Origin of the sequence: Nocardiopsis sp. B62 (genome assembly GCF_018070675.1) — a bacterium.
GTDB lineage: Bacteria > Actinomycetota > Actinomycetes > Streptosporangiales > Streptosporangiaceae > Nocardiopsis > Nocardiopsis prasina.
Genome location: NZ_JAGPXK010000004.1, coordinates 1 through 56824, shown reverse-complemented (window position 1 = coordinate 56824; position 56824 = coordinate 1). Strand labels below are relative to the sequence as shown.

Sequence of the window (56824 nt, the reverse complement as noted above, 5' to 3'; positions counted from 1 at the left end):
CCCACAGGCGCTCACCTCTTCGAGATCGCGCACGCTGCCGTCCCTCGCTCGTCAGTGGGAGGCCGATCAGGAACCGGGGCGCCGGTCACGGTGGGTCACCCAGGCGGGCCTGTGCCGGGCTGGTTGGCGGGGGCGCCACTCGCGTCTGCTCCCGCTCCCCGCGCTGGTGAACGGTCGCAACAGCAGGATGTCGGGTCAGTGGGTCGGCATCCCAGGACACGGGGTCGAGGAGGATTGCTACAGGATTTGGCGGTAGACCCTCACGGGCTCACCGGTCGATGGTGAGCGCCTTCAGCGCGCGGGTCTCGTCGGCGTCGGTGGGCAGGGTGTAGCGGCGGGTGGTGTGGAGGTCGGCGTGCCCCATCAGCTCGGCGACCAGGACCACGTCGACCGGCGCGGTGGTTCCCACCTCGTAGATCTTCCTGTCAGGGCCTCTTTCGCCTCTCGACCGCCTCGTCGTGATCGGTGTCCGCGTAGTCGTCCGCGGTGTCGGGCTCCGCTTCCTGCCTGTCGGGGTTCGGTGCGGTCCAGCTTCCCAGGAGCCGTAGTGCCTCGGCTGTCGCGGACTGGGGCTCGACGTTGTAGACGAGCATGGTCAGCCCGGGGTAGGCGGGCATGGTGAAGGTCTCGTAAGTGAAGTCGACCTCGCCCACGAGTGGGTGCAGGTAGCGCTTGGGGCCCACGCGGTACCGCAGCACGTCCTGGTCGGCCCACGCCTGGCGGAACTCGGCGCTCTTGGTGGACAGCTCGCCGATCAGCTCGATGAGGCTCTCGTCGTTGGGGTTCTTCACCGCGGCGGCGTGCAGGAGCGCGACGTTGTTGCGCACGACCAGCCCGCGATCGCGGAAGAAGTCGTGCGATCGGGGGTCCAGGAAGAGGAACCGGGAGGAGTTGAACAGGTTTGACTTGTTCCCGCCTTCCACCGGGTAGAGGGCGCGTCCCAGCGCGTTCGCGGCGAGGATGTCCAAACGCTCGTTCTGCACGAACGCGGGGACGGTGAGGGCGTCCAGGACACTCTGTACTCCTGCGGGCACGCGGCGGGCGGACGGGGCGTGCGACTGTCGGGTCCGTCGCCGGGTGCCCTGGGCGAGGTTGCGCAGGTGCTCGTGTTCGATCTCGTTGAGCTGCAGGGCCCGGGCGATGGCGTCGACGACCTCCTCCGAGGCGCCTTTGACCTTGCCGCGTTCGAACTTGGTGTAGTACTCCACGCTCACTCCGGCCAAGAAGGCGGTCTCCTCGCGGCGCAGCCCGGGGACGCGGCGCTTCCCGGCGAACGGCTGGATTCCGGCGGCTTCCGGTGTCAGCCTCGCGCGTCGCGAGACGAGGAAGTCGCGCAGTTCGGTGGGTAGGTCCATGGGCGTGACGATACGCCCCTGAAAACGCCTCTGACCAGGGTCTTGGTGAGAGGGGGGTCTGGCAGACCCCCGTTTGGACCCGCCCTGCCGGAGGGACGCAAAGTGCAGTGTGCTGGATGAGCGTGCAACGCACGAAAGCATCCGTCGATCGGAAAGCACACGACTGCTGTGTCCACCACATCCTCTTCATCACCGTCTCCCGCTGGCGAAAGCGGGGTCCGTTCCACGTTCACCGCCTGGCTGGCGCTGTTCGTGCTGGCGAGTGCGGGCTTCCTTGCCCTGGCCGTCGAGCTGAGCCCCGCCGGGCTGCTCACGCGGATGGCCCCCGACCTGGACGCGAGCGTGGCCTCGGCCGGGTCGCTGATGGCCCTGTACGCACTGGGCAACGCCGTGCTCGTCCTGCCCTTGACGACCTGGGCCCTGCGATTCACCCGCAGAACCGCGCTGACGGCCACCCTGCTGGTGTTCGTCGCCGCCAACGTCCTCGTCGCGCTGTCCACCGACCTCGCGCCCGCACTCCTTGCGCGCTTCGTCGCCGGCGGCGCACACGGCCTGCTGATGGCCCTGAGCCCCGCGGTCGCAGTGCGCCTGGTCCGTCCCGACCAGCGCGGGCGTGCGCTGGCCGTGGTCGTGGGCGCCAACACCGTCGGTATCGCCGTGGGCGCCCCACTCACCTCCCTGGTGGGGACGACCCTGGGATGGCAGGCCACCTTCTACGCGGCCGCTGCCATGGCACTGCTGTGCGCCGTGCTGCTGTGGGCCACGCTCCCGCCCATGCGTTCCCAGGACGGGCCCCGAGTCCCGGTCCTGCGCGCACTGCGGCTGCCGGGCGTTGCGCGCATCGGCGGCGCCTGGGCGCTGGTCATGCTCGGCTACCTCGGTGTCATCACCTACATCGACCCCTACCTGCTCGCGCTCGGCGCACCACCCCTGGTGGTCAGCGGCGCCCTGTTCGTCTTCGGCACCGCGGGCCTGCTCGGGGTGTGGCTCACGACCCGCATCGCCGCGAGGTCGCGCATCGCCGCGCTGGTGGCGATGCCGCTCGTCATGGCCGCCGCGCTGGTAGCGATGGCCTTCGGTATCGGAAACCTCGTGGTGGTCCTGGTCCTGCTCGCGTGCTGGGGCGTCGGGTTCTCAGGGGCCGTCCTGATCTACCAACAGGTGCTGCTGCACGTGGGACACCGCGCCCCGGAGACCGTCATGGGCATCGGTGTGGTCCTGTGCCAGGCCGGGATGGCCGTCGGCGCCGCGCTCGGAGGCGTGGTGGTCGACTCCGCGGGGGTGGGAGCCGTGCCCGTGCTCGGAGCGGCCTCGGCCGTGGCGGCCCTGCTGCTGCTCGCTGGTGTGGGCGGTGTGCTGCGACGCGCCACGCGAGAACAACAGCCCGCCGCCCAGGAGGGGCGCCAGACCACGCGCGCCTGAACACGACGACCGCTCAACGACACGGAGAAGGATTTCCCGATGAACACCCACATCACCTTGAACAACGGTGTCCGGATGCCCGTGCTCGGCATGGGCACCTACGCCGCCGGGGAGGCCACCGCCGGTGCGGTGCGCACGGCACTGCAGGGCGGCTACCGACTGGTCGACACCGCGGCCGCCTACTTCAACGAGCGCGGCGTCGGCGAGGGGATCCGCGCTTCCGGGGTCTCGCGCGAGGACGTCTTCCTCACCACCAAGCTGTGGATGACCGACCACGGCTACGACAGCGCCCTGCGCGCCTTCGACACGAGCCTGGCCAAACTCGGAACCGACTACCTCGACCTGTGGCTGATCCACTGGCCCTACCCGGCGCGTGCCGAGCGCACCCTGGACGCCTACCGGGCCGCCGAGCGGCTGCTCGCCGAGGGGCGGGTGCGGGCGATCGGTGTCAGCAACCACACGGCCCAGACGCTCGACGGCTTCGTCGAGCGCACCGGGATCGTACCGGCCGTCAACCAGGTCGAGCTGCACCCCTTCTTCCAGCAGCGCGACCTGCAGGCCCTGAACACGCGACACGGCATCATCACGCAGTCCTGGTCGCCGCTGTGCGGGTTCAACGCCAACAGCCCCGAACCCGACCCGGAGCTGGACCCGCTGGCCAACGACATCATCGGCGCCATCGCCGCACGTCACGGTAGGTCCGCCGCCCAGGTGGTTCTGCGCTGGCATCTGCAGCAGGGGCGCGTGGTCATCCCCAAGTCGATCGACCCCGCCCACATCGCCCAGAACATCGACGTCTTCGGCTTCGAGCTCGGTGCCGACGACCTCGCCGCGATCGCCGAGCTGGACACCGGCCGCCGGGGCGGCCCCGAGCCCGTCGACGTCACGCCCCTGGTGATCGACCTGACCATCGACGAGGCCTGAGCGTCTTCACCGCGGGCCGACCTGCTCCAGGCCGGTCGGCCCGGGTCCCGAGGAAAGGGGACACCCATGTCCGAACCCCGCCACCACGACCGGCCGCGGGCCGTCGTCGTGGGCGGTTCCCTGGCCGGGCTGACCACGGCCCTGGCCCTGGCCCTGGTCGGCTGCCGCGCCCAGGTGCTCGAACGCAGCGGCCCGGCCCTCCGCACCGGCGGCGCCCTGTCGGCCGCCTTCGCCGAACTCGCACCCGTCATCGGAGACCGCCACGCCCGCACGGCCCTGGGAACGGCGAACCCCCGCGGGCGGGGCCGCCGGGCGGCGGACCCCATGCCGTGGACGGTCCTGCGCGAAGGGCTGCGCCGGGCGGTCGAGGACGAGCCGCTCGTCTCCTTGCACCACAGCACGCGTGTGACCGCCATTAACCAGAATGAGCACTCTGCCTGGGCCGACACAGACGGCGGCCGCACCTTCGCCGCCGACCTCGTGGTGGGAGCCGACGGCCACCGCAGTCTCGTGCGCCGCACACTCGTGCCCGAGCACCCCGACGCCTCCTACGCCGGCTACGCGCTGTGGATCGGCCAGACCGAGGAGGCGTCCCTGCGCGGGGTGCCGCGCACGGCGCCGGGTTTGTTCATCGAGGCGAGCGGACCGCACTACCTGCTCGGGTACCCGATGCCGCACGAGGGCGGACGCACTCTGGGCTGGGCCTGGTACGACGCCACCCGCAACGACCTGATGCGCTCCACGGGGAGCGTCGCGGGCCGTGTGGTGCGGCACTCCCTGCGAGCCTCCGCCATCCTCGATCCCGTCTACCGCGAACTGGTCCTGCAGGCGCGACGGCACTGGCCCTCTCCCTGGGCGGAAGCGATCATCGACAGCATCGACCGCCGGGAGGTGACCGGCGTCCCGATCGCCGAGTACGTCCCGCGACGCCTGGCCGCCGGGCGCCTGGCGATCGTGGGCAACGCCGCACACGTGCCCACCCCGATGACGGGCAGCGGTTTCGCCGCCTCGCTCCAAGACGCGGCCTGGCTCTCCCGCGAACTCGCCGCCGCGGATTCGGCGACGGTCCCAGGTGCACTCGCACGCTATGAGAACACCCGGTTGGACGGCGCACGCGACCTCGTTCGCTCAGGGCAGGGGTTCAGCCGCAGCTTCGCCACCCAACCGTGAAGGGGTTTTTGCCAGACGGGGTACTGACACGCCCTGCCTGACCATCCGTCAACTTCCTAAGGTCGAGGACATGCACACCATCACGCTCAACAACGGTATCGAGATGCCCGCCCTCGGGCTCGGCGTCTTCCAGTCCCCTCCCGAGGAGACCGTCAGCGCGGTCACCACGGCGCTCGAGACCGGGTACCGGCTCATCGACACCGCGGCCAGCTACGGCAACGAACGCGAGGTCGGCCAGGCCCTGCGCCAGTCGGGTCTGGCGCGCGAGGAGTACTTCGTCGAGACCAAGGTCTGGCTCGACGACTTCGGCTACGACGCGACCCTGCACGCCTTCGACAAGGGCGCCGGCAAGCTCGGCCTCGACGTGATCGACCTGTTCATCCTGCACCAGCCCTTCCCGTCCCGGTTCGACCTGACCGTCGACGCCTACCAGGCCCTGGAGAAGCTCCTGGACCAGGGCAGGGTCCGCGCGATCGGCGTCAGCAACTTCGCCCCCGAGCACCTGGAGCGCCTGATCGCCCGGACCGACGTCGTACCCGCCCTCAACCAGAGCGAGCTGCACCCCTACTTCACCCAGCCCGACGTCCAGCGGGCCGACGCCGCCCACGGAGTGCTCACCCAGGCGTGGTCCCCGATTGGCGGCATCACGTTCTACCCGGGCTGGGGCGAGGACCGCATCAACGTCATGGACGACCCCACCATCGCGCAGATCGCCTCCGCGCACGCCAAGACCCCGGCCCAGGTGATGCTGCGCTGGCACCTGCAGCAGGGCCGCTCCGCAATCCCCAAGTCCGTCAAGCCGCACCGGATCCAGGAGAACTTCGACGTCTTCGACTTCGAGCTCACCGCCGAGGAGCTCGCCTCGATCAACGCACTCGACCGGGGAGTGCGGGGCGGCCCCGAACCGGCCGATCTCACGCTCGAAACGGCAAGCATCGAGATCCCCGAAGCCTGAACCGACCGGGCGCCGCGCGTATTACCCGTCGACCGGCCGGTTTGGGGCCACCGTCCCGGGCATGCAGGGCGTCCAGGATGAACAGCGAGTCGCGCACGGTGCCGGGCCCCACTCTTGATCCGGGTGGCGAGACGAACTCCCGTCGGTCTTGGCGTCCGGGTCGCCTGACCAGCCGTGGCCCCGGGAGCGTCGGCGCACCACCACGCGGTCGGCGGGGGCGCGTGGTTCGCGCCGGAGGAATCAGACCAGGACGCGGGTGACCGGAGCAGTCCACAGGCCGGTGAGCGCGTCAGTCAGGCCAACCGCGGTCCGGGACCAGGAGCTCCACGAGGTGGTGTTGCCCGCTGCCACGGCCTGCTCCCGCTCAGCGATGGTGTGCACGATGAGCTGGCGGGTCATCGCCTGGCGTTCCAGTCGAACCTCCGTCGGCAGGTCGGGAAGGCACCTGCGCAGCTCTTCCCCCGCCCGAGCGAGCGAGGGTGAGTCCAGGGCCTCGCTCGCCGCGATCTCCCGGTAGACCGGATCCGCCAGGACCTGGGCGCTGAAGCGCCCGTACCAGGAGGGTGAGCCCAGGTCCTCCAGGTGTAGGGCCAGGGGCTCGACCGTGCATCCCACCCAGTCCCTGACCTCGTTCGAGCCGTCGATCCGCGCCACCATCCTGCCCCGCGCGCCCTCGATCTGCTCGGTGTGCTGGCGCACGATCGCGCGCACCAGCCCCTCCTTGGAGCCGAAGTGGTAGGAGACCGCCGTGTTGTTGCCCTGGCCCGCCTCCTGGCTGATCTGACGGTTGGACACGCCGGCCACACCGTGCTCGGCGAACAACCGCTCGGCGGTCAGCAGGATCGTCTCCCGTGTAGCCGCGACCCGCTCCGACCTCGCCACCCTGTCACTCATGCCGACCACGGTACCGACATCCGCCCCGCGCGACCCCTCAGCTGCACCGACCTCGGGGATCCGCCTGCGTTCAGGGGCCGCGCCGGGTTGTGGACCGCGTACACCCCCTGGGGCGTGGGTGGCCGACGCCTGATCGGGCCGTCGCCGGATCGGTCCGCGTTCCGCATGGTGGTGTCGGGTCCTCACTCGTCGTCCGGCGTGGAACCGCCGTGTGCGTACTGTTATCGTAAGTCAAGCGCCTGACTTAAATGTCGGCGCTTTCGCGTGTCCGAACACGGGGGTTCCTGCTCGATGACTCATGTGCATGCCAGTCCACCGGTCGAGCGGTCTCGTGCCAGGCCGAACGTGATCGTCTGTGTCCTGGCCTTCTGTGGCATCGTCGTCTCGCTCATGCAGACCCTGGTCATTCCCCTCGTTCCGGTCCTGCCCGGCCTGCTGGGAGCCACCCCCGGGGACACGGCGTGGGCGATCACCGCCACCCTGCTCGCCGCCGCGGTCGCCACCCCCACCGTGGGACGCCTGGGCGACATGTACGGCAAACGCCGCATGCTCCTGTTCAGCCTGGCGGTCCTCGTGGTGGGATCGCTGACCTGCGCGCTCGCCAGCAGCCTGGTACCGATGGTCGTGGGGCGCGCCCTCCAGGGGCTGGCGGCCGGGGTCATCCCGCTGGGCATCAGCATCATGCGCGACGAACTGCCACCCGAGCGCCTCGGCGGGGCGACCGCCCTGATGAGCGCGTCCCTCGGTGTGGGCGGCGCGCTCGGCCTGCCCGCCGCCGCGCTCGTCGCGCAGGTGGCCGACTGGCACCTGCTCTTCTGGGCGGCCGCCGTGCTGGCAGCAGCGGGAGCCGTCCTGGTCCGCACCCTGGTTCCCGATTCCGGGGTTCGTAGTGGGGGGACCTTCGATCTGATCGGTTCGCTGGGGCTGTCCGTCGCCCTTCTCCTTCTGCTGCTGGCGATCTCCAAGGGCTCGGACTGGGGCTGGGGCAGCGGTGTACCGGGTGCCATGCTCGCCGCCGCGGCGGTGGTGCTCCTGGTGTGGGGCTGGTGGGAGCTGCGCGTTCCCCACCCGCTGGTCGACCTGCGCACCAGCGTGCGCCGTCAGGTCCTGCTCACGAACATCGCCTCCCTCGTGTTCGGGTTCTCCATGTTCGCCATGTCCCTGGTCATTCCGCAGCTCCTCCAGCTACCGGAGGTCACCGGTTACGGGTTCGGTCAGACGATCCTGGTCGCGGGGCTGGTGATGGCCCCGAACGGTCTGGTCATGATGGCGATGTCCCCGCTCTCGGCACGCATCTCCCGGACAAGGGGACCAAAGACCACGCTGATGTGCGGCGCCCTGCTGGTCGGTCTCGGCTACGGCCTGAGCCTGTTGCTCATGTCCGGCGTCTGGCAGCTCATGATCGCCTCCACCGTCATCGGCGCGGGTGTCGGCCTGGCCTACGGCGCCATGCCCGCACTGGTCATGGGAGCCGTGCCCCGGTCCGAGACGGCCGCGGCCAACAGCCTCAACACCCTCATGCGCTCCATCGGTACCTCCGTGGCCAGCGCCGTGGCCGGGGTCGTCATCGCCAACGTGACCATGACCGCGGGCGGTGAGGTGTTCCCCGCTCAGAACGCCTTCGTGTTGATCCTGGGCATGGGTGCTCTGGCAGCGCTCTCGGCCCTCGTCGTCGCGGCCTTCCTGCCCAAGCGTGTGGCCGCCCCCGTGCCTGGTGAGGCCGAGCCCGAAGCGACCCCGCCCGCACGCACGGTCACCAGCGGAGCCTGAACACCACGTACCGCGTGGACGTTCGATCGGCCCGCCGTCCCTTCGACCGTGCGCTGCCTCCAGAGCCACGTCCGCCAAACGACAGCCCGGCCCCGCAAGCGCCGAGACACAGGAGAAGACATGACCGCGAACGACGGACCCGTCACCGCCGCGAACACCGTGGAGGAGTGGCTCGCCCACCCCGCCGGAGGGCCGGTCCTGCGTGAACTACTGGAAGGGTCGGGACAGGACGCCGACGCGCTGCGCCCCGTCGGCAAGCTCTCCCTGGCAAAGCTCGTCGAGATCGCCGGGGACCGCTTCCCGCAGGAGCTCGTCGACGAACTCGTGCTCCGCGCCAACGGCGGGGTCGTCCCCGACGTGGCGGACGAGCCCGAGGCGCCCACTACCGGTGCGCGCTTCGCCGGGCGCACGGTCGTGGTCACCGGGGCGGGCTCCGGGATCGGCCGCGCCACCGCCGCGCGGATCGTGCGCGAGGGTGGGCGCGTCGTCGCCGTGGACATCGCGCAGGACCGCCTCCAGAGCCTGGTCGACGCGTCGCCCGACGGCACGGTCGTGCCCGTCGCGGCCGACATCACCGGCGACCAGGACGTGGCGAGGATCGTCGAGGCGGCGGGGGAGCGCGTCGACGGCCTGGCCAACGTCGCCGGGATCATGGACGACATGTCGCCCCTGCACGAGGTGAGCGACCAGACCTGGGAGCGGGTCTTCGCTGTCAACGTCGACGGCACCTTCAAGCTCTCGCGCGCCGTGGTCCCGGCCATGCTCGCCGCCGGTCGGGGCTCGATCGTCAACGTCGCTTCCGAGGCGGCGCTGCGCGGCAACGCGGCCGGGGTGGCCTACACGGCCTCCAAGCACGCCGTCGTCGGTATCACGCGCAGCTCGGCGTTCATGTACGGACCGCACGGTGTCAGAGTCAACGCGGTTGCCCCGGGACCGGTGGCGACGGGGATCGACGGCACCTTCGGGTCGGAGTTCGGCAAGGCCCGCATCGGCGCGTTCATGAGCCTCATCCCGCAGGTCGCCGACGCGGACAAGCTCGCCGCGTCGATCACGTGGCTGCTCAGCGACGACAGTGACAACGTCAACGGCGTCGTGCTGGCCTCCGACGGCGGCTGGTCCGTGCAGTGACCACGCCACCGGCGGGCGACCGGGCGCTGCGCCCCGGACGCGCTCCCGCCGGACCATCAACGGTCTCGGCTCCGCGCGGGGGCGGCGCCCACGATCTGCGGCTTCGGCCGGAGCCCCTGGTGGGGGAGAGGCCAGTACCACCAGGGGCTCCGCGCCTGGCCACCGCTGGCGCCGTACACGCCGTCGACCGGAAGCCGACCTGGTCGGAGCCCGGCCGAAGAGCCCGGCGACTCATCCTCGGGCAGACCTGTCCGGCCGATGGGACCGGACCCGTGATCAGCTCGAGTGGGCCTCAGGGGTGTTCGTCGCGTTCGTCCGTGCCCCTATCACGGCGAGGTGAAGACAGTGTCTGCCCGGACTCCACCGGTGCCACGGGCGTCACGACCGCGTGGATCGAGGGGCGCGGCCGGGTGGACGGTCACTGGAACGCGGGGGGAGTGGACATCAGGTCGATGCCCCACATCCACGGCAGCATGTAGAGGACCCCCATGACGATGAGTGCGAGGGCGACCCAGTTCAGCCAGAAGCCGACCTTGACCATCTCGATGATGGTCAGTTTCCCGGTGCCGAACATGATGGCGTTCGGCGGGGTACCCACCGGGAGCATGAACGCGCAGTTCGCGGCCATCGCGCAGGGGACCATCAGCGCGTACGGGTGAATGTTCAGCGAGATCGCGAAGGCGGCCATGACCGGGAGGATCATCGTCGCCGTCGCGGCGTTCGAGGTGATCTCGGTCAGGAGCAGCACGAGGGTGGTGGCGATGACGATGATCAGCACCACGCTGACCCCGTCGAGCATGCGCAGTTGCTCGCCGATCCACGAGGAGAGGCCGGTGTCGACGAATCCGGCCGCGATGGCCAGTCCGCCGCCGAACAGCAGGAGGATTCCCCACGGGATCCTCTTCGAGTCCTCCCACTGGAGGATCCTCTTGTCCCTCCCACCGCGAGTCGGCAGCATGAACAGGGTCACCGTCGCGATGATCGCGATCACTCCGTCGCTGATCCCCGGAAGAAGGCCCTCCCAGAGGAAGGACCGGGACACCCACATGAACGCCGCCCCGAGGAAGACGCCGAGCACGACCTTCTCCTCCGCGGACATTGCGCCGAGAGCCCTCTTCTCCTCCCGGATGATCTCCCGGCCGCCGGGAAGGTGCTTGAACCGGACCCTGAACTTGATGCTCGTCAGGTAGAACCACGTGAAGGCCAGGAGGGCGACGACGATGGGAACGCCGAACACCATCCAACCGCCGAACGAGATGGTCTGGCCGAAGAGCTCCCCGGAGGTCGCGGCGAGAATGGCCAGTGGCGGTGTGCCGATCAGGGTGCCGAGGCCGCCGATGGTGGCCGCGTAACCGATGCCGAAGACCATGGACTTCTCGAACTTCGACAGGTCGTCGGCGAACTCTCCGCCCCGCAGCGAACGGGCGGCCTGATAGGCGACGGCCAGGCCGACCGGGATCATCATCATGGTGGCGGCCGTGTTGGAGACCCACATCGACAGGAATCCGGTCGCGACCATGAATCCGAGGATGATACGGCGCGGGCTCGTGCCGATCGCCGCGACGATCGTGAGGGCGATGCGCTGATGGAGGTTCCATTTCTCCATGGCGATCGCGATCGAGAATCCCCCGAGGAACAGGAAGATGATGTCGTTGCCATAGGCCGAGACCACGGCGTCCCCGTCCAGCGCGCCGGACAGCGGCAGGAGCACGATGGGAAGCAGGGACGTGACCGGGATGGGGATCGCCTCGGTGATCCACCACGTCGCCACCCAGAGGGTGGTGGCCAGGACCGCCCTGCCCTCCGGGGAGAGTCCCTCGGGGTGGAAGAAGAGCAGCGTCGTCACGAACAGCAGCGGTCCGAGGATCAGACCGATGATCCGGGCGGGCGTGTACCCGGGGTCGGACCCTTGGGTCCCGTGGGGCCCGTCAGGCCCGTCGGACCCTTCGGCTGATTCCGGACCCCGGCGTTCGCCCCGGGCTTCGGCGGAGCCGCCGCCCTCGCCCGTGGCCGCTGCCACCCGCTCCGTCCGCCGCGGCGTCCTTCGCGTCGAGAACGTCAGCAGCTCTTTGATCTGCCGGTGTGAGTCCCACAGGTTGCCCCATAGGGACTGCGGATAGGAGTTTGCCATTGCTGTACCTTCTCTGGTCTTCGGCTCGGCTCGACTTGCCGCAGATCGGTTCGGGTGGAGTCGGACGAACAGGTCATGGGGGGACCGTGACCTCGGGTACTCCGCGAGGGAGGACGGAGAACCCGTTTCAGTCGCGGGACCGGAGCCCCTTCTCGGCATGGCTGCTTCGATGGTCGCGCACGCGTGGCGGGGCGGCCCTGTGCGATGGCGGGAGCGGGCACTCCCGTACCCACGGTCGGTTGGGAGCCGCCGGGGTCTGGGAGGTCAGACGTGCAGGCCCCGGAGGACCTCGTGGAACCTCGCCTTGCCCTCGAGACCGATGCCCGGGAGGTCACCCGGCGCCACACGCCCGCGGGCGATCACCGCGTCGTCGGTGAAGCCACCCGTGGGCTGGAACTCACCGGGGTAGGACTCGTTGCCGCCGAGCTTGAGGGCCGCGGCGATGTGCAGCGAGAACTGGTGCCCGCCGTGCGGGACGCACCGGCGGGAGGACCAGCCGTGCTGGGCGAGCATGGCCAGGACCCGGCGGTACTCCGTCAGTCCGTAGCTCAGCGCGGGGTCGACCTGGATGAAGTCGCGGTCCGGGCGCATCCCGCCATAGCGGATCAGGTTCCGGGCGTCCTGCAACGAGAAGAGGTTCTCGCCGGTCGCGATGGGATGGCGGTAGTTCTCCGACAGCGTCGCGTTCAGACCGTAGTCCAGGGGGTCGCCGACCTCCTCGTACCAGAAGAGGCCGTACTGCTCGATGGCCTGGCCGTAGTCCAGCGCCGTCCGTAGGTCGAACTTGCCGTTGACGTCCACCATCAGGCGGGATCCGTCACCGCCCAGGACGTCGATGACCGCCTCGATGCGCTTGAGGTCCTCAGTCAGGTCGGCGCCGCCGATCTTCATCTTGACGATCTCGTACCCGGCGTCGAGGAAGCCCCGCATCTCGTCCTGCAGGTCACTCAGGGTCTTGCCGGGTGCGTAGTAGCCGCCAGCGGCGTAGACGAAGACGTCCTGATCGGGTTCGCCGTCACCGTAGTGATCGGAGATCCACCGGTACAGCGGCACGCCCGCTGCCTTGGCGGCGAGGTCGTGCAGCGCCATGTCCACCACACCGACGGCGACGGAGCGTTCTCCGTGTCCACCGGGCTTCTCGTTGCGCATCATGACCTCCCAAGCCCGGGCGGGTGAGAGTTCACCGTTCTCGTCCAGCAGCTCCTCGGGCGTGGCGTCGCGCAACCGCGGCAGCATCCGCTCGTTCAGGATGGCCGTGGCGTTGTAACGGCCGTTGGAGTTGAAGCCGTAGCCCACCAGCGGTTTGCCGTCGACCACCACGTCACTGACCAGCGCCAGGATCGTGCAGTCCATCTTGCTGAAGTCGATGTAGGCGTTGCGCATCGACGAGCTGATCGGGATGGTGCCGGCGTGGGCGGAAACGATTCTCATAGACTTCCTCCTGTCGAACGATGTCTTATAAGACCCTTATAAGTACGGCGGAGTCTATGCTGAGTGAGACGGGGGTCACAAGCCCGTGACTGAGGATTCTGTGAGAGAGGTCATGATGGCCAGCGCGAGGACCTTCTCCAGCAAGGGCGGGCTGGCCTACACCGAACTGCGCCGCCGCATCACCTCCGGCGAGCTCGCCCCGGGATCACGCCTGTCGCAGTACGAACTGGCCGAGGAACTGGGGATGAGCATCACCCCTCTGCGGGAGGCGATCCGGCGACTGGTCAGCGAGGAGTGGGTCGTGATGGACGCCCACCGCGACGTGCGCGTGGCGCCCATGAGCGCCTCCGAGGCTCGCGAACTGCTGGAGGTCCGCTTCTCGCTGGAACCCTCGGCCACCGAGCTCGCCGCCCTGCGCAGGACGGAGGAGGAGATCGCCACGATGAGGGCGGCGGCCGACCAGTTGCTGCCGGTCACCCGCACCTGGGGTGAGGAGGCCATCGCGACGCATCGGGCCTTCCACCGGTCGATCTACGCCGCTTCCCACAACAAGGTGATGATCAGACTGCTGGACGACCTGTGGGACAAGGCCGACCGGTACCGGCGGATCGGGCTCGAGCTGCCCGCTGGTGCCGAGCCGCGCACCATCGACCTGAACCAGCACCACAGGATCCTGGAGCTCGTGATCGTCGGCGACGGTGCGGCCGCGGCCGACCTGGTGCGCTCCCACATCCGGAACAGCCTCGGTGCCATGGTCACGGACGCCCTTGAGGGGCTGGAGCGTGCCTACCATCCCATCGCCGCGCGTTCGACCGGGATCACCTGAGCCGCGAGCCCGTAGGCCACAGGGCCACGAGCCGGTCGCTCGAGGCGAAGCTGACGCCGCGCACTCCCAGGTGCGGGGGTTCAGCCATGGTGACCGGGTGGGCGAACGGTTCGATGGAGAAGGGGTCAAATCGGAAATCTACGACATAAAGGTGGGTTCCGTTCCGCGTCGCATCGTCGCGGAGAACTTGCCGGATTCACCCACCCGGGACATGCCGGAGTCCGTACTCTGGACCCGCGCGCAACGCGTGAGCGCCGGTGCGGAACGCGGTGGACGGGTGATCCGCACCGGCCGCCCCTTCGTACCCGTTTCCTTCTGGGGCAGGGTGCGTCGCCCCCCCCGGGCCGCACTGCTGCCACCCGGGGTCAGCCCCAGCCGGGGGCGGTGTGACCGGTCGGCCGACGACCCGCCTGCCTATGACGACCGGGCGGGGGCCGAACCGACCGCTTCAGTGGAGGTGCTGGCCGCCACCACCCAGCAGGGACGAATTCCACCCCGGCTGCCTTCGAGCGCACCTTGCGCGCTCTGCTGTCGGGCCACGTGCTGTGGGCGCCGAGCCTCCGAGCGGGGCTTCGATCGGAGAGGGCAGCGGGCAGGGGCAGCGGAGCTTTGACGCCCACCACTGCCCCCTCCACCCACTGCCCCTCCGCGAACGGCTCAGCCGGGGTTGTGGGCGATGACGAGGTCGGTCAGTTCCTGGCTGGGGAAGTCCATGACCACCACACCCGTGCGGGGCGCCTCCACGGGGCGCAGGTGGTCGACGGCGCGGGGGTTCACACCCCGGATGCCCAACCCGCCCAGGGCGACCTCGCGCGGGTTCGCGAAGGGGGCTCCGCTGCCGCTGAGGTGGTTGACGTAAAGGACGTCGTCTGCGCCCGAGGCGGTCCGCTCGAAGTGGGCGCGGGCCTTCTCCCACTTGGCGGGGATGTCGAAGAGCGTGGGCACCCGGTAGTCGTCCTGGATGTCCAGGGAGGACCCGTTCCAGTGGACGCCGTAGTCCCGGGAAGCGGAGAAGTCCTGCACGATGACGATGCGGCCGCGGACCTCGCCGAGGTCCGGCACGCGGTCCACGCCCTGTTCCGGCGCCCACAGGCGTTCGGTCAGGATGTCCCGGGTGTCCGGGTTCTCCTCGACGTAGTGGTCCAGGGTCTGTTCGTAGGACCGGGTGTTCTCCTCCTCGGTGTGCTCCTTCTTCATCCGCATGAGCACGGTCTCTGAGGGGTTCTCGTCTAGGAAGTCGCCGATGTCGGTCACCACGTCGGTGAAGTTCAGGTTCAGGTACTCGACACCATGGTGGATGGGGAAGGCGTCCCGGTAGTGGCGGGTGCGCACGTCGAGGAAACGCACCCCGGAGTCGAGCTGTTCGGTGAGGGTGAGGTCCTGCGTGCGCGACCACACGGAGCCGGTCCAGGCGCCGGTGTCGTGGGTGCCGGGGATGGACAGCGCCGACAGGCTCGTGTCGTCGGGGATCTGCCCCATCCAGGCGGTGCGCGCGACCGACGGGCCCTGTTCGGCGGCGGCCGGAGCGGCGGGGGCGAGCACGGACAGGAGTGAACCGGTGAGGAGGAGGGCAGCCAGGACCGGTCCGGTGCGTCGGGGGACAGCCGTGGCGGCGGAGGGGAGGGTGAGCATGGGGGTCCTTCGGGAGCGGGGGGTGCGGCCCTGGGATCGGGCCGCTTTCACCCTGCCACGCGGCGGCCACGTTGGCATCCCCCCTTCCTCTCGCGCTGGGCGGAGGAGACGGGTGACGGGCGCACACGTGCGCCCGTCGACCCGGTGCTGGGGCGTCCGCTCCTAGCGGGTCTTGACGACGGCCGCGATGAGACCGGAGATGATCATCATGGACAGGCTGACGATCATGAGCACGAACGCGACGGTTCCGACCATGGTGTTTCCTTCACTGTGTCGTCCCCCGGGCACCGCGTGCCGTTCCCCCGGCGCCCGGCACACCGGGACACCCGTGGTTTCGGGCGCGGCATGTTACCTCTTCGGTCCACAACCCTATCTCGCCGTCGCGAGGTCGCCGCGTCGGGTGCCCGCTCTGACCAGCGTGGTTCAGCTCTCGTTCCAGAACCGCTGGTAGGTCCCGACCAGCCAGCGGTCGGCCCAGTCGGAGTCGGGGCCTTCGGGCAGGTGGGAGGTCCGGCACAGCTCCTCCAGACGGTTCTCCAGTTCCCCCGCGCGCTCCAGGGCCTCGTCACGGGAGCGCTCTCCCCGGCGCAGGGCCAGCAGCCAACCCCGGTCGGGTTCGGGCATGGGCAGGGTGATGTCGCCGGTCTCCATCAGCTCGACGCCCTGGAGGCCCAGCCGGACCATGTGGTAGGCGTACTTGGTGTCGAAACCGTGCCGCTCCACCAGTTCGGGGCGGTTGGTGTGTCTTCCGCCCCGGGTGCCGGCCATGCGGTCCCGCTGGGCACGCAGGTAGCCCAGGAAGCGCTCTCCCGCGCGGCGGGACAGGAAGCGGTGGCCGTTGGCCCGCAGGTCGACGCCGATGGGTGTGAGGGTGGTGATCTCGTCCTCTGGGACGAAGAGCGGCAGCAGGACGGTGGGGTTTCCCTCCAGGGCCAGGCGGGTCCACTTGCGCAGTGAGTAGACGGTCAGGTCAAGGTCGCCGGGGCCCGAGCGGACGTGTTCACCCTGGTCGCGGAGGATGTACTGCTCGAAGGCGCGCAGACCGACGACGTACTCGGGCGGCTCGACGCAGATGCCCATCTCGTCGCGGTCGTTCTGGCCGTCGAGGTTGAGGCCGTGGACGACGGAGCCGACCTGACAGCGCAGGACGGTGCCCTGTGCGGCGATACGGGCGAACTCCTCACTGGAGTGCTTCACCTGAGCCTCCCGGTTCGGTGGATCGTGGTCGCAACCTATCGGGGCCGGGGTGGGCACCACGAACGGATTTCGGGGGCCGTCGCTCGTACGAGACCGTCTCAGAGGGCGCGTGGGGCGACCCGGGGCAACAAAACACTGATTTCCCTACAAACCAGGGCCTATGGTTCTTGCCGGGCACGCCCCGCGTCCGTTTAGCTGGTCCCGTACCCCGCCCGGCACCGGCCGGGCCCGGCAGTGGAGAGCAGGACCCGTGCCCCCCGAGAACACCGAACCCAGGATCGACACCACCGTCCCGCACAACGCCAGGATCTGGAACTACTGGCTGGGCGGCAAGGACAACTACCCCGTCGACCGGGAGATGGGCGAACAGATCCGTTCGTTCTTCCCTGAGATCGTCGACAACGCGATCGCGGACCGTGCCTTCCTCGTCCGTACTGTCACCTACCTGGCACAGGAGGAAGGGATCCGGCAGTTCCTGGACGTCGGTACCGGACTGCCCACCCACAACAACACCCACGAGGTCGCGCAGTCGATCGCACCCGACGCCCGTGTGGTCTACGTGGACAACGACCCGCTGGTGCTCACCCACGCCCGTGCCCTGCTCACCGGCACCGACCAGGGCGTGACCGACTACGTCGACGCCGACCTGCGCGACCCGGACTCCATCCTGGCCACGGCCGCCAAGACCCTGGACCTCGACCAGCCGGTGGCCCTGATGCTGCTGGGCGTGGTGAACTTCGTGGCCGACGACGCCGAGGTGCGCTCGATCATGGACCGGCTGCTGGACGCGCTCGCCCCCGGCAGCTACCTGGTGGTCTCCCATCCCACCGACGACATCGACCACGAGCGCGCCCACCAGGTGGCCGCCGCGTGGAACGAGAAGGGCACCCCCAAGATCACCATCCGCACGGCGGCGGAGATCAAGGGGCTCTTCGACGGCCTGGAGCTGCTGGAGCCGGGTCTGGTGTCCTGCTCGCTCTGGCGGCCGGGGCCGACCGAGGTGGGTACGCTCCGCCCGGTCGCCGAGTACGGCGGCGTGGCCCGCAAGGCCTGACCGCCCCGGCCGAACCGGCATCCGCCCCAGCCTCACCCCCCGGGGGGGGGGGGGGGGGGGGGACCAGCCAGCCGCGCGCACCGATCGACACCGACCACTGGCGCGTGCGGCTGGCCGCCCTCTGCGAACTCCACGGGGTCCCGGGCCCAGCTCGGCCTCCTGCGGGTCGGGTCCGGTGTGGAGGGCGACACCCTTCGCCCCTTGGGAATGACCCGTGACCGCACCCTGCCGGAGGAGGCCATGCTGTACGGTGCGGCGGTCGGCCACGTGCGGGGACTGCCCGCCCGGAGATCGCTCCTGTGTGGGGGATACCCCGATCCATGGGCCCGGCTGGCACCGTCCTGGCCAGCGCCGGGGACGTGCTGCGCTTCGCCACCGCCCACCTGCGCGGCGGTCTCGGCGCGGCCGCGCGCCACGTCCCGGGAGCGCCTTCCTGTACTCGGGCGGGGGAGCGCCCCCGCTTTCCAGGGGTGGCGCACGTATGTACTCGCGATCACGGTGCATGGGCGCTGTCGTAGCAAGTGTGGGTGGGGACCGCCCTTCCACTCTTGAGTGGGAGAGCGCTCCCCGAATCCCGGCAGAGCCGACGCTCCCGCCCCAACGGGCAGCGTCCACGCGGTGTGGGGCCAGCCGGTCCGCGACGGGCATGGTGTTCGGGGGTGATCCTGTCGCGCCTGCCCACGGCGCTGACTCCTGCCACAGGTGTCGCGAACGCGGTGCTCCCTCACAGCACCAGGAACACCACCAGCACCACGGCGAGCAGGAGCACGTACGACACGGCGTGCGCGCGGTCGGGGATCCGGCCGACGTGGCGGCGGACCAGGGCGATGGTGGGCAGCGACCCGGCCAGCAACAGGGCCCCGGCCACCAGGTCCACCGAACCCAGGTGCCCCTGGTCGGCTCCGGCGCCGCCGGTTCCCCACAGCGCGTAGACCAGCGTCCCGGCGAGCGCGACCGGCACCGTGAGCGGGTTGGCCATCGCGGTGGCCTCACTCATGGGCAGCCCGCGTCGGCGCAGCAGCGGCACGGTCATGACGCTGCCGCCCACCCCCAGGAAGCCGGTGACGGCGCCGATGCCCAGCCCCACTGTCCGGGTGACTCCCAGGCGCGGGACCCGTGGCGAGGTGCCCGGTGAGGCCGTCAGGAACCCCCGACGCAGGAGGCTGTCGGCGATGGTCACCGCCAGGTAGACCACGAACAGGGCGTGTTGGACCGCGCCGCCCGCCATCGTGGCGGCCAGCGCCCCGATGGCCGAGCCGATTCCGATGGGGGCGGCCAGGGGCCACAGGTGTTCGCGGCGCAGGCGCCCGGCACGGTACTGGGCCCAGGTGGCGCTCAGGGAGTTGACCACCATGACCGCCGTGGAGGTGGCCACGGCCACGGCCATGGCATCGACGCCCGGTTCGGCGCGGGCCAGGGTGACCGCGTAGACGACCGGAACGGTCACGAAGCCGCCGCCGAAGCCGAACACGACCGTGGTGACGCCGGTCAGACAGCCCAGGGCCAGGAGAACGAGGATCGAGGAGAGCACCCGCACCACGGTAGGGAGGTGTGGGGTTGGCGTGCATTCGATGAAAGGACACGAATGATCGTGTAACAGACAAGATAGCGTCGGTCCGTGCGCAACGTCCCCGTGTCCGAAGTCGACCACATCGACCGACCGGTGCTGGCCATCGGCACTGACTACCCGCCCGGGTTCCTGCTGGCCCGACACCGGCACCGGCGTGCACAGTTCCTCTACGGCGCCACCGGGGTGATGCGGGTGGTGACCGACGACGGCGCGTGGACCGTGCCGCCGCAACGGGCGGTGCTCGTGCCCGCCGGGACCGACCACGAGGTCACGATGGAGGGGGTCAGCACCCGCAGCCTGTACGTGGAACCGTCGGCGGTGCCGTGGTTCCCCGCCCGATGCCAGGTGGTGGAGGTGTCCGCGCTGCTGCGCGCGCTGCTGTTGGCGGCGGTGGACATCGAGCCCCGACACGAACGCCACGGTCGGGACGCCGCCCTGGTTGATCTCCTCCTCCACGAGCTCCGGGGGCTGGCGCCGCTGCCGTTGGACCTGCCCCTGCCGCGCCACGAGGGGCTGCGCGCCCTGTGCGAGGAGTTCCTGGAGGCTCCGCGCGTCCACGATCCGCTGGCCCGGTGGGCGGGACGACTGCACGTGAGTGAGCGCACGGTGAACCGGCTGTTCCGGGCGGAGACCGGGATGGGGTTCGCGCGATGGCGGCAGCGGGCCTGTGTGCTGCGTTCCCTTCCCGAACTGGCTCGGGGTGAGGCGGTCGCGCGGGTCGCCTCGGATCTCGGCTACGACAGCCCGGCGGCGTTCTCTGCGGTGTTCGCGCGCCTGCTGGGGACCAGTCCCCGGGACTACCGCTCCGCCGCCACCCCGTAGGCCGCCGGGCACGGGACCCCTCATCGAGTGGCGCGGCATCCTCGTCGGGTGCTGGGGGTGCTGGGGGTGCTGGGGGTGCTGGGGGTGCTGGGGGTGCCCGCAGCACCGCTGTTCCGGGTGCCCGACGGAGCTTCCCGGCCGGTGTCCTGTACCCCGCGCGGGAACGGTGGGGAGGGGCCTGCGAGCCGGGCCGCCGTTCGTCGTGTCCGGCACCCGCGCGGGGACGTTGGACTGGCAGCGTTCCGAGGCATCCACTTCGGAGTGTCCGGCACCCGTGCGGGGACGGTGGGGATGGGTCCGGCACCCGCGCGGCCGTGGCGTCGTGACCTGGCACCCGAAGAACGGGGGCCATTGCCGAGGGGCCCGGCTCGCTGTTGCTCCGGAGCTCCTGGGTCTCCGAGGTCCTGCGGCCCCGCGCCGGGAGCCCGGCGCGGGGCGAGGCCGCTACTCCCTGGGGCGCTGGTCGATGATGCGGCGGAACTTGCCCACCGAACGCTCGATCTGCTCGGGGTCGACCACGTCCACGGTGACGCTCACACCGACGCGGTCCTTGATCGTCGCGGTGATCTCCCGGCTCAGGGTGGTGCGCCGGTCGGTGGTGCAGTCCGGCGCGGCCTCGACGCGCACGGACATGCGGTCCAGGCGACCCTCCTTGGTGAGCACCAACTGGAAGTGCGGGGCGAGTCCGTCCAGACCCAGCACGATCTCCTCGATCTGGGTCGGGAAGACGTTGACCCCGCGCAGGATGATCATGTCGTCGCTGCGGCCGGTGATCTTGTCCATGCGTCGCATCGGGCGGGCGGTGCCCGGGCGCAGTGTGGTCAGGTCGCGGGTGCGGTAGCGGATGATCGGCATGGCCTGCTTGGTGAGCGAGGTGAAGACCAGCTCGCCGTTCTCCCCATCCGGTAGCACGTCCTGGGTGACGGGGTCGAGCACCTCGGGGAAGAAGTGGTCCTCCCACACGTGCAGGCCGTCCTTGGTCTCCACACACTCGTTGGCCACGCCCGGGCCCATCACCTCGGAGAGGCCGTAGATGTCCACGGCGTTGATGTCGAAGCGCTCCTCGATCTCCAGGCGCATCCGCTCGGTCCACGGCTCGGCGCCGAAGATCCCCACCTTGAGCGAGGTCGTGCGCGGGTCGATGCCCTGGCGCTCGAACTCGTCGAGCAGGGTCAGCATGTAGCTCGGGGTGATCATGATGATCTCGGGCCGGAAGTCCTGGATGAGCTGGACCTGCTTGGCGGTCTGGCCGCCGGACGCGGGGATGACGGTGCAGCCCAGCTTCTCCGCGCCGTAGTGGGCGCCGAGCCCGCCGGTGAACAGGCCGTAGCCGTAGGAGACGTGGACCTTGTGGCCGGGGCGTCCGCCGGCGGCGCGGATCGAGCGCGCCACGACGGTGGCCCAGGTGTCGATGTCCTCGCGCGTGTAGCCGACCACGGTGGGCTTGCCGGTGGTGCCGCTGGAGGCGTGGATGCGGCTGACCTGCTCCTGTGGCACCGCGAACATCCCGAACGGGTAGTTGTCGCGCAGGTCGGCCTTGGTGGTGTGCGGGAAGAGGGCGATGTCCTCCAGCGACCTGAGGTCCTCGGGGCGTACCCCGGCCTCGTCGAACTTGCGCCGGTACAGGGGCACGTTCGTGTAGGCGTGCTCCAGGGTCCAGCGCAGACGCTCGAACTGGAGGGAGCGCAGCTCGTCGACACTCATGCGCTCGGCGGCGTCCAGCGACTCGGGCTCCGGGGCCCGCCCGAGGCGCCTCTGGAGAGCGGTGCCGGCCGACTGCGTGGTGGTGTCCTGGCTTGCCATGGGCCTCTCCGGGTACTGTGCACGGTGTTTCCGCCGGGCCGGGCTCGGTCGGCCGTCCCTGAGGAGGAGGCGGGGCCCGCCGTGCGAAGCCGCGGCACACTTTCTGGCGGTCCAACCGCTCTGAGGTGGGTCTTCGTCGGTCCGCGGTGGGGACCGACTTGCTTACTGACCGAACGTTCGGTTACTAATGCATTTATTCAGTCTCCGCGTGGCTGTGTCAAGGAGACGTGTTGAAGAGTTCACACAGGACGGTGGCACACGCCACCGCAGTCAACAAGGGAGGCCGTTCGTGAGCGACGTCTACGTGGTCGACGGGGTGCGCACCCCTCAGGGCCGTTACGGGGGCGCCCTCGCGGCCGTTCGCCCCGACGACCTCGCCGCCCGGGTGGTGGCCGAGGCGGTCCGCCGTGCCGGGGTCCCGGGCGAGGACGTGGACGAGGTGATCCTCGGTGCCGCCAACCAGGCCGGTGAGGACAACCGCAACGTCGCCCGGATGGCGGTCCTGCTGGCCGGGCTGCCCTCCACGGTCCCCGGCTACACGGTCAACCGCCTGTGCGCCAGCGGGCTGACCGCCGTCGCCTCGGCCGCTCAGGCGATCCGTGCGGGCGAGGCCGACCTCGTGGTCGCCGGTGGCGTGGAGTCGATGACCCGCGCCCCCTGGGTGATGGCCAAGCCCGGCACCCCCTGGGCCAAGCCGGGCGAGGTCGCCGACACCTCCCTGGGCTGGCGCTTCACCAACCCCCGCTTCGCGGCCGCCGACGCCGAGGTCGCATCGGAGGCCACCCCCGAGGAGCTGCGCTACACGCTGTCGATGGGGGAGACCGCCGAGGAGGTCGCCACACTGGAGGGCCTCACCCGCGAGGAGTGCGACGCCTTCGCCCTGCGCAGCCACGAGCGGGCCGTGTCAGCCGCCCAGGCGGGCCGGTTCGCGAACGAGATCGTCCCCGTCACCGTGCACGGCCGCAAGGGTCAGACCCACGAGGTCACCGAGGACGAGGGGCCCCGCCCCGGCTCCACCATGGAGAGCCTGGCCAAGCTCCGCCCGGTCTTCCGACAGGGCGGCATCGTCACCGCGGGCAACTCCTCCTCGCTCTCCGACGGCGCCTCCGCGCTGGTCCTGGCCAGCGCCGAGGCCGTGCGCCGGTACGGCCTGACCCCGCGTGCCCGCGTCGTCGCCTCCGCCTCGGCCGGGGTGGACCCGCAGGTCATGGGGCTCGGTCCGGTTCCGGCCACCCGCAAGGTCCTGGGCCGGGCCGGATGGGCGCTCGACGAGGTCGGCGCGGTCGAGCTCAACGAGGCCTTCGCCGCCCAGTCCCTCGGGGTGATGCGCCAGCTGGACCTCGACGAGTCCCGGGTGAACGCCGACGGCGGCGCGATCGCGCTCGGTCATCCGCTCGGCTCCTCCGGCGCCCGACTGGTGGTCACACTCATGAACCGCATGGAGCGTGAGGACGCCCGGCGCGGCCTGGCCACCCTGTGCGTGGGAGTGGGGCAGGGGACCGCGCTGCTGGTGGAGCGCCCGTGACCCCGAACCCCGACCGGCCTGGCCCGGGGCCGACCGGCAGCCCCCAGTCCCCGAACGAGAACGGCCAGCCCATGGACTTCGAGACCCTGCGCGTCGACTGGCGCGAGGACCGCGTGGTGGTCGAGCTGCACCGCCCCGAGGCCCGTAACGCCATCAACGGACGGATGATCGCCGAGCTGCACGAGGTGTGCGCCCGGATCGAGGCCGACCTCCGACCCCTGCTCCTGACCGGCCACGGCACCGTGTTCGCGGGCGGGGCCGACATCTCCGAGCTGCGTGAACGTGGCCGTGAGGAGGCACTGGCCGGGATCAACAGCCGCCTGTTCGAACGCCTGCACCGGCTCCAGGCCCCCACCGTGGCCGCCGTCGACGGTTTCGCCCTGGGCGGCGGCGCCGAGCTGTCCTACGCCTGCGACATCCGGATCGCCACCCCCACCGCCGTGTTCGCCCAGCCCGAACCGGGTCTGGGCATCATCGCCGGAGCGGGTGCCTGCTGGCGCCTGAAGGAGCTCGTCGGTGCCTCGGTGGCCAAGCAGGTGCTGCTGGGCGGGTTCCGTCTGGACGCCGAGGCCGCGCTGCGCCACGGCCTGGTCGCCGAGATCGTCCCCTCCGAGGAGCTGCGCGAGCGAGCGCACGCCCTGGTCGACCGGATGGTGGCCTCCTCGGCCATGGCGCTGCGGATGACCAAGCTGGTGCTGGATGCCGAGGGCGTGCACCCCCTGGCCGACGACCTCACGCAGGCGGTGCTGTTCGAGAGCGCCGACAAGCACGACCGCATGACCCGTTTCCTGGAGAGGAAGAAGCGTTGAGCGAGATCACCCCGCAGGGCGTGCCCGACACCGTCGCCGTCATCGGCGGCGGCACCATGGGCGCCGGAATCGTCCAGCAGTTCCTCATGGCTGGGGCGAGCGCGGTGCTGGTCGAGGCCACTGCCGAGGCCGCCGAGGCGGGGCTGGGGCGGGTCCGCGCCGGGCTGGACAAGGCCCGTGAACGCGGCAAGATCGACGCCGAGCCCGCCGCCTACCTGGCCCGCATGAGCACCGTCACCGACGCCTCGGACCTCCCGGGCGACACCGGGCTGGTCGTTGAGGCCGTCACGGAGAAGCCCGCGCTCAAGATCGCCGTGCTCACCGCGGCGGAGGCCGCCGTCGGCGAGGACACCGTGCTGGCCTCCAACACCAGCTCGCTGTCGGTCACCGAGCTGGCCGCCGCGCTCAAGCGCCCCGGTCGGTTCCTGGGCACGCACTTCTTCAACCCGGTCCCCGCCTCCAAGCTCGTGGAGATCGTGACCGCGCCGGAGACCGACCCCGCTGTGCTGGAGACGGTGCGCGGCTGGGTCGGGGCCCTTGGCAAGACGGAGATCGTGGTCCGGGACGCCCCCGGGTTCGCCACCAGCCGCCTCGGCGTGATGCTGGGCCTGGAGGCCATCCGCATGGTCGAGGAGGGTGTGGCCTCGCCCGCCGACATCGACACCGCCATGGAGCTCGGCTACCGCCACCCCATGGGCCCGCTCAAGCTCACCGACCTGGTCGGACTCGACGTGCGCCTGGCCATCGCTGAGCACCTGGCGAGCGAACTGGGGGACCGGTTCTCGCCCCCCGAGCTCCTGCGCCGTAAGGTCGCCGAGGGCAGGCTCGGCCGCAAGAGCGGCGAGGGATTCCACCTCTGGGACAAGGGAGACAAGGCGTGAGTGAGGACAGGGCCGCGGAGTTCGGCGAGGTCGACGGGCTCGCCACCATCAGGCTGCACCGTCCGGGGCTGACCCGGAAGGCCAAGGAGGAGCTGCTGGAGGCGGTGACCCGGGCGGCGGAGTCCACCACCGCGCGGGCGGTGCTGTTCCTGGGGTCGGACCGGGCGTTCTGCCTGGGCCAGGACCTGGCCGAGCACGCGCGGATCCTGGAGGAGACCCCGGACCAGGCGCTGACCACGGTGCGCGAGCACTACAACCGGATCGTGTTGGCGCTGGAGAGCATCCAGGTGCCCGTGGTGGTCGGGATCGGCGGTGCCTGCGTGGGAGCCGGGCTGGGGTTCGCCCTCGCCGGTGACGTGCGCGTGGCGGCGGGCAGGGCCAAGTTCGGCACCGCGTTCACCGGGATCGGCCTCGCCTCGGACTCCGGTCTTGCCCTCCGGCTGGTCCGCTCGCTGGGCCAGGCGCGTGCGATGGAACTGATGCTGCTGGGCACGGTGTTCGGTGCCGCGCGCGCCCAGGAGCTGGGCCTGGTCACCGAGGTCGTGGCTGACGAGGACTGGGAGGCGCGCGCCCGCGAGGTGGCCGCGCAGCTGGCCTCGGGGCCCACGGCGGCGTTCGTGGCGGCCAAGCGCGAGGTGCGCTCGGCCGCCGATGGTCAGAGCGACCTGCCCGAACTGCTGGAGGAGGAGGCCGACCTCCAGAACCAGCTCGGGGTGACCGCCGACCACGTCGGTGCGGTCTCGTCCTTCCTGAACAAGCAGAAGCCCACGTTCACCGGCCGGTGACGGGTCCGGTTCTGCCGTCCGGCGCCGGAACACGTCTCGTGCCGGGGCGAGGGCCTGCGCGAACAAGGTGACCAGCCCCGATTCGGGGGTCCGGGGACTTGCGTCGGACCCCCGAATCCGGGGATACTAATTACTGACCGAACGTTCGGTTATGAATGGGGATTGATCAATGCCGACCACGGCCCAGGAAGCGCCCCCCGGCGCGGACGAGGCACTCCAGGTGGAGTTCGACGCCCGCATCGCCGCCAACCAGCGCGTCGAGCCGCGTGACTGGATGCCCGAGGCCTACCGGAGGACCCTCGTCCGCCAGGTCTCCCAGCACGCCCACTCCGAGATCATCGGCATGCAGCCCGAGGGCGACTGGATCGCCTCCGCGCCCAGCCTGCGCCGCAAGGCCATCCTCCTGGCCAAGGTCCAGGACGAGGCCGGGCACGGCCTCTACCTGTACGCGGCCGCCGAGACCCTCGGAGTCGACCGCAACGACCTCACCGAGCGGCTCATCGAGGGCCGCCAGAAGTACTCCTCGATCTTCAACTACCCCTCGCTGAGCTACGCCGACGTGGGCGTGATCGGCTGGCTGGTGGACGGCGCCGCGATCTGCAACCAGGTCCCGCTCTGCCGCACCTCCTTCGGCCCCTACGCCCGCGCCATGGTGCGCATCTGCAAGGAGGAGTCCTTCCACCAGCGGCAGGGCTACGAACTCCTCATGCGCATGATGGAGGGCACCGAGGGCCAGCGCCGGATGGTCCAGGACGCCGTCGACCGCTGGTGGTGGCCGTCCCTGATGATGTTCGGCCCGCCCGACGCCGAATCGCCCAACACGCAGCAGTCCATGACCTGGGGCATCAAGATCGACACCAACGACGACCTGCGCCAGCGCTTCGTCGACATGACCGTTCCCCAGGCCGAGAAGCTCGGAGTCACCCTGCCCGACCCCGAACTGGTCTGGAACGCCGAACGGGGCCAGCACGACTTCGGTACCCCGGACTGGGACGAGCTCAAGCGGGTCATCAAGGGCAACGGCCCCAAGAACGCCGAGCGCGTCTCCCGCAGGCGCGCCGCGCACGAGAAGGGCGCGTGGGTCCGCGAGGCCGCCACCGCCTACGCCAGGAAGCAGCAGGAGGCCACGGTATGAGCAGGAACGACGACGCCACCCCGGCTCGCCCCGAGTGGCCCCTCTACGAGGTGTTCGTCCGCGGCAAGCGCGGCCTCAACCACGTGCACGTGGGATCGCTGCACGCCCCCGACGCGACCATGGCGCTGCACAACGCCCGCAACCTCTACACCCGCCGCAACGAGGGGGTGAGCATCTGGGTGGTGCTCGCCGAGGACGTCACGGCCTCCAGCCCGGACGAGAAGGACCCCTACTTCGAGCCCAGCGGTGACAAGGTCTACCGCCACCCGACCTTCTACCCCATCCCCGAGGACGTCCCGCACATCTAGGGGGACCACGGTCGGCACGACTCTTCAAGGACAAGCATGAGTGGCGAGAACATTTTCACCGGACTCACCGAGGAGCACGACGGCGACGCCCGCTGGGCCTTCGGGACCGGCTTCACCGAGGCGCTCGCGGGCGTGGACACCACCCTGCCCGCCGGGGTCGACGGTGCGGACCTGGCGGTCTACTGCCAGATGCTCGGCGACGACGCGCTCGTCCAGTCACAGCGCCTGGTCCAGTGGGTGACCGACGCCCCCGAACTGGAGGAGGAGGTGGCGCTGGCCAACATCGCCCTGGACCTGCTCGGCCAGGCCCGGCTCCTGCTGGCCCGCGCCGGACAGGCCGACGGCACCGGCCGTGACGAGGACGCCTTCGCCTACCACCGGGACCCCGCGCAGTTCCGCAACGTGCGCCTCACCGAGGCCCCGCGCGGCGACTTCGCCCACGCGATCGCCACGCTGCTCGTCCTCTCCTCCTGGCGGTTGGCCCTGTTCACCCGGCTCGCCGACAGCGCCGACCCGGTGGTGGCCGCGATCGCCGCCAAGGGCGTGAACGAGCTGGCCTACCACCGCGAGTACGCCGTGGCCTGGACCCTGCGCCTGGGCGACGGGACCCCCTACTCCCACGAACGCATGGGCGCGGCGATCGCCGACGTGTGGCCGCTCACCGGCGAACTCCTCGCCACTCACCCCCTCGAAGCGGCGCTGGCCGCCCAGGGTGTGGCCGTGGACCCGGCCTCCGTGCGCGACGAGGTCCACGACGTCCTCACCCAGGTGCTGACCGCCGCCACCCTGCCCGCACCCGAAGCCTTCCCCCGACCGGCGGTCGCCGGACGCGACGGCGAGCACACCGAACACCTCGCCCCGCTGCTGGAGGAGCTCCAGAGCGTGGCCCGGGAGCACCCGGAGGCGACATGGTAACCACCACGGACACCAGGCAGCTCCTCTGGGATGCGGCCGCCGCGGTCACCGACCCCGAACTGCCCATGCTCACCCTCGCCGACCTCGGCATCCTGCGCGAGGCCACCGTGGAGGAGGACGGCACCGCCGCCGTGTGGATCACGCCCACCTACTCCGGGTGCCCCGCGCTGGCGGAGATGCGGGTGGACGTGGACCGCGCCGTCCGCGCCGCCGGGTTCGACCGGGTCGAGGTGCGCACCGCGCTCTCCCCGGCCTGGACCACCGACTGGATCACCGACGAGGGCCGACGCAAGCTCACCGAGCACGGCATCTCACCCCCCGGCGGTGCGCCCAAGCGGCAGGCGGGGCCCGTTCCGCTCATCCTGATGCCCACCCGCACCGTGCCGCGCTGCCCGCTGTGCCGTGCGGCCGACACCGAGGAACTGTCCCGGTTCGGCTCCACTTCCTGCAAGTCTTTGCACCGCTGCCGGTCCTGCCTCGAACCGTTCGAGCACGTCAAGGAGATCTGACCGTGTCCACACCCGTCACCGAGACCGCCGGGGCCCAGGTGCGCGGCCGCGCCGCGTTCCACCGGCTGCGCGTGGCCGCCGTCGAGCGCCTGTGCGACGACGCCGTCGCGGTCACCTTCGACGTCCCCGATCACCTGACCGAGGAGTTCGCCTTCGCGCCCGGCCAGTCGCTGACCCTGCGCCGCCAGGTCGACGGCGTGGAGGAGCGGCGCAGCTACTCCATCTGCTCCGCCGTGGGGGAGGCGCCCCGCGTTGGGGTACGCCTGGTCGCCGGAGGACTGTTCTCCAGCTGGCTGGTCCGTGAGGTCGAGCCGGGCTTCGAGATCGAGGTGGGCGTGCCCACCGGTCGGTTCAGCCCCGACCTCACCCAGGCCGCGCGCCACGTGCTCGTGGCAGCCGGTTCGGGGATCACGCCGGTCCTGTCCATGGCGGCGTCCCTGCTGCGCCGCACGGACTCGCACGTCACCCTCCTGTACGGAAACCGCCGCAGCGACACGGTGATGTTCGCCGACGAGATCGCCGACCTCAAGGACTCGTTCGGGCCCCGGTTCGAGCTCGTCCACGTGCTCTCCCGCGAGCCGCGTGAATCCGAGTTGTTCACCGGCCGACTGGACGGCGCGAAGCTGGACGCGCTGCTGTCCACCATCATCGCCGCCGACGCGGTCGACCACTGGTGGCTGTGCGGGCCCTACGGCATGGTCACCGACGCGCAGGAGGTCCTCGCCCGGCACGGTGTGGAGGGGGAGCGGGTCCACCAGGAGCTGTTCTTCGTCGAGGGGGCGGAGCCGCCGCCCCAGGCGCGCCACGAGGAGCCCGAGGTCGAGGGTCCGGCCAGCGAGGTCACCGTCGTGCTGGACGGCCGCACGACCACTCTGACACTGCCCCAGGGTGTGCCGGTGCTGGACTCCGCGCAGCGCTACCGTCCCGACCTGCCGTTCGCCTGCAAGGGTGGGGTGTGCGGTACCTGCCGGGTGAAGGTCTGTGACGGTGAGGTGAAGATGCGCCGCAACTACGCGCTCACCCCCGCCGAGGTTGAGGCCGGGTACGCGCTGGCGTGTCAGTCGTTGCCACAGACCGACACCGTCACCGTGGACTTCGACTCGTGAGCGGTGCCGCGTCCGAGGGACGCAACGAGACCGCGTGGCGGATGTTCGAGGCCGACCGGGCTTCCAAGGGACTGGGGATGCGCCTGGTCGAGGCCCGCGACGGGTACGCGGTGGTGGAGATGGTCGTGGGGCCGCTGATGCTCAACGGCTACGACATCACCCACGGCGGGTTCGTGTTCGCGCTCGCCGACACCGCCTTCGCCTGCGCGTGCAACCTGGACGGCGGCGACGTCACGGTGGCTTCGGGCGCGGACGTGACCTTCGTGGCCCCCACCAAGGAGGGGGATCTGCTGGTGGCGACCGCCGAGGAGAGGGTTCGGTTCGGGCGCAGCGGCGTCTACGACGTCACGGTCCGTCGGGGTGACCAGGTTGTCGCGGAGTTCCGGGGTCGAAGCCGGAGTCTTCCCCAGAGGAGTTGATGGTGTGGGGGCCGGGGTTTGGGGCTGGGGACTGAGGGTCCCAGGGCCCCGGCCTCTGACATCATGTGCATTAGATGTGTGGCTGTGAAGGTCAAGCGGAGATAACGGCCCGCGTTGTCGCAGGTCATTAAGCGTGAGCCCCGCGCACGCGGGGATGGACCGCCGAGGAGGTCAGCGCGGAGGGCATACCTCCGGTGAGCCCCGCGCACGCGGGGATGGACCGCGGGCCAGAAGTACCCCCCGCGCACCGAGGGCGTGAGCCCCGCGCACGCGGGGATGGACCGTTCAGCCCCAGCTGACCGCTGTCGTCGTCCATGTGAGCCCCGCGCACGCGGGGATGGACCGTTCAGCCCCAGCTGACCGCTGTCGTCGTCCATGTGAGCCCCGCGCACGCGGGGATGGACCGGTGGGCATGGACTTCACGTTCGTCCGCCAGAAGTGAGCCCCGCGCACGCGGGGATGGACCGTCGTAGTCGGCGTCGACGACCTGTTCCATGCCGTGAGCCCCGCGCACGCGGGGATGGACCGATCGTCTGCCGACCCGCACAGATGGTCTCGCTGTGAGCCCCGCGCACGCGGGGATGGACCGATCACCCTGCAAACCGTGGGGGGTGAGCGGACGTGAGCCCCGCGCACGCGGGGATGGACCGGCGAAGCGGTCCCCACCTGGTCCGGCGGGGAAGTGAGCCCCGCGCACGCGGGGATGGACCGGAGGGCCACGTCGTGGGCAGGGACGCGTACTGGTGAGCCCCGCGCACGCGGTGATGGACCGTCACCGGACGCTTTGGGATGGTCCGCCCGAGCGTGAGCCCCGCGCACGCGGGGATGGACCGACGGTCTGCGGGATAACCGGATAGATCGCTCGGTGAGCCCCGCGCACGCGGGGATGGACCGATTGACGCGGCCGTGACTTTGGTCATTGCTCGGTGAGCCCCGCGCACGCGGGGATGGACCGGCGGTGAGGCGGTAGAGCCGCTCGCGGAGCATGTGAGCCCCGCGCACGCGGGGATGGACCGCCCGGCCGAAACCGGCCGGGCCCTCCTGCATCGTGAGCCCCGCGCACGCGGGGATGGACCGACCACCCCCATGACCCAGCAGGCCGCCGCGTGGTGAGGGTGGCGTTACAGCACTGGCTTGTCTCGGTCCGCCTTCAGATCCGACTTGGTAGGACTCGCTGCATATCGCGCCCAGAGCGCCCAGAGCGGCACGGAAGCAGTCAGCGGGATCAGCGCCATCACCATGGACCGGGCCCGCGCGTTCATGCATATCTCATCCTGGACCAAGGCCACCCCCTCTCGGTACGTGTAGAGGTTCGTGGATGGGCAATCAGGGCGAGGCGTTTCCAGCACGATGGCGGGTTGAGGGGGTGGGGCCAGCAGCATCCAAATGGTGATGAACCACAAGAGCAGCGCCCATATGAGGACAAAATTGTGAAACTTCAAGACGGTCCTGTCGTTGGAAGACGGGCCACCGAAGAATTTCATTCCTGTATTTCCATGTCATCCCTTTGGCCCGATCTGGTCAGTCAGGTTTTGAAGAAAGGTTCACCCCCATGACCCCCAACAGGTCGCCGTGAGCCCCGCGCACGCGGGGATGGGCCAGTGATCCACTACAAGGACCGGGTCCGCAGTCGACGGACTGCCTGGCCCGGGGACCCAGGCCCGAGACGACCAGAGAGTTACAGAAGACGCTGAACTCCGGGAAGTGCTGAGCCGAGTGCGGCCCGGCACCCCTAGGGCGCCGGGCCGCTCGCGCTGTTGTCTGAGCGCCCAGTCCGTCCCGTGGTCATCTCCAGCGTGTGGAATTCACCCTGGGGCATCGATGGTGAACGGTAGTTGGCAACTCGTGGGTGAGTGACCTTCTGGTCCTGTGCAGCGAAGCCTCACGGACGCCCCTTTCCCTTGGCGAATTGATCAACTATGAAGCACTCGATCACGCTTTGTGCTCGACCAAATAGGCCCCATCAGTCGTTGGTGGTTTTCGTGGGTGCCTCGGGGTCATGACAGGAGGGCTGCCAAGAGCAGCGGAGGAGACCCCTCTTCAACTAGGACATCCCCCGGCTTACTTCAGAAAGGCGGCAGAGTGAAGAACGCGAAGTCGTTCGGCGAGCTCTTCGTTACCCATGTTGAGAACTTCACCGAGTACTGGCACGACGGCGGCTCGCGAAGCCAGAAGCCGGTCGGTTTCTGGCAGCCCAACATCCCGGACAACTATCGGGCGCTGGGCACGGTCGCGATCCCGGGGTGGGGCTCCAAGAACCTCCCGCACGCGGGGGTGCATGTGGTGGACGAACACGTCGTGGCCATCTGTGTGAGGCAGAACCCGACCGTTCCTGCCGCGCGCCCCGAGCCCTCCCTGGCCGACCCGGTCGACTACGAGCTGGTTTGGGACGACAATGGCTCCGGGGCCAGGTACAAGTGCTCCCTGTGGCGCCCCATCCCGCCTGAGGGCTACGTGGCCATGGGCCTGGCGGCTTCCAACGACTCCTACGACAAGCCACCGCTGGACGCGGTGGCCTGCGTTCGCGAGGACCTCACCTACCGTGCGGTGGCTTCGGACGAACCCGTCTTCACCGGCCAGGGACTGGGCACGAAGCACGACGTCAGCGTGTGGCGCAACAACGCGCCCCCGAAGTACGTCGACAGCCCTGACAGCTCCCACGTGCTCATCGCGCCGAACACCTACGTCGCCCACACGTCCACCGATCAGCCCAAGCATTTGCCTGAGATGCGTGTGCTGTGCCTGCCGGTCCCCTCCGACAAGAACGTCCGGCCACCGCAGCCGGAGCTGGAAGGTCGCACCTCCCCGGCTGGCATGACCCCCGAGTTGCTCACGAACGCCGCGTGGCTTCCCTTCGAGGCGGTCAAGGACGACGAGCGGTCCACCGAGTGGAAGCTGGCGAACTCGCCGTTCTACCGGGTGGAGCGCAGGGCATCCTGGACCCTGCTGAAGTTCTTCAACAACACCACCGACGCCGCCCAGAACGTCGGCACCACGGTGACCACAGGGGTGGAGGAGGAAGAGGCCCAAGCCTTCAGCGTCAACACCGGGTTCTCGTATGCGGGAACTGGCGGCTTCTCCATCGGTGTGGTCACCGCCTCTGTCACCACGACCCTGAGTCTGGACTTGGGCTTCTCGCGTAGCAGGTCCACCAAGAAGCTGGAAACGCGTGCTGACAACGTGAGCATCAATGTTCCGGCGAACCACGCCGGGGCGCTGTGGGTGGCGACCAACTCGCTCCAGGTGGTCCGTGGCGATGGAACCCTCGTGTCGGAGCCTTTGGTCTTCTACTCCTTCGACAACTTCCACGCGGATCAGTTCCCGGACAACCCGGAGCACACGAACGTGACCACCACGGGCGGGGCCCCGACCCAGGTCGGCATCATCAAGAAGCCCGGGACCGCGGGCAAGGCCACTGCTGGTGTGGGGGCCTCCAAGCGCTCCACGAAGGCTTAGCTTCCCGGGACGTTGACGACCGAGATCAGGGTCAACGACTCATCCCGCAAGCGGCTCAAGGAGGGCGACCTGTTGCGGTTCAAGTGCCGCGACGAGGAAGTGCTCACGCGGATCACCCGGGTAGCCCGCTACACGGACTTCGATGAGATGTTCGACCACGAACCGATCTCGTCGGTCAATCCGACCGCGTCCCGCGAAGACCAGCTTCGTAACATCCGGGAGATTTACCCGCCCGAGCGTGAAGCCCTGGGGGTGGTCGCGATCGGCATCGAACTCGCGCGGAACTGCTGAGCTCGCTCGCCAGGGCGACGCGAGGGCCTTCGACTCACTGAAGCGAGGGCCCTCGCGGCCGTACAGGCAATGAACAGGTGAATTTCACCGGTGTTCAAGAGGCGGGTCGAGGTCGAGCAGATCCTGGCCGTGCGACCACAGCCTGCCGAGGCCCACTCGGGCGTGCTCGGTGACGGCGGGGCCGTCCAGGTGCACGGCGCCGTCCGCGATCTGGTCGGGTGTCGTGCACAGCCGCCAGGTGGTGTCCCCGTACACGGTCACCTCGGGTATCCGAGTCCCTTCGTCGCTGATGACGCGCACGTTCTCGCCGAGCCGGGCGAGGTGTCTGACCGCCTCCAGGGCGAACGCGTTGTACCCGCCCATGATCACCGGGGCGATGACAATACGGCGCAGGGCGACCCCGGCCAAACGGCGCGCGCGGAGTTCGGCCCGCAGCGTGGGGAGGTCGTCGTTGAGCCGTTCGAACGCTTCCTGCTCGCGTCCTGCCTGCCAGGCCTCCCAAGCGGGGTCGTGCGGCAGGCGGGTGGAGAGGGTGTCCACCCGCCATGCGATCCCGGCCGAGGAGGGGGCTGTGCGCACGCCTCGGAGTTCGGTCCGGTACTCGTCACGGGTCAACCGGGCACCTCTCGCCTGGTTGAGGGTGTCCCAGATGGACGTGGTCCTCATGGCACGGCGGGTCATCGGGTCTCCTCATGGACTGGTCCGGGGTCGGAGAGGGCGGTGGGTGAGGGGCCGAGGGTGAAAGGTCGAAGCCCCTCGGCCCCCGTGAGGGCCATTCGCGGCGTGCGTGGTCTCCACTCCGAGGCACGCCGTCATCCAGCCGGTCCCTCACATGCCCGGAGCCCGCTCCCTTGTCCGGGCTCCGGGAAAGGGAGCCGCGCTCCCGCTGGTGTGCCCCTCGGGGGCGCGGCAGTTCGGGTGGGCCACCGATCCCGCGGAGCAGTGGCCCTGGTGCATCGCTGGCTACGCGGACACCAGCACTCGGCGCCACGCAGGGGGGCACGCTGCCTCACCCGGCGCGGCGGCCTGGTCCAGCTGTTCCTCCATCTCCTCCAGAACGGCTGCGGGGTCGTCCTCCGTGGCGCTGAGCAGGGCGGTGGCCAGAATCTCGTTGCGGCGTCGTCGTGGCGCGGACGCGGTGATCGAGGCGGGGTCGGCCCTGAGGTGGTGGGCGACCTCGACCAGAAGCGCTTTGAGGTCCATGTCCATCGGGGGTCCCATCGTCGTTCGGCTCGGGTGCGGTTTGTGGGTGGTGCGGTGGCGGAATCCTCGCCGGGGGTGTCCGAAGGAGGTGCGTCACCACCACACCGGTTCACGGGAGGCGGGCGAGGAGCTGGCGGACGCCCACCGCGAGTTGGGCCATCTGTGCGTCGGCGAGTTCCTGCTCGGCCTGTTCGCTGGGGTTGGCGATCCTGTGCAGCACCGCGAGACCGGAGCGGGTGGCGGCTGCTCGGCGTTGCCGGTCGGCCATCACCCGAGGGGCTTGGGCCTCGGCCCAGTCCATGTACGGGGGGAGACGGACCGGGTACATCACCGGACCTCGAGAGCAAGTTGCTCGAGGTCACGGATCGGGTCGTGTGGGGTGGTCACTCGGGTTCCTTCTGGTGTGCTTGGTGCCCGGGGTCCGCCGCGTCAGTGGACGGACCCCGAGGTGTGGCCTTGCAGGAACCCCACCGTGTGGACGGCGGTAGGGGTGCGTCGGCGGGTCACTGGTTCAGCGGGTGGTGTGCTGGTCCAGGAACTGGGCGACATCGTCCAGCGAATAGAGGATGTCGGTGTGCCCGCCCAACCTGGTGAGCGCGTAAGTAATGCCGGTGTGGTCGCGGCCCTGGGTGAGGACGAACCCCGGCCCGGTCGTCGCCGCCCGCCACCGAAGGTCGGCATATCGGGCGCGCAGGTCGTTGATCTGGGGCAGGAGGTTGCTCCGGATCACGTGGACCTCCCCGTGATCATGTAGTCGACGACCGCGAGGTCCTGGGGGCGCACGGGGTACGTGGCGTCCCCCAGCACGGCCAAGCGGCGGACGCTGCTCGCGGATTTTGGTGTCGCCCACTCGTCCGGGGGCCGGGCGGGGTATTCGTAGGTCCACCACAGGGCGTCCGGGCCGGGCTGGTGCAGGCGCAGGCAGACAGCGGCGACGGGCTTGTGTCCCACGGGGCGGTCGTTCTCCCAGTACCGATTCTGGTAGAGGCGGGCGTCCACGGACCACTCGGCGTGGTCGGCCTCGGGGGTGTACCCCGACTGGACCAGGACTTTCGTCATGGTGGTGAGTGCCCGCAAGGCGCGGGTCGACGGCCTCGGAGCCTGTTGGTGGTAGGGGACCATCGACAGGGTCAGCACGGTCATCGGGTCACCTCCGCGTACACCCCGGTGCCGATGGTCGCGACCCCCCACGACCTGGAGAGCGCGTCCACGATCCCGAGCCCGCGGCCGTGCTCGGCCGTCAGCTGAGGCGTGCGGCGGGTGGGGGTACGGCCCTGGCGGGGTCCGGCGTCGCGGACGGTGACACGGATGTGGTCCTCGTGGAGGGCGAGGCGGATGGTGAACTTCCCGCCCCTGCCGCTGTGGGTGTGGTCGAGGGCGTTGGTGGCGAGTTCGCTGACTACGAGGGCGAAGTCGTCGGGGTTGGGGATGCCCCAGCCGGGCTTGTTGAGGGCGGCGAGGGCCCACTTGCGGGCGTCGGTGACGCCTTCGGGGGTGCCGTTGAAGGTCGCGCGGCGTTCCTGAGTTGGCCTGGTGCGTGGGGTTTTGGGGGCGGTATGCTGCATTCGTCTTCACCTCGGTGCTGTCGGGGTGGGGGCCTGCCCCGGGCGACCGCTCTCTACTTCGGTCACCGGGGCTCTATTTTGTTCTGGGGGTCGGCCCGCCCTTTGCCTCCGAGCTGGGCGGGCCGACGTTTCTCCCACCCGGTCAAGGGCGGGGTGTTCAGGGTGGCCACCCCATGGGCCGTGACACCCGTGGGATGGCCGTTCAGCTCAGGAACCCCACATCTCCCCAGACGAAGAATCACTGAGCTGACCATGCCTGTTCGGTTTGAACAAGGCACCGGTGCTAGGCGCCTGACGTGAACTATGGCAACCCGCTGTTCAGCGCGCTAGTGATACAACTGGACTGGGATTCAATGTAGTGCTGGTGTTGTGGTGGGTACTGCTTTGTAGTTAGCTGTAGTTATGGGTGACAAGGTGCTACAACAATGGATGCCGCTCGGCGGGGAACTTCGACAGCGCCGCAAGAGAGCTGGGCTTACTCTGGCTGAGGTAGGCGAGGAACTCGGCCTGAGTGCGGGCATGATCGGGCACATGGAGCGAGCAACAAGAGCCCCATTGAGGGAGCATGTTCGTAACTTGGACACCTTGTTCGCTACTGAAGGAGAGCTCCTGCAACAATGGTTGGACGTGGTCGAGGAGAAAGACGTCCTGCCGTGGTTCAAGGACGCTCTACAATCCGAACTCCGGTCCAAGAAGATCAGCGAGTACCATTCCATCCTGGTCCCCGGCCTGCTCCAGACAGCTGAGTACACACGCGTGCTCGTCTCGGCTCGGCAAGTACAGAAGACGCCGGAGGAGGTCGAGGAGGTTGTCAAGGTACGTGTGAGTAGGCTGCCGCACCTGAGGCCGCAGCGACCCATCCTCTGGTTTGTCGTGGATCAGATCGTCGTTGACAGGGTCGTTGGCAACGAAGAGATCATGGCCGAGCAGCTGCGACACATCGTCAGCTTGGCCGAGGACGATACGATCCGGTTTCAGGTCATCCCTGACGAAGTTCGGAAGCACTGCGGTCTGTGCTCACCGTTCCGCCTCATGACCATGCGTGACAACCGCAAGTTGGTGCGCATGGAACACACCCTGGGGGGCACTGCCTTCGATAAGGCTGATGAGATTGAGGAGATGACTGATCTGTTCGGGGCGTTGCAGGCCGAGGCTCTGTCGCCAGCCAAGTCCATCGAGCTGATCCAAGACCTAGCGAAGGGCATGAAATGAGAGAAGAGTGGGTCTGGCACAAGTCATCCCACAGCGACGGGCGTGGTGGGGATTGCGTCGAGGTCGCGGAAGGTCCGGTCACCGGTATCCGTGACACGAAGAATCGCCACCTGGGCTACCTTGAGGCAGGTGGGATGGAGTGGACGGCCTTCCTCAAGGCCACCATCTCCTAGCTACAAGGCAACCGGACCCCGCCAGTCTCGTTGGCGGGGTCCGGTTCTGTGTGTACCGGGACAGGGTACCTGCGACGTCCGGCCGAAACCTAGGACCAAAAGCGGTTGCGTCGGCGCCGCCGTCTCCGAACGGCGTCCAGCAGGGACGTCACCCCTTCACGTGCTGGTGCCACGCCTTCGCCGCGTCCAACATCGCCACCAACCATTCCTGCTCAGGGCGGGCCTCAACCTGCCACTCATACAGGCCCACGTTGGCGCGCGCGAACGCGATCGCGCTCTCCAGCGAAGACGCCTTCCACGCCTCCAGCTGCCCAACCCATCCCTCAGCGGACTCAGGGGAGTGGTGGGCGGCGACGAGCTGAACAGCCAGGTCCGAGGGCATGATGATCGGCGCTCCGTGCGTGGGCCACCCCCAGTCCAGGAGCCACGTCCCGCCCTCGGTGAGGAGGAAGTTGAGTTCGTGGACGTCGGTGTAGGTCAACGAGTCCCCGCGCAAGAGAGCCTTCTCGTCATCGGTAGCGAAACGGTCCCACCGGGTCTCCTCCCAACCCCGGGCCACAGCGGGCAAGGGGATCTTTGACACCCTGTTCAGGACCTCCACGACCCGGCCCAGATCGGACGAGCCCGGCAGGAAATCGGCGGGCCTGCCCTCGATGGCGTCGAAGCCCATCACGAACCAGTGCTCGTCCTCGGCCTGCCACCGCATCGTCGGGGTAACGTCCCGGACGAACGGGTTGATGGTCGCCTCCCGCCGGGCGGAGTCCAGGCGCCCGCCGGGCCGGTTCGGGACTCCTTTGACGAAGAACTCGCCCTGGTCGCTGCTGACGAGGGCCGGGGTGCTCCAGCCGTGGCCTTCACCAGCGGGGCGGACCCGGCTGGCCTCCCCGGTGTGGGCACGAATGAGGTCGGTGAACGGGATCATGGTGTCCTCAGCGGCGGGGGTTGCAAATGCTTCCGGGGCTTCCGGGAGAGCACCAGTGGTCCGGTTCGCAGGTGATGATGGTGTGGTCGTCATCTTCGTCTTTGTCTGGTCCCTTGGCTTCTTGGATGGCGGTCCGGGCGTTGCTCATGTCGTGGCCGGTCAGGATATCGGCCAGCGGTTCTTGGCGGACGTTTCCTGCGCTGATCCAGGTGGAGAACACGCAGGGGGACACTGACCCGTCTGGGGCGACTGAAGCCCGGCCGTCGCCGCACGCCCCGCACAACCCGGTACAGTCCGGCTCCTGGGCCTGGGCGCCGCGCCCGTAGGGGCGAACGTGGTCGACGCCGATGCGGGCGACCCCTAGCTGCGCGAGCTCTGCACGGGTCTCGGCCACACCAGTGCCGTCCGAGGTGATGATGGCGACCCTGAGCGGGATGTTCGCTTCCAGGGCGCGGACGATGTTCGCCCGGGTGTGCCGGTGCGACGTCGGGCGTCCGGTCATGGCGTTGTGCTGGTCCGGGTCGGACCCGTAGTAGGAGGTTGCGAGTGACATGCCGGGACGCTGGAGCAGGCTCCACCACTGGGGGGTGACGTGGACGAGGTTGGAGTACACCTCGACGGACAACCCCAGCTCCAGAGCGTGTTCGGCGATCTCCAGGGCATCGGGGTGCAGGGTGGGTTCGCCACCGATGAGTTGGATGTGGCGGGTGCCGGTGTCGGCGGCCTGGTCGATCGTGCGCAACCAGTCGGCCCGGGTCATGGTGCCGTGGTCGCCGTCAGGTCCGGACTCGTTGTAGCAGTGAGCGCATTCGAGTTGGCACTTGCGGGTGAGGTCGAGCCAGATGAATCCCGGGGCCCTACTGGGTGCGTCGGGGGTGATGGTCACGTGTCCTCCGTTGGGTGAGGGTGTGTTGCCATCTGGGGAGACGGGGGCGCCCATGATCGTAACGGTGTGTGTTGGACCTGTCGCGGAGTTGGCAACATCCGGCCAGCAAACGGCTACCCGCCCATCCGGGGGCGGGTAGCCGGTAGAAGCATGGTTCCGGGGCGGAACCGGCCCGTCGTGCAGCTCCCGCGCAGGCGGGGATGGACCGAACAGCTCTTCGTGGCGGGCATTCGAATTACGCGCCTGAGTGAGCGCTAACAAGCGCAGCTGTTGGCATCCCTTCCTGGACCCGTGAACATTGAACCTTTCGGGCGAGTGGGATATGTTAGCGCCAACTCACTCTCACCACAGGGGTCCCCGCACCACACCGCCAGCCAAGGAGTCACGGGTGGACCACACCTCCTCATTCACCCGGACGAACCGCGACCCCGCGATGACGGACGTCGCACGGCTCGCGGGGGTGTCCCACCAGACCGTCTCCCGCGTCCTCAACGGTCACCCCAACGTGCGCGAACAGACCAGGCTGCGAGTACGCGCCGCCATCGAACAACTCGGCTACCGACCCAACCGGGCGGCGCGCACGCTGGCGACCGGCAAATCCCAGCTCATCGGCGTGGTGGCACAGAACTCCACGCTCTTCGGCCCCTCCTCGCTGCTGGCCGCCTTCGAGCTGGCCGCCGCAGCCCAGGGCTTCGTGGTCAGCGTGCGCCGGGTCCGGGTCCTGGACCGGGGCTCCATCACCGCCGCGGTGGAACACCACCGCGAACAGCGGGCTGCGGGAATCGTGGTGATAGCCCCCACCGCCGCCGCCGACGCGGCCCTGACCGAGGTCCCGACCGACGTCCCCCTGGTGGCGGTCGACGGTGACCCCGAACGCGCCGGGGCCGCGCTGGTCACCGTCGACCAGGAGGCCGGGGCCCGGCTGGCCACCCGGCGCCTGTTGGACGCGGGCCACGAGACGGTCTGGCACGTCAGAGGCCCCGAGGACTGGTTCGACGCCGCCGGTCGCCAACGGGGGTGGCGACAAGCCTTGGAGGAGGCGGGCGCGGAGGTTCCGCCGGTCAGTCCAGCTGACTGGAGCGCCGCCTCGGGCTACCGCGCGGGGCTCATGCTCGCCCGGATGCTCGAGGTCACGGCGGTGTTCGCCGCCAACGACCACCTCGCTCTGGGCATCCTGCGCGCCATGTCCGAACGCGGCCGCTCCGTACCCGGGGACGTCAGCGTCGTGGGGTTCGACGACGTGCCCGAGGCGGGCTACTTCATCCCGCCACTGACCACCGTGCGCCCCGACTTCGACACCGTGGCCGCCGAAGCGCTCAGCCTGCTGCTCTCCGGAATCTCCGGGGAACAGCAGGCCGAGCGCCGCATCGTCACCCCCACCCTGGTGGAGCGGGAGAGCGTGGGCGCCCCGGTCGGCCACCACAACGGGCCCGGTGCCCCATGACTGAGCCCATCGGCCCGATCTCCCCGGCGACACCCCGGCTCTGAGGCGTGAGCCGCGCCGCCGCGCACTCCCCGAGTGAGCCCGATCGCCTTATGCGATCGCGCCGAGACAGAAGGCGAATAAGCGGAGCAGTCATCGGAATGACTTGTGGATGACTGCTGTCAGAAGTGTTCATTACAGAAGCGATGAATCGCTTCCCTGTGTCATGGATTGTGCCGCTTGGCGTATTTCGTGCGCCCTGCTGTCTGTCTCGGGGTGATGGTTAATCTGGTGTGAATCGGAAATGTCCTCCCATTTCGGACTGTGATGGCTGAGGTGAGTGGGGGACAGTCCGCCTCTGGAAGCGGGTCGATGCGACGCTCAATGCTCGTGGCCCACGGTCCACCAAGCCACCCGGAGCGGCGTCATCCCAGTTCAATCGGCCATGAGGTTCGCCCTGGGTGTCGCATGTTCCTGGGCGAGGTGCACGGAGCCCGGCTGATCCAATGATCATGAGATAACCGCCGACGACAGAAATTCGCCCGAACAACAGCAGTAATTCCAAGCTCATCTTCCCCTTGTTTAACAAATGAGATGAGAGGTTTTCTTGTGTCGTGTCCGGGAAAAATGGGCCCTATATCGTAATTGCGAAAAAGGGCTGGAGGTCTGTTGTCTGTTGTCATTTCCGGGGTGGGCGGATACCTGCCCAGTGAAGAAGTCACCAATGGTCAGGTCGCTGAACGAGCGGGGGTCTCAGCCGACTGGATCGCCCAGCGAACGGGGGTGCGAACCCGTAGGCGCGCGGCCCCGGACGAGGCCACCTCGGACCTGGCCGCGCGTGCGGCCGAGAAGGCGTTGGCCTCCGCCGGACGGCGACCGGAGGAACTCGGCCTCATCGTCAGCGCCACCTCACTGCCGGACGAGCTCGGACCCTCGGTCGCCTGTCGGATCCAGGGCGGTCTCGGGGCACTGAACGCGGTCGCGATGGACGTGGGGGCAGCGTGCAGCGGCTTCCTCTACGCGTTGGAGGTCGCCCGGTGTTGGTTGCACGCCAGACCCGGCGCTCCACCGGTCCTGGTGGTCGGAGCCGAGGTGTACTCGCGTTTCGTCGACCCCGCGGACCGGGGTACGGCATCGATCTTCGCGGACGGGGCAGGAGCCGTCGTCCTGACAACGGGAGACACGGGAGAGGGCCTGGCCCCGATCCGCCTGGGAGCGGACGGCCGGGGTGCCGACCTGGTCGGTGTCTTCTCCGGAGGCACCCGGCGTCCGGCGTCGACGGGGACAGTCGGCTCCGGGGAACACACCATCCGCATGAACGGCCGGGCCATCAGCGACTTCACCCTCCGGCAGTTCCCTCTCATGGTTCGGGAGTGCCTGGAGGACAACGATCTCTCTCTGGAGGACATCGCCCTGGTGGTGTCCCACCAGCCGAACCCGCTGCTTCTCAAGAAGGCGGCCGCACAGGCGGGGATACCGGAGGACAAGATCGTCATCACCGGTGACCGCGTGGGCAACATCGGCGCCGGATCGGTGCCGTTCGGCCTCGCCCACGCCCAGGCCACCGGACGCCTGCGTCACGGTGACCGCGTCCTGCTCCTGGCTTTCGGAGCCGGGATGACCTGGGGGTGCGGCCTGCTGACCTGGTCCGGAACAGCACAGGAACAGCACAGTGAAAACCATCAGGGAGGTCCCTCATGAGTGTCATGGACACGTTCCGCCTCGACGGTGCCCGGGCCCTGGTCACGGGTGCCTCCCAGGGCATCGGCCGGGCCACCGCCCTCGCTCTGGCCGAAGCCGGAGCGCACGTCGGGCTGTGCGCGCGCAACGAACGGGCTCTGGAGGAAGTGGCACGCGAGGTCACCGACCTGGGCGGTGAGGCCGTGGTCGTGGCGGGGGACCTCAGCGATCCGGCGACGGCGGCGCACGCCGTGGAGCGGACCGCCTCGGCTCTGGGCGGGCTGGACCTGCTGGTGCACAACGCGGGTGGTCCCCTCGCTGACCAGGAGGGGCGTATGGTCCTGAAACCGGTCACGGAGTCCTCTGACGAGGAATGGCGACAGGTCATGGACCTCAACCTGTTCGCTGCGGTACGGCTGTGCCGTGCGGCCCACCCCCATCTGAGGCGTTCCCCCCGAGCCAGTGTCGTGTTCATGTCCTCCGTCGCGGCGCTCGTGGCCGTGCCGGGCATGGAGTCCTACGGAGCGGTCAAGAGCGGCCTGCTCTCCTACACCCGCTCCCTCGCCGTGGCGTGGGCCGCGGACGGGATACGCGTCAACGCGCTGTGCCCGGGATGGGTACGCACCCACCTCACCAGTCCGCTGCACGAGGTGGACGCCACAGCCGAGGCCGCCCTCACCAACGTGCCGATGCGTCGCTGGGGAGGGGTCGAGGACGTCACCGGACCCGCCGTCTTCCTCTGTTCCCCGGCCGCCTCCTTCGTGACCGGTCAGCACCTGACACCGGACGGAGGCCTGACGGCCTTCCCCGCCATGCCGCAGCCCCGAGACCCGGAGGAGGCTCCTCATGGCTGATCGGCTGTGGGTCGTCGGAGACGGCTTCCCCACCCCGCGTCTGCACCCCGAGATCCACACCTACAGGGACGTCGTGCACGCACTGCGTGTCGGCGAACTCCGGGAGGGACACCTGGTCCCCGCCCTCGGTGTGGCCCCCGGAGACTGGAAGTACCTGGGTCAGGTGGTCGAGCAGGCCGGCCGAGATCGAACGGTCTTCCTCGACGCTCCGCCACCCGCACCGTTGCCGCGCGCGGCGGTGCTCAAGGCCATCCAGGAGAACGTGGTCCTCGCACGGCCGAGGGTGGAGGGCACCACGGTGGAGTGCGAACTCGTGGTCGCGGACGGCAACGAGATCATGCACGACCACACCGCCGAGCGGCAGCACCTGCCGGGAATGCTGCTCATCGAAGCGGCCATCCAGGCCACGACCTGGGCGACCCGAACGCTGTACCCGGCGGGACCGGAGCGTCCCCTTCCCTATCCGGTCATGCACGCGTGCGCGTTCGACTTCGAGCGCTTCCTGTTCTGGCTGCCCGTCACGCTCCGCCTCACCCTCACGCGTGACGGCGAGCCGTCGGCGGAAAGGCAGCCGATGCGTTCGGAGGTCTCCTACCTGCAACAGGGGCGTGTGGCCGCCACGGGCCACTTCGCGTTCCAGGCGTTCGACCCTCCCACCATCCACGCGATAGAGCAGCGCCAGGCTCGGAGGGTGGTCGAGGGTGCCCAGAGCGGATCACCGACCGCTCCGCGATAAGGAGGACAGTTGCCACCCACGGACACCGAGACACGCAACCGGCTTCGCGCGCTCCTGTACCACGGGAAGGAGGGGAACACCGAGACGGCCCGCCTGTTCGAGCACCCGGTCTTCGCCCCGACCGAGACCCCCTCCACCGACGGGTTCCACCAACTGACCTACGAGCGCCTGAACACACTCAACCAGCGCCTGGGCGGGGGCAGGAAGGCCCTCAGCTCGCCAGAGCGCCTCCTCGACGTCCTCGGACACGCGGCGGTCCTCGATCCCTCCCTCTTCCTGCGGGCGATGGTGCACTACGAGGTGTGCCTCAACGCCGCGCTCACGCTCGGCGACGACAACACCGAACTGCGCGAGACCATCGACCGGCTCGACTCCATGGCCACGGTCGGCGGCGTTCTCATCACCGAGGTCGGACGCGGCAACAGCCACGTGTCCGTGCGCACCCGGGCCGAACACGACCCGGGCCTTCCCGGGTTCAGGATCACGACGCCCACCTCGGACGCCGCGAAGTTCATGTCCATGGTGGGCGCCTCCGGGCGCGCACAGACGGGACTGGTGTACGCACAGCTGTGCACCGACCAGGGTGAACACGGCGTCTTCCCCTTCCTGGTCGACATCCGCGACGAACACGGGCCACTGCCGGGTGTTCGCGTGCATCGCCTGCCCCACAGCAGGGTCTCGCCCCTGGACCACTGCCTGGTCTCCTTCCACGGCGCGTCCGTGCCGTTCGGCCGCTGGCTGAGAGACGGAGCCGAGATCACCTCCCGGGGGCGCTTCAGCGAACCGCGCACGCCCGCGCGTGACAGGCTCAGGCGTTCGCTGGCGGTCTCCTCCGCGGCTTCCGCGGCCGGAGCCACCGCGTTGGCCGCGGTGACCCGGGCCAGCGCCGGGATCGTCCACCGGTACTCCCAGCACCGGATGACGACGAACGGACTGGGCGAGGACCTGCCCGTGATCGACTACGGAATCCAACAGGAGTCCGTGTACGGAGCACTCGCGAGCGCCTACGCCACCACCTTCATGGTCGGTGCGGCCCGCGCGCACTCGCCTCGGGGCGAGCGCGCCGACGGTGACCGGGACGGCGCCGCGATGACCTGGTCGCCCTGGTCCTCGGTGAGCCGTGAACTGTCCCTGGCCAAGGCCACGGCCACGGCGGAGGCCGAGCGGGCCTGCGCCGAGTCCCGACGCCGCTGCGGAGCGCAGGGAACGCTGACCGTCAACAGGATCCCCTCGTATGAGGCCCTCACCCACGTCTACAACAGTGCGGGGGGAGAGAACCGGCTCATCCTCCTGGACGTGGGGCGAGAACTGGCTCTGGGCGCGGACGAGGAGCGGCCCTCCCTCGCGCCTCCTCCGGGCCGACCTCTCTCCGACCCGCGGATGTGGGCGTACCTGTTCGGCGAGGACGAACGGCGCCTGCGCGAGCAGGCCCGCTCCGCACTCGGCGGCACCGCCGAGACGACCGCCTCCCCACAGCGGTGGAACGAGAGTCTGTGGCTGCTGCTCGCGCTGGCCCGCGCGCACACGCGGCGGGTGACCTTCGACGCCTTCGACGCGGCCGTCACCTCACTCGGGGACACCCCCGCGGGGAGGGCCCTGACACCCCTGTTCGGCCTGTGGTCGCTCGACGCCATCGGTGGTCGGGCCGCTGAGCACCTGGCCCACGGCAGTCTCACCCCGGAAGAACACCGGGGCATGCTCGATCTGCGTCGGTCCCTGCTCGGTGAGGTGGACGCCGAGACGCTCGTGGAGGCGCTCGACCTTCCCCTCGAACAGATCGCGGCCCCGATCACGTTCCCCGACTACGCCCGAAGGCTGGCCTCGGGCGACGGTTGAGGGCGGGGTCCCGGAGCCCCGCGAGGCTGCGGGGGAGAGGCCGTGGGCCTGCTCGCAGTGCAATCCGGGCCCCTGCGTTGGGAGCCGACCGTCAGTGAACTTCGAGCACCCGGGGGCGGTCAGACCGTGATCGGCGCCAAGGCCCGGTAGCGCGGACCTGCCCCCCGGGGTGGCCGGGGCGCAGGTCACCTCGCCAGGCCCGATGGGGGCGCCGAGCGAGATCGCCTCGGACGTCCGTGGCCGCGGACCCGCCTCACGTCGCGGTCCGCGGCCAACCGAGTGCGGTCAACTCAGGCCGGGGAGCTCCCCCCGGACACCCGTGCGGGTTCGCCTCCGCCAGCGGGGCCGCCGCCACCCGCGCGTGAGCGCATTCCGGGCAGGATCGGCCCCGCACCGCCCACGCGCTTCTTGTTGTAGATGTCGAAGGCCACCGCGAGCAGCAGGACCAGTCCCTTGATGAACTGCTGCCAGTCCACGCCCAGGCCGATCAGGGACATGCCGTTGTTGAGCACACCCATGAACAGAGCGCCGATCACCGCGCCGATCACGCTGCCCACACCGCCGGACGCGGAGGCGCCGCCGATGAAGGCCGCCGCGATGGCGTCCAGCTCGAACATGGTGCCCGCGCCCGGGGTGGCCGCGTTCAGACGGCCGGTGAAGATGAGCCCGGCCAGCGCCGAGAGCACCCCCATGTTCACGAACACCCAGAACGTCACCCGCTTGGTGCGGATCCCCGACAGCGCGGCGGCACGCTCGCTGCCGCCCACGGCGTACACACGACGTCCCATGGTGGTGGAGCGCATCACGAAGGCGTAGCCGCCGATGAGCGCGATCAGCAGCACGCCCACGAGCGGCAGACCGTTGTGCCCGGCCAGCGCGTAGGTGAACGCGACGATGGCTGCGGACACCACCACCGAACTCGCGACCGTCACCGCCGCGGGGGGAACCGGCAGGTCACGGGCGAGCGACCGGGCCCGCGAACGCCACTGGATCCACACGATGGCAGCCGCCCCGACCACGCCGAGGGCGAGGGTGGGCAGGTGGAGCCCGTCCGTCTGCCCGGGCAGGAACCCGCTGGCGATCACCCGCAGCGACTGCGGGAGCGGGGCGATGGACTCTCCGCCCAGGGCCGCCAGGGTGGCGCCCCGGAAGATCAGCATCCCCGCCAGGGTGACGATGAACGCGGGAACCCCCACGTAGGCGATCCAGAAGCCCTGCCAGGCGCCGATGACCGCGCCCAGCAGCAGCGCGATGGGGACCACGACGAGTGTCGGCAGCCCCCACGAGGTCAGCATGATCGCTGACATCGCGCCGGTGAAGGCCACCACCGAACCGACCGACAGGTCGATGTGACCGGTGATGATCACCAGCATCATCCCGATCGCCAGGATCAGGATGTAGGAGTTCTGCATGATCAGGTTGGTGATGTTGAGCGGGGTGAGGAGCAGCCCTCCGGTGAGGACCTGGAACAGGATGATGACGGCCACCAGGGCGATGGCCATGCCGTACTGGCGGGTGTTGCCCCGCAGCAGCCCCCTCAGGGGGGTTCGGGTCGGGCGGTTCACGTCGGGTCCCCGGTTCGGGTCATGAGTCTCATCAGGGTTTCCTGGTCGGCGTCGGCCGCCGCGACCTGGCCGGTGACGCGCCCCTCGCACATGGCGTAGACGCGGTCGCTCATGCCGAGGACCTCCGGCAGCTCGGACGAGATGAGGAGTACACAGGCACCCTCGGCCGCCAGTCGGCGCACGATCAGGTAGATCTCGTACTTCGCGCCCACGTCGATGCCACGGGTGGGTTCGTCCAGGATCAACAGTTCGGGTCGTGTGAACATCCACTTGCCCAGCACGACCTTCTGCTGGTTCCCGCCGCTGAGGGTGCGCACGGTCTGGTCGACCCCGTGGCTGCGCACGCGCATGCGTTCGCTCATGTGCCGGGCCTCCACCGTCTCCAGCCCCGGATCGAGGACCCCGCGAGTGGAGACCCGGCCCAGGGCGGCCAGGGTGGTGTTGTGCCGGATGTCGTCGTCCAGGACCAACCCCAGCGACTTGCGGTCCTCCGGCACGTAGGCGACCCCAGCGGCGATGGCGTCGGCGACGTCGTTCACGCGCAGTTCGGCGCCGTCACGGAGCAGGCTGCCCCGGACGTAGCGGCCGTAGGAACGCCCGAACAGGCTCATCGCGAACTCCGTGCGTCCGGCCCCCATGAGCCCGGCCAGCCCCACGACCTCGCCACTGCGGAGGGTCAGGTCAACACCCTCGACCATGCGTCGGCCCGCCTGGGTGGGGTGGTCCACGGTCCAGTCGCGCACCTCGAAGCGGACCGGGCCGATCTCGCCGTCGGGATCGGGGTAGCGCTGGTCCAGATCCCGTCCGACCATCCCCCGGATGACGCGGTCCTCGTCGATCGAGGGCCGGCCCTGGTCGTCGCGTTCCACGGCCAGGGTCTCCACGGTGCGGCCGTCGCGCAGGATGGTGACCTCGTCGCTGACCCGCATCACCTCACCGAGCTTGTGCGAGATGAGCACGCACGCCACTCCCTGCCCCCGCAGGTCCAGGAGCAGGTCCAGCAACCGGTCGCTCTCGGCCTCGTTGAGCGCCGAGGTCGGCTCGTCCAGGATCAGCAGCCGCACGTCCTTGGCCAGCGCCTTGGCGATCTCCACCATCTGCTGGGCGCCGATGCTCAGCGCGGAGACGGCGGTGGCGGGGTTCTCGTCCAGCCCCACCCGCACCAGCAGTTCGCGCGCCCGGGCGTGGGTGGCGCCCCAGTCGATGACGCCGAACCGGGTCTCCTCGTGCCCCAGGAGCACGTTCTCGCTGAGGGACAGCTGCGGGACGAGGGCGAGTTCCTGGTGGATGATCGCGATCCCGGCCCGCTCGCTGGCCGCGACGTCGGAGAAGGCGCGGGGCTCGCCGGCCACCTCCACCAGTCCGGTGAAGGAACCCGCCGGGTGCACACCGCTGAGCACCTTCATCAGGGTGGACTTGCCCGCACCGTTCTCGCCCATGAGGGCGTGGACGCTTCCGTGGGCCACGTCCAGGGAGACACCGTCCAGGGCCCGGACCCCGGGGAACTCCTTGCGGATGTCGCGCATGCGCAGCAGTGGCCCCGGGGGAGCGGGCACGCGGTTCGGGGTGCTCATTCGAGGTCGGTCTCCTCGTAGTAGCCGCTCTCGACCAGCACCTCGTGGTAGTTGTCCAGGTCCACCGAGACCGGCTCCAACAGGAACGAGGGCACGACCCTGGCGCCGTTGTCGTAGGTGTCGGTGTCGTTGACCGGCACATCCTCGCCAGCCAGGATCGCCTCGGACATGTCGACGGTCTGCGTGGCCAGCGCGCGCGTGTCCTTGAAGACGGTCTGGGTCTGCTCACCGGCGATGATGGACCGCACCGAGGACAGGTCGGCGTCCTGTCCGGTGACGATCGGCAGGGGGCGCGACTCGGAGCCGTAACCCACCGCCCGCAGGGACTCGATCACCCCGAGGCTGATGCCGTCGAAGGGGGACAGGACCGCGTCGACGTCCTCGCTGGAGTAGTTGGCGCTGAGCAGGTTGTCCATCCGCGACTGGGCCACCGCACCGTCCCACCGCGGCGTCGCGATCTGTTCCATGGAGGTCTGCCCGCTGCGCACGTCGAGGGTGCCGTCGTCGATGTGCGGTTGGAGCACCGACATCGCGCCCTCGTTGAAGAAGTAGGCGTTGTTGTCGTCGGGGGAGCCGCCGAACAGCTCGATGTTGAACGGACCGTCCTCGTTCTCCAGGTCCAGCGAGTCGACGACGTACTGCCCTTGGAGCACGCCGACCTCGAAGTTGTCGAAGGTGGCGTAGTAGTCCACGTTCTCGCTGCCCATGATCAGCCGGTCGTAGGCGATCACCGGGATGTCGTTGCTGGCGGCCGTGTCGATCACGTCGCCGAGCGCCTCACCGTCGATGGACGCGATGACCAGGACGTCCACCCCCCGCGTGATCATGTTCTCGATCTGGGAGATCTGGTCCTGGACGACGTCCTCGGCGTACTGGAGGTCGGTGCCGTAGCCGCGCTCCTCGAACTCGGCGACCATGTTGGCGCCGTCGTTGACCCACCGTTCGGACGACTGGGTGGGCATGGCGATGCCGATGACGCCGTTCTCGCCCTGGGGTCGGGCGGCGTCGCCGACCCCGTTGCAGGCGGTCAGGGCCAGGCCGACGCTGACGAGCGCCGCGGCGAGGGGTAGGAGTGGTGGTCGTGACATCGGGGCCTGCTTTCCTGGGTGTGTGGGAGGGGGAGGACGGCGCTTCTGCGCCCGTCGGTGCCCGTCAGCGGCGGTCGTGGGGGGCCTCAGACCGGGGCGTACTCGATCCCGGCCAGCTCGCACAGGACCTTCCAGTCCCGCGCGATGTGACCGGAGTTCATGACCATGTGGTGGGTGCCGCCCGCACGCAGCCAGGCGTCCATGCACCCCCGCACACCCGACGAGGGGCGGAACTGGCCGTAGGGCATCTCCAGAGCGGGCAGCTCGGGGGAGTCCAGTACCTCGCCCTCGGCCACCACGAGGCGGAAGCGCTCTCCGCCCAGCGAGACGAGGGAGGCCAGGGTCGCGGGACCCGGGCGGTACCGGAACAGGATGGTGGGCGGGTCGGCCAGGCCGCCGATGCCCAGCGGGCGCTTGATCATCCGGGTCGGCTCGTCGTCGCGGGCCAGCCGCCAGTTGCCCTCGCCCATGTGGCTCATCAGGATGGAGTCGCTGGGGAAGTCCATCGCGTACATCTCGGTGAAGTGACCGTCCCCCGCCAGCTGGTGCCCGGCGTAGACGACGGACGCCGCCAGCACGTCGCCCTCTCCGGCGAACCCGTACCCCTGGGCCATCAGGGTGGACGCGGCCGCCATGGGAAGACGGGCGAAGCGGCCGTCCTCGCCGATGGCGTCGAAGTGGGTGGAGTAGGCGCCGCAGCCCGATTCCTCCAGCAGGTGTTCGATGCCCAGCTGCATCCGGGCGTGGTCCTCGCGTTCCTCCCCGGAGAGCCGGTCGTCCACGTCGAACACCTCGTCCTCCCAGGCGAGGAGGTCGCTCACGGCGCGCTCGGGCAGGTCGGCCATGGTGCGGTGCAGGGCGCCGGGGGCGATCACGTGCACCTCGGGGCCGAGCTTGCGCAGCAGGGCGGTCTCGTCCACGCGGGCGTCGCCCATGCCGTTCATCGGGTAGCCGAACACGCCCACGCGCAGCCGCCGCAGCGCGCTGACGGTGTGCGCGGCCCGGGCCCAGCGGTCCACCCGCTCCACGAACTCGGGGCTCTGCCAGTCACCGGTGATGACGTCGAAGTCGATCCCGGCCCGCACCAGGGCGTTGGCGGTGTCCTGCGCCCCGTGGATGCCCTGGTTGTAGGTCATGTCGTCCATGTCCCAGGAGGCGCTGACCGCCGGGTCGGGCTGGGTGTTGGCGAGCGCGAGGGGGAGCCGGGTCCCGGTCAGGGCCCGCGTGACGCGGAGGGAGGGGCCGTAGGTGAGCATGACGACGAGGACCCCGTCCAGGTCCTGGCCCTCGAAGTCGCGGATCGCCGCCTCGGCGTCCTCCCGGCCGCGGACCGGTGGGGCGAGGGTCCACTCGGCGGCGTCGGAGAGGCCGTCGGCGAGCTGTTGGGCGTAGGCGGCCTGGTGCTCCGTGATGCCCGGGATCATGGCGTCGTAGAGCGGTTGCATGACGCCGAGGAGCCCGATCCGGGGGAGGCGGGTGCGCACCGCCGGGTTGTCGCTCGCGGGGGGCATGGGTGGGGGCACGGGGTTTCCTTACTGTCCGTAGGCGTTCTGGTAGCGGTGGTAGAGGGCGTCGACGGCCTCCTGGGGGAGGCGTTCGACGGGACCGCCCTGGCGGGCGATGTGGACGGTGCGGGCCACGTCCTCGCACATCACGGCGGCCTTGACCGCGGCCTTGGCGGAGGCACCGACGGTGAACACACCGTGGCCCCGCATGAGGACGGCCGGGGAGCGGTGGCCCTCCAGGGTCTCGACGATGCCCCTGCCGATGGAGTCGTCGCCGATGAGCGCGAACGGACCGACCGGGATGTCGCCGCCGAACTCGTCCGCCATCGCGGTGACCGCGCAGGGGATGGGCTCGCCCCGGGCGGCCCAGGCGGTGGCGTAGGGGCTGTGGGTGTGCACGACCCCGCCGACGTCGGGGCGGGCACGGTAGACGTGGGCGTGGGCGTCGGTGTCACTGGAGGGGTTGTGGTCGCCCTCGACCAGGCGCCCGTGCAGGTCGCACACGACGACGTCGCGGGGACGGAGGTCGTCGTAGGAGACACCGCTGGGCTTGATCACCATCAGGTCCGTGCCGGGGACGCGGGCGGAGATGTTGCCGCTGGTCCAGGTCACCAGGTTCCACCGGGGCAGTTCCCCGTGGAGCTCGCAGACCCTCAGGCGCAGGCGCTCGACCTCCTCGCGGTGGTGGGTGAGTTGGTGGTGCGCGTCCGTTCGGGGCGCGTCGGTGGAGGTCATCGCTCTCCCTCGGTGGTGGGGGCGGTGGAGGTGTTGCTCGAGGCGGTGCCGACGGGAGCGCCGGTGGGCTGATCGGGGGCGCTGGTGAGGCCGGTCGTGCCACTGGTGGCGCCTGGGGCTGCGCCGGTGGGACGGCCGGAGGTAGCGCCGGGACTGGTGCTGTCACTGGAGGCACCGGTCGTGAACGCGGCGCCCCGCAGTGCGCGCAGCCGACGGAGGCTGTCGCTGCCGCCCCGGCCGAAGTGGTCGTGGAGTTCGGTGTAGATCGCGAACAGCGAGTCGTAGGTGGCGGCGCGCTTCGGGTCGGGGTCCACGGTGTCGGCGCGGACCCGTCCCATCGCCTCGGAGGCCGCGTGGACGTCCGGGTGCGCCCCGGCAGCGACCGCGGCGTGGATCGCGGCACCCACCGCGCAGCTGTGTTCGGTGTCCACCACGCGCAGGGGTCTGTTCAGAACGTCGGCGTAGACCTGGAGGACGAAGGGGTTGCGGACCATCCCGCCGCCCACGGTGAAGTCGTGCACCGGGATCCCGGCGCCGGTGAAGGCCTCGACGATGGTGCGGGTGCCGAAGGCGGTGGCCTCCACCAGGGCCCGGTAGACGTCCTCGGGACGGGTGGCCAGGGTCATGCCCACCAGCACACCGGACAGGGAGTGGTCGACCAGGACCGAGCGGTTGCCGCTGTGCCAGTCCAGGGCCACCAGACCGTGCTCGCCCACGGCCGCGCGGGCGGCCCTGTCGGAGAGCAGCTCGTGGACGGACACCCCCTTCGCGGCGGCCTCCTCGTGGTAGGCCGGGGGCACGTGGGTGTCGACGAACCACCCGAAGATGTCGCCCACGCCGCTCTGCCCGGCCTCGTAGCCCCACATGCCCGGCGTGATCCCGCCCAGGGCCATGCCGCACATGCCCGGCACCTCGGCCAGGACCTCGGAGTTCATCACGTGGCAGGTGCTGGTCCCCATGATGGCGAGCATCCGACCGGGGCCGGTGGTCCGGGCGGTGGCCGCGGTGACGTGCGCGTCGATGTTGCCGACGGCGACGGGGGTGCCCTCCGGGAGCCCGGTCCAGGCGGCGGCACGCGCGGTGAGCCCGCCCGCGCGTTCGCCCAGTTGGGAGAGCGGGTGCTCGAGCCGCTCACTGACGAAGTCGGTGAAACGCGGGTCCAGAGCGGCCAGGAAGTCCCGGGAGGGCCACGCACCGTCCTGGTGGATGCCCTTGTAACCGGCGGAGGACACGTTACGGGTCTCGTGTCCGCACAGCTCCCAGACGATCCAGTCCGCGCCCTCGATCCAGCGCGCGGTGCGTTCGTACACGTCGGGGTCGTCGCGCAGCACCTGGAGGGCCTTGGCGAACTGCCACTCGGAGGAGATCCTCCCGCCGTAGCGGGGGAGCCACGACTCTCCGCGTTCGGCCGCCAGGGCGTTGATCTCGTCGGCCTCGGGCTGGGCCGCGTGGTGGCGCCACAGCTTCGGCCAGGCGTGCGGACGGTCGGCCAGGTCGGTGAGTTCGCACAGCGGGGTGCCGTCGGCGGTCACGGGGAGGACGGTGCAGGAGGTGAAGTCGGTACCGACGCCGATGACCTGCTCGGGTGAGATCCCGGACTCCCGCAGGGCCGCGGGGACGGCTCGCCTCAGGACCTCGCGGTAGTCGTCGGGGTCCTGGAGCGCGCTCTCCGGTTCGAGGGGGTCACCGTGGTCGGGCAGGCGGTCGGTGATGACCCCGTGCCGGTACGCGTGCTCGGCCGTGCCCAGTTCGGCGCCGTCGCTGACCCGCACCACGACGGCTCGGCCGGAGAGGGTCCCGAAGTCGATCCCGATCACCACCGGTTCGGGCGCCGCGCGTGCTCCCTCGCCAGTCGCCGCGTCAGGATTGTGGGCGTTAACATTCGTGGCCAAGGAGAGGTCCCTTCACGGATGCGCATGCTGAATAGTTCCCTCTGGCTCTGGATTCCAGAGGCTCAAGGGGGTCAGTGTGAGCTGGCCAACATTGTTGGCGTTAACAATCCATGAAGTCAACCCCCCGAACCCACTCCGTCGGGTACACGAGGAAGCGCCCGCACCCCCGGGGGGTACGGGCGCTTCGCCAGTGTCGGGTCAGCCGAGGGCCACGGGCGCGGAGACCGGGCCCTCCGCCGCATCGTGGTTCTCCGAGGAGGGTTCGTTGCCGGAGCCCTCGCGGTCGACCAGTCCGGCGGTGACGGCGATACCGAGCCCGACCAGGGCCAGCACCACACCGATCACGGCGGGGGAGACGTAACCGAGCCCCATGCCGATACCGAGACCGCCCAGCCAGGCGCCACCGGCGTTGGCCAGGTTGAACGCGGAGTGGTTGGTGGCGGAGGCGATTGTGGGCGCGGCCTCGGCCTTGCTCATCACCAGGACCTGGAGCGGAGCCGTCACGCCGAAGCCGACGGCGCCCAGAACCACCACGGTGGCGGCTGCGGTCCAGGGGTTGTGCACGGTCAGGGTGAACAGCGCGAGCACGACGGCCAGTGAACCGAGCGAGACGTAGATGGTGGGCCGCAGCCAGCGGTCGGCGATCGGGCCGACCACCAGCGAGCCCAGGGTCATGCCCACGCCGAACAGCGCCAGGACGATCGGGACCCCGGTGCTGGGCATGCCCGCCAGCTCGGTCATCATCGGCGAGATGTAGCTGTAGACCGCGAACACCCCGGCGAACCCGAAGACCGCCGTGGTCAGCCCCAGGATCACCTGTGGGTGACGCAGGGCCGAGAGCTCGCCGCGCAGGCCGCCCACGCGGGATGTCGGGGTGTGCGGCACGAAGCGGGCCACGCCGACGATGGTCAGGGCGGACAGGGCGACCACCACGAGGAAGGCCACCCTCCAGCCGAGCAGCTGTCCGAGCAGGGTTCCGGCGGGTACGCCGACGATGTTCGCCACGGTCAGGCCGAGCATCACCCGCGCGACGGCCGTCGCCCGCCGGGCCGGGCCGGCCAGGTGCGCCGCGACCAGCGCGGCAAGGCCCAGGTACGCGCCGTGCGGAAGCCCCGCGAGCACGCGGGAGGCGAACACCGCGCCGTAGGAGCTGGTGATCACGGTGGCCAGGTTGCCGACCAGAAAGACGCCCATGAACACGAGCAGCATGGTCTTGCGCGGCAGCCGGGTGCCCAGGGCGGTGAGCAGGGGAGCCCCGATCACCACACCGAGCGCGTACGCGGAGATCAGGTATCCGGCGGTGGAGATGGGCACGCCGAGGTCGGTGGCGACCTCGGGGAGCAGGCCCATGATCACGAACTCGGTGGTGCCGATGGCGAACGCCCCGAGAGCCAGGGCGAGCAGGGCCAGAGGCATGGCGATGCCCCCTTCCAGACGGTGGACGGCGTGCACACGGGCCGAGGAGGGCCTCGCGGCGTGGTTGGGATGGAGCGACGTGGGTCCGGTCGCCCGGTGGGGGTGGGACACGGTTATTTGGCACGTGCTAAATCAACAATGACACCCGTGCCCGAGAAATTCCAATGGTCCGCTACGTGATCTGCCTCGCGCGGCCGGTCCCATCATCTGGTGCTGGGGTGCTGGGGTGCTGGGGTGCTGGGGTGCTGGGGTGCTGGGGTGCTGGGGTGCTGGGGTGCTGGGGTGCTGGGGTGCTGGGGTGCTGGGGTGCTGGGGTGCTGGGGTGCTGGGGTGCTG

At 69.8% G+C, this 56824-nt stretch carries 52 protein-coding genes and 1 CRISPR repeat array; of the genes, 28 read left to right on the top strand and 24 right to left on the bottom strand.

All coding sequences use genetic code 11. The features are described from left to right. Window positions 1-268 precede the first annotated feature (268 nt). A complete protein-coding gene (locus KBX21_RS06060; RefSeq protein WP_210841283.1) occupies window positions 269-409 on the bottom strand; it encodes a hypothetical protein in 141 nt (46 codons plus the stop codon). A 16-nt stretch (window positions 410-425) separates the two neighbouring features. After that, entirely contained in the window at window positions 426-1355 is a 930-nt protein-coding gene (locus KBX21_RS06055; protein ID WP_049575341.1) for a helix-turn-helix domain-containing protein, read from the bottom strand. Between the two features lie 168 nt (window positions 1356-1523). Between KBX21_RS06055 and KBX21_RS06050 the strand changes: the two genes are divergently transcribed. From KBX21_RS06050 to KBX21_RS06035, 4 genes are all read left to right on the top strand, one after another. Then, a complete protein-coding gene (locus KBX21_RS06050; protein WP_210841282.1) occupies window positions 1524-2777 on the top strand; it encodes an MFS transporter in 1254 nt (417 codons plus the stop codon). A gap of 39 nt (window positions 2778-2816) precedes the next feature. Then, window positions 2817-3701 (top strand): aldo/keto reductase, encoded by an 885-nt coding sequence (locus tag KBX21_RS06045; protein ID WP_210841281.1) that lies wholly within the window; start codon window positions 2817-2819, stop codon window positions 3699-3701. Window positions 3702-3767: 66 nt separating this feature from the next. Next, a complete protein-coding gene (locus KBX21_RS06040) occupies window positions 3768-4871 on the top strand; it encodes an FAD-dependent monooxygenase (protein WP_210841280.1) in 1104 nt (367 codons plus the stop codon). Between the two features lie 70 nt (window positions 4872-4941). Next, entirely contained in the window at window positions 4942-5826 is an 885-nt protein-coding gene (locus KBX21_RS06035) for an aldo/keto reductase (protein WP_210841279.1), read from the top strand. A 240-nt stretch (window positions 5827-6066) separates the two neighbouring features. Here the strand turns inward: KBX21_RS06035 and KBX21_RS06030 are convergent, their stop codons facing one another. Then, the gene (locus KBX21_RS06030) at window positions 6067-6720 is read right to left on the bottom strand and encodes a TetR/AcrR family transcriptional regulator (protein WP_049575322.1); all 654 of its coding nucleotides are present in this window, start codon (window positions 6718-6720) and stop codon (window positions 6067-6069) included. Between the two features lie 291 nt (window positions 6721-7011). On the opposite strand from KBX21_RS06030, the gene KBX21_RS06025 reads away from it, so the two are divergent. Both KBX21_RS06025 and KBX21_RS06020 read left to right on the top strand, forming a co-directional pair. Continuing rightward, window positions 7012-8490, top strand: coding sequence for an MFS transporter (locus KBX21_RS06025; protein ID WP_247665323.1), 1479 nt, complete (start codon window positions 7012-7014; stop codon window positions 8488-8490). Window positions 8491-8610: 120 nt separating this feature from the next. Beyond that, window positions 8611-9618, top strand: coding sequence for an SDR family NAD(P)-dependent oxidoreductase (locus KBX21_RS06020; RefSeq protein WP_049575315.1), 1008 nt, complete (start codon window positions 8611-8613; stop codon window positions 9616-9618). A 418-nt stretch (window positions 9619-10036) separates the two neighbouring features. On the opposite strand, the gene KBX21_RS06015 is transcribed toward KBX21_RS06020, so the two are convergent. Continuing rightward, window positions 10037-11749, bottom strand: a complete 1713-nt coding sequence (locus KBX21_RS06015) for a DASS family sodium-coupled anion symporter (RefSeq protein WP_210841278.1) — start codon at window positions 11747-11749, stop codon at window positions 10037-10039. Between the two features lie 264 nt (window positions 11750-12013). Further along, the gene (locus tag KBX21_RS06010) at window positions 12014-13180 is read right to left on the bottom strand and encodes an enolase C-terminal domain-like protein (RefSeq protein WP_049575305.1); all 1167 of its coding nucleotides are present in this window, start codon (window positions 13178-13180) and stop codon (window positions 12014-12016) included. 115 nt (window positions 13181-13295) lie between these two features. Here KBX21_RS06010 and KBX21_RS06005 point away from each other — a divergent pair, with 115 nt between their 5' ends. After that, window positions 13296-14006 (top strand): GntR family transcriptional regulator, encoded by a 711-nt coding sequence (locus KBX21_RS06005; RefSeq protein WP_049575406.1) that lies wholly within the window; start codon window positions 13296-13298, stop codon window positions 14004-14006. 657 nt (window positions 14007-14663) lie between these two features. Here the strand turns inward: KBX21_RS06005 and KBX21_RS06000 are convergent. Beyond that, complete coding sequence (locus KBX21_RS06000; RefSeq protein ID WP_210841277.1) at window positions 14664-15638, bottom strand: phosphatidylinositol-specific phospholipase C; 975 nt, start codon at window positions 15636-15638, stop codon at window positions 14664-14666. Between the two features lie 423 nt (window positions 15639-16061). Then, window positions 16062-16835: a DNA polymerase beta superfamily protein gene (locus tag KBX21_RS05995; RefSeq protein WP_049569024.1), complete on the bottom strand. Its 774-nt coding sequence runs from the start codon at window positions 16833-16835 to the stop codon at window positions 16062-16064. A gap of 250 nt (window positions 16836-17085) precedes the next feature. Between KBX21_RS05995 and KBX21_RS05990 the strand changes: the two genes are divergently transcribed. Further along, window positions 17086-17889, top strand: coding sequence for an SAM-dependent methyltransferase (locus tag KBX21_RS05990; RefSeq protein WP_210841276.1), 804 nt, complete (start codon window positions 17086-17088; stop codon window positions 17887-17889). A gap of 724 nt (window positions 17890-18613) precedes the next feature. Here the strand turns inward: KBX21_RS05990 and KBX21_RS05985 are convergent. Further along, the gene (locus KBX21_RS05985; protein WP_210841275.1) at window positions 18614-19420 is read right to left on the bottom strand and encodes a sulfite exporter TauE/SafE family protein; all 807 of its coding nucleotides are present in this window, start codon (window positions 19418-19420) and stop codon (window positions 18614-18616) included. A gap of 87 nt (window positions 19421-19507) precedes the next feature. Here KBX21_RS05985 and KBX21_RS05980 point away from each other — a divergent pair, with 87 nt between their 5' ends. Continuing rightward, complete coding sequence (locus tag KBX21_RS05980; RefSeq protein WP_210841274.1) at window positions 19508-20281, top strand: helix-turn-helix transcriptional regulator; 774 nt, start codon at window positions 19508-19510, stop codon at window positions 20279-20281. Between the two features lie 444 nt (window positions 20282-20725). Here KBX21_RS05980 and paaK read toward each other — a convergent pair whose 3' ends face one another. Then, the gene (gene paaK / locus KBX21_RS05975) at window positions 20726-22084 is read right to left on the bottom strand and encodes a phenylacetate--CoA ligase PaaK (RefSeq protein WP_210841273.1); all 1359 of its coding nucleotides are present in this window, start codon (window positions 22082-22084) and stop codon (window positions 20726-20728) included. Window positions 22085-22373: 289 nt separating this feature from the next. On the opposite strand from paaK, the gene KBX21_RS05970 reads away from it, so the two are divergent. From KBX21_RS05970 to KBX21_RS05915, 12 genes are all read left to right on the top strand, one after another. Further along, on the top strand, window positions 22374-23609 hold the full coding sequence (locus KBX21_RS05970) for a thiolase family protein (RefSeq protein WP_210841272.1): 1236 nt from the start codon (window positions 22374-22376) through the stop codon (window positions 23607-23609). 71 nt (window positions 23610-23680) lie between these two features. Then, window positions 23681-24418 carry an enoyl-CoA hydratase/isomerase family protein gene (locus KBX21_RS05965; RefSeq protein ID WP_210841421.1) on the top strand — a complete coding sequence of 246 codons (738 nt, stop codon included), beginning with the start codon at window positions 23681-23683 and terminating at the stop codon, window positions 24416-24418. Then, window positions 24415-25299 carry a 3-hydroxyacyl-CoA dehydrogenase family protein gene (locus KBX21_RS05960; protein ID WP_210841271.1) on the top strand — a complete coding sequence of 295 codons (885 nt, stop codon included), beginning with the start codon at window positions 24415-24417 and terminating at the stop codon, window positions 25297-25299. Before KBX21_RS05965 ends, KBX21_RS05960 begins: the two co-directional genes overlap by 4 nt. Further along, window positions 25296-26084 (top strand): enoyl-CoA hydratase/isomerase family protein, encoded by a 789-nt coding sequence (locus KBX21_RS05955; protein ID WP_210841270.1) that lies wholly within the window; start codon window positions 25296-25298, stop codon window positions 26082-26084. The genes KBX21_RS05960 and KBX21_RS05955 overlap by 4 nt, the downstream gene beginning before the upstream one ends. A 169-nt stretch (window positions 26085-26253) precedes the next feature. Continuing rightward, on the top strand, window positions 26254-27219 hold the full coding sequence (paaA, locus tag KBX21_RS05950; protein WP_049569002.1) for a 1,2-phenylacetyl-CoA epoxidase subunit PaaA: 966 nt from the start codon (window positions 26254-26256) through the stop codon (window positions 27217-27219). Beyond that, window positions 27216-27527 (top strand): 1,2-phenylacetyl-CoA epoxidase subunit PaaB, encoded by a 312-nt coding sequence (gene paaB, locus KBX21_RS05945; protein ID WP_049568999.1) that lies wholly within the window; start codon window positions 27216-27218, stop codon window positions 27525-27527. The genes paaA and paaB overlap by 4 nt, the downstream gene beginning before the upstream one ends. A gap of 36 nt (window positions 27528-27563) precedes the next feature. Next, complete coding sequence (gene paaC, locus KBX21_RS05940; protein ID WP_210841269.1) at window positions 27564-28442, top strand: 1,2-phenylacetyl-CoA epoxidase subunit PaaC; 879 nt, start codon at window positions 27564-27566, stop codon at window positions 28440-28442. Beyond that, window positions 28436-28951, top strand: coding sequence for a 1,2-phenylacetyl-CoA epoxidase subunit PaaD (gene paaD / locus KBX21_RS05935; protein ID WP_210841268.1), 516 nt, complete (start codon window positions 28436-28438; stop codon window positions 28949-28951). Before paaC ends, paaD begins: the two co-directional genes overlap by 7 nt. A 2-nt stretch (window positions 28952-28953) precedes the next feature. Beyond that, window positions 28954-30057 (top strand): 1,2-phenylacetyl-CoA epoxidase subunit PaaE, encoded by a 1104-nt coding sequence (gene paaE / locus KBX21_RS05930; protein WP_210841267.1) that lies wholly within the window; start codon window positions 28954-28956, stop codon window positions 30055-30057. Window positions 30058-30098: 41 nt separating this feature from the next. Beyond that, window positions 30099-30476: a hydroxyphenylacetyl-CoA thioesterase PaaI gene (gene paaI / locus KBX21_RS05925; protein ID WP_210841420.1), complete on the top strand. Its 378-nt coding sequence runs from the start codon at window positions 30099-30101 to the stop codon at window positions 30474-30476. A 133-nt stretch (window positions 30477-30609) separates the two neighbouring features. Next, window positions 30610-31553: direct repeats of the CRISPR family, unit length 29 nt; unit sequence GTGAGCCCCGCGCACGCGGGGATGGACCG. Window positions 31554-32558: 1005 nt separating this feature from the next. Then, window positions 32559-33932, top strand: coding sequence for a Vps62-related protein (locus KBX21_RS27075; RefSeq protein WP_210841266.1), 1374 nt, complete (start codon window positions 32559-32561; stop codon window positions 33930-33932). A gap of 12 nt (window positions 33933-33944) precedes the next feature. Continuing rightward, window positions 33945-34223, top strand: a complete 279-nt coding sequence (locus tag KBX21_RS05915) for an ASCH domain-containing protein (RefSeq protein ID WP_049568980.1) — start codon at window positions 33945-33947, stop codon at window positions 34221-34223. 84 nt (window positions 34224-34307) lie between these two features. Here the strand turns inward: KBX21_RS05915 and KBX21_RS05910 are convergent, their stop codons facing one another. The 6 genes from KBX21_RS05910 to KBX21_RS05885 all read right to left on the bottom strand — a co-directional run bounded on the left by KBX21_RS05910 (window position 34308) and on the right by KBX21_RS05885 (window position 36991). After that, complete coding sequence (locus KBX21_RS05910; RefSeq protein WP_210841265.1) at window positions 34308-34904, bottom strand: DUF6879 family protein; 597 nt, start codon at window positions 34902-34904, stop codon at window positions 34308-34310. 282 nt (window positions 34905-35186) lie between these two features. After that, entirely contained in the window at window positions 35187-35426 is a 240-nt protein-coding gene (locus KBX21_RS05905; RefSeq protein ID WP_210841264.1) for a hypothetical protein, read from the bottom strand. A 109-nt stretch (window positions 35427-35535) separates the two neighbouring features. Continuing rightward, window positions 35536-35754, bottom strand: coding sequence for a hypothetical protein (locus KBX21_RS05900; RefSeq protein WP_210841263.1), 219 nt, complete (start codon window positions 35752-35754; stop codon window positions 35536-35538). Between the two features lie 183 nt (window positions 35755-35937). Further along, entirely contained in the window at window positions 35938-36156 is a 219-nt protein-coding gene (locus tag KBX21_RS05895) for a hypothetical protein (RefSeq protein ID WP_210841262.1), read from the bottom strand. Then, a complete protein-coding gene (locus KBX21_RS05890; protein ID WP_049568965.1) occupies window positions 36153-36569 on the bottom strand; it encodes a hypothetical protein in 417 nt (138 codons plus the stop codon). Before KBX21_RS05890 ends, KBX21_RS05895 begins: the two co-directional genes overlap by 4 nt. After that, window positions 36566-36991 (bottom strand): ATP-binding protein, encoded by a 426-nt coding sequence (locus KBX21_RS05885; protein WP_210841261.1) that lies wholly within the window; start codon window positions 36989-36991, stop codon window positions 36566-36568. Before KBX21_RS05885 ends, KBX21_RS05890 begins: the two co-directional genes overlap by 4 nt. 402 nt (window positions 36992-37393) lie before the next feature. Between KBX21_RS05885 and KBX21_RS05880 the strand changes: the two genes are divergently transcribed. Together KBX21_RS05880 and KBX21_RS05875 are read left to right on the top strand one after the other, a co-directional pair. Beyond that, complete coding sequence (locus tag KBX21_RS05880) at window positions 37394-38203, top strand: helix-turn-helix transcriptional regulator (RefSeq protein WP_210841260.1); 810 nt, start codon at window positions 37394-37396, stop codon at window positions 38201-38203. Continuing rightward, window positions 38200-38376, top strand: coding sequence for a DUF397 domain-containing protein (locus KBX21_RS05875; protein ID WP_210841259.1), 177 nt, complete (start codon window positions 38200-38202; stop codon window positions 38374-38376). Before KBX21_RS05880 ends, KBX21_RS05875 begins: the two co-directional genes overlap by 4 nt. A 148-nt stretch (window positions 38377-38524) precedes the next feature. On the opposite strand, the gene KBX21_RS05870 is transcribed toward KBX21_RS05875, so the two are convergent. Further along, window positions 38525-39298: a protein kinase gene (locus KBX21_RS05870; protein WP_210841258.1), complete on the bottom strand. Its 774-nt coding sequence runs from the start codon at window positions 39296-39298 to the stop codon at window positions 38525-38527. A 7-nt stretch (window positions 39299-39305) separates the two neighbouring features. Next, a complete protein-coding gene (locus KBX21_RS05865; protein ID WP_307869163.1) occupies window positions 39306-40184 on the bottom strand; it encodes a radical SAM protein in 879 nt (292 codons plus the stop codon). 388 nt (window positions 40185-40572) lie between these two features. Between KBX21_RS05865 and KBX21_RS05860 the strand changes: the two genes are divergently transcribed. From KBX21_RS05860 to KBX21_RS05840, 5 genes are all read left to right on the top strand, one after another. Then, window positions 40573-41628, top strand: a complete 1056-nt coding sequence (locus KBX21_RS05860) for a LacI family DNA-binding transcriptional regulator (protein ID WP_210841256.1) — start codon at window positions 40573-40575, stop codon at window positions 41626-41628. 624 nt (window positions 41629-42252) lie between these two features. Further along, a complete protein-coding gene (locus KBX21_RS05855) occupies window positions 42253-43308 on the top strand; it encodes a ketoacyl-ACP synthase III (protein ID WP_307869162.1) in 1056 nt (351 codons plus the stop codon). Beyond that, window positions 43305-44141 (top strand): SDR family NAD(P)-dependent oxidoreductase, encoded by an 837-nt coding sequence (locus tag KBX21_RS05850; protein WP_210841255.1) that lies wholly within the window; start codon window positions 43305-43307, stop codon window positions 44139-44141. Before KBX21_RS05855 ends, KBX21_RS05850 begins: the two co-directional genes overlap by 4 nt. After that, window positions 44134-44877 carry an AfsA-related hotdog domain-containing protein gene (locus KBX21_RS05845; protein WP_210841254.1) on the top strand — a complete coding sequence of 248 codons (744 nt, stop codon included), beginning with the start codon at window positions 44134-44136 and terminating at the stop codon, window positions 44875-44877. Before KBX21_RS05850 ends, KBX21_RS05845 begins: the two co-directional genes overlap by 8 nt. Window positions 44878-44886: 9 nt before the next feature. Further along, window positions 44887-46713 carry an acyl-CoA dehydrogenase gene (locus KBX21_RS05840; RefSeq protein WP_210841253.1) on the top strand — a complete coding sequence of 609 codons (1827 nt, stop codon included), beginning with the start codon at window positions 44887-44889 and terminating at the stop codon, window positions 46711-46713. Window positions 46714-47003: 290 nt separating this feature from the next. Here the strand turns inward: KBX21_RS05840 and mmsB are convergent, their stop codons facing one another. The 7 genes from mmsB to KBX21_RS05805 form a co-directional block, all read right to left on the bottom strand. After that, window positions 47004-48278, bottom strand: coding sequence for a multiple monosaccharide ABC transporter permease (mmsB, locus tag KBX21_RS05835; RefSeq protein WP_210841252.1), 1275 nt, complete (start codon window positions 48276-48278; stop codon window positions 47004-47006). After that, on the bottom strand, window positions 48275-49852 hold the full coding sequence (locus KBX21_RS05830; RefSeq protein WP_210841251.1) for a sugar ABC transporter ATP-binding protein: 1578 nt from the start codon (window positions 49850-49852) through the stop codon (window positions 48275-48277). Before KBX21_RS05830 ends, mmsB begins: the two co-directional genes overlap by 4 nt. Next, window positions 49849-50940: a multiple monosaccharide ABC transporter substrate-binding protein gene (chvE, locus tag KBX21_RS05825; RefSeq protein WP_049568939.1), complete on the bottom strand. Its 1092-nt coding sequence runs from the start codon at window positions 50938-50940 to the stop codon at window positions 49849-49851. The genes KBX21_RS05830 and chvE overlap by 4 nt, the downstream gene beginning before the upstream one ends. Before the next feature lie 86 nt (window positions 50941-51026). After that, on the bottom strand, window positions 51027-52463 hold the full coding sequence (locus KBX21_RS05820; RefSeq protein WP_210841250.1) for an L-fucose/L-arabinose isomerase family protein: 1437 nt from the start codon (window positions 52461-52463) through the stop codon (window positions 51027-51029). Between the two features lie 9 nt (window positions 52464-52472). Then, the gene (locus KBX21_RS05815; protein ID WP_049568932.1) at window positions 52473-53180 is read right to left on the bottom strand and encodes an L-ribulose-5-phosphate 4-epimerase; all 708 of its coding nucleotides are present in this window, start codon (window positions 53178-53180) and stop codon (window positions 52473-52475) included. After that, window positions 53177-55000 carry a ribulokinase gene (gene araB / locus KBX21_RS05810; protein WP_307869169.1) on the bottom strand — a complete coding sequence of 608 codons (1824 nt, stop codon included), beginning with the start codon at window positions 54998-55000 and terminating at the stop codon, window positions 53177-53179. Before araB ends, KBX21_RS05815 begins: the two co-directional genes overlap by 4 nt. Before the next feature lie 270 nt (window positions 55001-55270). Continuing rightward, the gene (locus KBX21_RS05805) at window positions 55271-56488 is read right to left on the bottom strand and encodes an MFS transporter (RefSeq protein WP_210841249.1); all 1218 of its coding nucleotides are present in this window, start codon (window positions 56486-56488) and stop codon (window positions 55271-55273) included. Between the last annotated feature and the right edge of the window lie 336 nt (window positions 56489-56824).

What these genes read in the sequence shown, in the direction of transcription:
- KBX21_RS06045 (WP_210841281.1), top strand. Translation starts at nt 2,817, where the DNA reads ATGAACACCCACATCACCTTGAACAACGGTGTCCGGATGCCCGTGCTC.
- KBX21_RS05870 (WP_210841258.1), bottom strand. Translation starts at nt 39,298, where the DNA reads ATGATCCCGTTCACCGACCTCATTCGTGCCCACACCGGGGAGGCCAGC.
- KBX21_RS05805 (WP_210841249.1), bottom strand. Translation starts at nt 56,488, where the DNA reads ATGCCTCTGGCCCTGCTCGCCCTGGCTCTCGGGGCGTTCGCCATCGGC.
- KBX21_RS05965 (WP_210841421.1), top strand. Translation starts at nt 23,681, where the DNA reads ATGGACTTCGAGACCCTGCGCGTCGACTGGCGCGAGGACCGCGTGGTG.
- paaB (WP_049568999.1), top strand. Translation starts at nt 27,216, where the DNA reads ATGAGCAGGAACGACGACGCCACCCCGGCTCGCCCCGAGTGGCCCCTC.
- KBX21_RS05910 (WP_210841265.1), bottom strand. Translation starts at nt 34,904, where the DNA reads ATGACCCGCCGTGCCATGAGGACCACGTCCATCTGGGACACCCTCAAC.
- KBX21_RS05880 (WP_210841260.1), top strand. Translation starts at nt 37,394, where the DNA reads ATGGGTGACAAGGTGCTACAACAATGGATGCCGCTCGGCGGGGAACTT.
- KBX21_RS05885 (WP_210841261.1), bottom strand. Translation starts at nt 36,991, where the DNA reads ATGCAGCATACCGCCCCCAAAACCCCACGCACCAGGCCAACTCAGGAA.
- KBX21_RS06015 (WP_210841278.1), bottom strand. Translation starts at nt 11,749, where the DNA reads ATGGCAAACTCCTATCCGCAGTCCCTATGGGGCAACCTGTGGGACTCA.
- KBX21_RS05850 (WP_210841255.1), top strand. Translation starts at nt 43,305, where the DNA reads ATGAGTGTCATGGACACGTTCCGCCTCGACGGTGCCCGGGCCCTGGTC.
- paaC (WP_210841269.1), top strand. Translation starts at nt 27,564, where the DNA reads ATGAGTGGCGAGAACATTTTCACCGGACTCACCGAGGAGCACGACGGC.
- KBX21_RS06055 (WP_049575341.1), bottom strand. Translation starts at nt 1,355, where the DNA reads ATGGACCTACCCACCGAACTGCGCGACTTCCTCGTCTCGCGACGCGCG.
- KBX21_RS06020 (WP_049575315.1), top strand. Translation starts at nt 8,611, where the DNA reads ATGACCGCGAACGACGGACCCGTCACCGCCGCGAACACCGTGGAGGAG.
- KBX21_RS05875 (WP_210841259.1), top strand. Translation starts at nt 38,200, where the DNA reads ATGAGAGAAGAGTGGGTCTGGCACAAGTCATCCCACAGCGACGGGCGT.
- KBX21_RS06040 (WP_210841280.1), top strand. Translation starts at nt 3,768, where the DNA reads ATGTCCGAACCCCGCCACCACGACCGGCCGCGGGCCGTCGTCGTGGGC.
- KBX21_RS06000 (WP_210841277.1), bottom strand. Translation starts at nt 15,638, where the DNA reads ATGCTCACCCTCCCCTCCGCCGCCACGGCTGTCCCCCGACGCACCGGA.
- KBX21_RS05815 (WP_049568932.1), bottom strand. Translation starts at nt 53,180, where the DNA reads ATGACCTCCACCGACGCGCCCCGAACGGACGCGCACCACCAACTCACC.
- KBX21_RS05890 (WP_049568965.1), bottom strand. Translation starts at nt 36,569, where the DNA reads ATGACCGTGCTGACCCTGTCGATGGTCCCCTACCACCAACAGGCTCCG.
- KBX21_RS06005 (WP_049575406.1), top strand. Translation starts at nt 13,296, where the DNA reads ATGGCCAGCGCGAGGACCTTCTCCAGCAAGGGCGGGCTGGCCTACACC.
- KBX21_RS05900 (WP_210841263.1), bottom strand. Translation starts at nt 35,754, where the DNA reads ATGTACCCGGTCCGTCTCCCCCCGTACATGGACTGGGCCGAGGCCCAA.
- KBX21_RS06010 (WP_049575305.1), bottom strand. Translation starts at nt 13,180, where the DNA reads ATGAGAATCGTTTCCGCCCACGCCGGCACCATCCCGATCAGCTCGTCG.
- KBX21_RS05830 (WP_210841251.1), bottom strand. Translation starts at nt 49,852, where the DNA reads ATGAGCACCCCGAACCGCGTGCCCGCTCCCCCGGGGCCACTGCTGCGC.
- KBX21_RS06035 (WP_210841279.1), top strand. Translation starts at nt 4,942, where the DNA reads ATGCACACCATCACGCTCAACAACGGTATCGAGATGCCCGCCCTCGGG.
- chvE (WP_049568939.1), bottom strand. Translation starts at nt 50,940, where the DNA reads ATGTCACGACCACCACTCCTACCCCTCGCCGCGGCGCTCGTCAGCGTC.
- KBX21_RS05845 (WP_210841254.1), top strand. Translation starts at nt 44,134, where the DNA reads ATGGCTGATCGGCTGTGGGTCGTCGGAGACGGCTTCCCCACCCCGCGT.
- paaI (WP_210841420.1), top strand. Translation starts at nt 30,099, where the DNA reads ATGTTCGAGGCCGACCGGGCTTCCAAGGGACTGGGGATGCGCCTGGTC.
- KBX21_RS05905 (WP_210841264.1), bottom strand. Translation starts at nt 35,426, where the DNA reads ATGGACCTCAAAGCGCTTCTGGTCGAGGTCGCCCACCACCTCAGGGCC.
- paaD (WP_210841268.1), top strand. Translation starts at nt 28,436, where the DNA reads ATGGTAACCACCACGGACACCAGGCAGCTCCTCTGGGATGCGGCCGCC.
- KBX21_RS06025 (WP_247665323.1), top strand. Translation starts at nt 7,012, where the DNA reads ATGACTCATGTGCATGCCAGTCCACCGGTCGAGCGGTCTCGTGCCAGG.
- paaA (WP_049569002.1), top strand. Translation starts at nt 26,254, where the DNA reads ATGCCGACCACGGCCCAGGAAGCGCCCCCCGGCGCGGACGAGGCACTC.
- KBX21_RS06030 (WP_049575322.1), bottom strand. Translation starts at nt 6,720, where the DNA reads ATGAGTGACAGGGTGGCGAGGTCGGAGCGGGTCGCGGCTACACGGGAG.
- paaK (WP_210841273.1), bottom strand. Translation starts at nt 22,084, where the DNA reads ATGGCAAGCCAGGACACCACCACGCAGTCGGCCGGCACCGCTCTCCAG.